The 56,417-nt window shown below is 73.7% G+C and carries 49 protein-coding genes (1 of these 49 running past the window's edge); 36 read left to right on the forward strand and 13 right to left on the reverse strand.

Annotated features, from left to right (window positions below):
- A protein-coding gene (locus tag N0B34_RS13910; protein ID WP_263732006.1) for a GH36-type glycosyl hydrolase domain-containing protein crosses the window boundary here: on the reverse strand, window positions 1-320 show its beginning. The gene continues 2,149 nt to the left of window position 1, outside the view; the window shows 320 of its 2,469 coding nt (coding positions 1-320); its start codon is at window positions 318-320; its stop codon lies beyond the left edge, outside the window.
- Between the two features lie 328 nt (window positions 321-648).
- Between N0B34_RS13910 and dcd the strand changes: the two genes are divergently transcribed.
- The 4 genes from dcd (at window position 649) to N0B34_RS13930 (ending at window position 3,491) form a co-directional block, all read left to right on the forward strand.
- On the forward strand, window positions 649-1,224 hold the full coding sequence (dcd, locus tag N0B34_RS13915; RefSeq protein ID WP_263732007.1) for a dCTP deaminase: 576 nt from the start codon (window positions 649-651) through the stop codon (window positions 1,222-1,224).
- Window positions 1,225-1,240: 16 nt separating this feature from the next.
- Complete coding sequence (locus N0B34_RS13920) at window positions 1,241-2,350, forward strand: hypothetical protein (RefSeq protein ID WP_263732008.1); 1,110 nt, start codon at window positions 1,241-1,243, stop codon at window positions 2,348-2,350.
- 72 nt (window positions 2,351-2,422) lie between these two features.
- Complete coding sequence (locus N0B34_RS13925; RefSeq protein WP_263732009.1) at window positions 2,423-2,899, forward strand: hypothetical protein; 477 nt, start codon at window positions 2,423-2,425, stop codon at window positions 2,897-2,899.
- Between the two features lie 28 nt (window positions 2,900-2,927).
- Entirely contained in the window at window positions 2,928-3,491 is a 564-nt protein-coding gene (locus N0B34_RS13930) for an NUDIX domain-containing protein (protein WP_263732010.1), read from the forward strand.
- 55 nt (window positions 3,492-3,546) lie between these two features.
- On the opposite strand, the gene N0B34_RS13935 is transcribed toward N0B34_RS13930, so the two are convergent.
- Window positions 3,547-5,439 carry an ABC transporter ATP-binding protein gene (locus tag N0B34_RS13935; protein ID WP_263732011.1) on the reverse strand — a complete coding sequence of 631 codons (1,893 nt, stop codon included), beginning with the start codon at window positions 5,437-5,439 and terminating at the stop codon, window positions 3,547-3,549.
- Window positions 5,440-5,564: 125 nt separating this feature from the next.
- Here N0B34_RS13935 and N0B34_RS13940 point away from each other — a divergent pair, with 125 nt between their 5' ends.
- From N0B34_RS13940 to N0B34_RS13950, 3 genes are all read left to right on the forward strand, one after another.
- Entirely contained in the window at window positions 5,565-6,092 is a 528-nt protein-coding gene (locus tag N0B34_RS13940; RefSeq protein WP_263732012.1) for a MarR family winged helix-turn-helix transcriptional regulator, read from the forward strand.
- A gap of 432 nt (window positions 6,093-6,524) precedes the next feature.
- A complete protein-coding gene (locus tag N0B34_RS13945) occupies window positions 6,525-7,289 on the forward strand; it encodes an alpha/beta hydrolase (protein WP_263732013.1) in 765 nt (254 codons plus the stop codon).
- Window positions 7,290-7,508: 219 nt separating this feature from the next.
- Window positions 7,509-9,125 carry an HNH endonuclease signature motif containing protein gene (locus tag N0B34_RS13950; protein ID WP_263732014.1) on the forward strand — a complete coding sequence of 539 codons (1,617 nt, stop codon included), beginning with the start codon at window positions 7,509-7,511 and terminating at the stop codon, window positions 9,123-9,125.
- Between the two features lie 56 nt (window positions 9,126-9,181).
- On the opposite strand, the gene N0B34_RS13955 is transcribed toward N0B34_RS13950, so the two are convergent.
- Window positions 9,182-9,922 carry a TetR/AcrR family transcriptional regulator gene (locus N0B34_RS13955; RefSeq protein WP_263732015.1) on the reverse strand — a complete coding sequence of 247 codons (741 nt, stop codon included), beginning with the start codon at window positions 9,920-9,922 and terminating at the stop codon, window positions 9,182-9,184.
- A gap of 102 nt (window positions 9,923-10,024) precedes the next feature.
- On the opposite strand from N0B34_RS13955, the gene N0B34_RS13960 reads away from it, so the two are divergent.
- On the forward strand, window positions 10,025-10,747 hold the full coding sequence (locus tag N0B34_RS13960) for a DUF4386 domain-containing protein (RefSeq protein ID WP_263732016.1): 723 nt from the start codon (window positions 10,025-10,027) through the stop codon (window positions 10,745-10,747).
- Between the two features lie 116 nt (window positions 10,748-10,863).
- On the opposite strand, the gene N0B34_RS13965 is transcribed toward N0B34_RS13960, so the two are convergent.
- Window positions 10,864-13,239: a (Fe-S)-binding protein gene (locus tag N0B34_RS13965; protein WP_263732017.1), complete on the reverse strand. Its 2,376-nt coding sequence runs from the start codon at window positions 13,237-13,239 to the stop codon at window positions 10,864-10,866.
- A 283-nt stretch (window positions 13,240-13,522) separates the two neighbouring features.
- Between N0B34_RS13965 and N0B34_RS13970 the strand changes: the two genes are divergently transcribed.
- The 6 genes from N0B34_RS13970 to mnhG are packed head-to-tail and all read left to right on the forward strand — an operon-like array spanning window position 13,523 to window position 20,191.
- Complete coding sequence (locus N0B34_RS13970; protein ID WP_263732018.1) at window positions 13,523-16,651, forward strand: Na+/H+ antiporter subunit A; 3,129 nt, start codon at window positions 13,523-13,525, stop codon at window positions 16,649-16,651.
- Window positions 16,648-17,199, forward strand: coding sequence for a Na(+)/H(+) antiporter subunit C (locus tag N0B34_RS13975; RefSeq protein WP_263732019.1), 552 nt, complete (start codon window positions 16,648-16,650; stop codon window positions 17,197-17,199). Before N0B34_RS13970 ends, N0B34_RS13975 begins: the two co-directional genes overlap by 4 nt.
- Window positions 17,196-18,749, forward strand: coding sequence for a Na+/H+ antiporter subunit D (locus N0B34_RS13980; RefSeq protein ID WP_263732020.1), 1,554 nt, complete (start codon window positions 17,196-17,198; stop codon window positions 18,747-18,749). Before N0B34_RS13975 ends, N0B34_RS13980 begins: the two co-directional genes overlap by 4 nt.
- Entirely contained in the window at window positions 18,746-19,273 is a 528-nt protein-coding gene (locus N0B34_RS13985) for a Na+/H+ antiporter subunit E (RefSeq protein ID WP_263732021.1), read from the forward strand. Before N0B34_RS13980 ends, N0B34_RS13985 begins: the two co-directional genes overlap by 4 nt.
- 46 nt (window positions 19,274-19,319) lie before the next feature.
- On the forward strand, window positions 19,320-19,790 hold the full coding sequence (locus tag N0B34_RS13990) for a monovalent cation/H+ antiporter complex subunit F (protein ID WP_263732022.1): 471 nt from the start codon (window positions 19,320-19,322) through the stop codon (window positions 19,788-19,790).
- The gene (mnhG, locus tag N0B34_RS13995; RefSeq protein ID WP_263732023.1) at window positions 19,787-20,191 is read left to right on the forward strand and encodes a monovalent cation/H(+) antiporter subunit G; all 405 of its coding nucleotides are present in this window, start codon (window positions 19,787-19,789) and stop codon (window positions 20,189-20,191) included. Before N0B34_RS13990 ends, mnhG begins: the two co-directional genes overlap by 4 nt.
- A 1-nt stretch (window position 20,192) precedes the next feature.
- On the opposite strand, the gene N0B34_RS14000 is transcribed toward mnhG, so the two are convergent.
- Window positions 20,193-20,480 (reverse strand): DUF4235 domain-containing protein, encoded by a 288-nt coding sequence (locus N0B34_RS14000; RefSeq protein ID WP_263732024.1) that lies wholly within the window; start codon window positions 20,478-20,480, stop codon window positions 20,193-20,195.
- Window positions 20,481-20,651: 171 nt separating this feature from the next.
- Here N0B34_RS14000 and N0B34_RS14005 point away from each other — a divergent pair, with 171 nt between their 5' ends.
- Window positions 20,652-21,557 carry a hypothetical protein gene (locus N0B34_RS14005; protein WP_263732025.1) on the forward strand — a complete coding sequence of 302 codons (906 nt, stop codon included), beginning with the start codon at window positions 20,652-20,654 and terminating at the stop codon, window positions 21,555-21,557.
- A gap of 57 nt (window positions 21,558-21,614) precedes the next feature.
- Here N0B34_RS14005 and N0B34_RS14010 read toward each other — a convergent pair whose 3' ends face one another.
- Window positions 21,615-22,739, reverse strand: a complete 1,125-nt coding sequence (locus N0B34_RS14010) for a GNAT family N-acetyltransferase (RefSeq protein ID WP_263732026.1) — start codon at window positions 22,737-22,739, stop codon at window positions 21,615-21,617.
- 113 nt (window positions 22,740-22,852) lie between these two features.
- Between N0B34_RS14010 and N0B34_RS14015 the strand changes: the two genes are divergently transcribed.
- The 3 genes from N0B34_RS14015 (at window position 22,853) to N0B34_RS14025 (ending at window position 32,319) form a co-directional block, all read left to right on the forward strand.
- Entirely contained in the window at window positions 22,853-24,163 is a 1,311-nt protein-coding gene (locus N0B34_RS14015; RefSeq protein ID WP_263732027.1) for an Nramp family divalent metal transporter, read from the forward strand.
- A gap of 273 nt (window positions 24,164-24,436) precedes the next feature.
- Entirely contained in the window at window positions 24,437-29,470 is a 5,034-nt protein-coding gene (locus N0B34_RS14020; RefSeq protein ID WP_263732028.1) for a 2-oxoacid:acceptor oxidoreductase family protein, read from the forward strand.
- Window positions 29,467-32,319, forward strand: coding sequence for a sulfide/dihydroorotate dehydrogenase-like FAD/NAD-binding protein (locus N0B34_RS14025; RefSeq protein ID WP_263732029.1), 2,853 nt, complete (start codon window positions 29,467-29,469; stop codon window positions 32,317-32,319). Before N0B34_RS14020 ends, N0B34_RS14025 begins: the two co-directional genes overlap by 4 nt.
- 230 nt (window positions 32,320-32,549) lie before the next feature.
- On the opposite strand, the gene N0B34_RS14030 is transcribed toward N0B34_RS14025, so the two are convergent.
- Window positions 32,550-33,086: a hypothetical protein gene (locus N0B34_RS14030; protein WP_263732030.1), complete on the reverse strand. Its 537-nt coding sequence runs from the start codon at window positions 33,084-33,086 to the stop codon at window positions 32,550-32,552.
- 599 nt (window positions 33,087-33,685) lie between these two features.
- Here N0B34_RS14030 and N0B34_RS14035 point away from each other — a divergent pair.
- Window positions 33,686-34,321, forward strand: a complete 636-nt coding sequence (locus N0B34_RS14035; protein ID WP_263732031.1) for a hypothetical protein — start codon at window positions 33,686-33,688, stop codon at window positions 34,319-34,321.
- An 82-nt stretch (window positions 34,322-34,403) separates the two neighbouring features.
- Here the strand turns inward: N0B34_RS14035 and N0B34_RS14040 are convergent, their stop codons facing one another.
- Window positions 34,404-34,784, reverse strand: a complete 381-nt coding sequence (locus N0B34_RS14040) for a NifB/NifX family molybdenum-iron cluster-binding protein (RefSeq protein ID WP_263732032.1) — start codon at window positions 34,782-34,784, stop codon at window positions 34,404-34,406.
- Window positions 34,785-34,861: 77 nt separating this feature from the next.
- On the opposite strand from N0B34_RS14040, the gene N0B34_RS14045 reads away from it, so the two are divergent.
- Complete coding sequence (locus N0B34_RS14045) at window positions 34,862-35,344, forward strand: NUDIX domain-containing protein (protein ID WP_263732033.1); 483 nt, start codon at window positions 34,862-34,864, stop codon at window positions 35,342-35,344.
- 4 nt (window positions 35,345-35,348) lie between these two features.
- Here N0B34_RS14045 and N0B34_RS14050 read toward each other — a convergent pair whose 3' ends face one another.
- Window positions 35,349-35,702 carry a DUF6191 domain-containing protein gene (locus tag N0B34_RS14050; RefSeq protein WP_263732034.1) on the reverse strand — a complete coding sequence of 118 codons (354 nt, stop codon included), beginning with the start codon at window positions 35,700-35,702 and terminating at the stop codon, window positions 35,349-35,351.
- Between the two features lie 93 nt (window positions 35,703-35,795).
- On the opposite strand from N0B34_RS14050, the gene N0B34_RS14055 reads away from it, so the two are divergent.
- Window positions 35,796-36,968, forward strand: a complete 1,173-nt coding sequence (locus tag N0B34_RS14055) for a hypothetical protein (protein ID WP_263732035.1) — start codon at window positions 35,796-35,798, stop codon at window positions 36,966-36,968.
- A 40-nt stretch (window positions 36,969-37,008) separates the two neighbouring features.
- Here N0B34_RS14055 and N0B34_RS14060 read toward each other — a convergent pair whose 3' ends face one another.
- Entirely contained in the window at window positions 37,009-38,250 is a 1,242-nt protein-coding gene (locus tag N0B34_RS14060; protein WP_263732036.1) for an MFS transporter, read from the reverse strand.
- 68 nt (window positions 38,251-38,318) lie between these two features.
- Here N0B34_RS14060 and N0B34_RS14065 point away from each other — a divergent pair, with 68 nt between their 5' ends.
- Window positions 38,319-38,969, forward strand: a complete 651-nt coding sequence (locus N0B34_RS14065) for a TetR/AcrR family transcriptional regulator (protein WP_263732037.1) — start codon at window positions 38,319-38,321, stop codon at window positions 38,967-38,969.
- Between the two features lie 86 nt (window positions 38,970-39,055).
- Complete coding sequence (locus N0B34_RS18065; RefSeq protein WP_318529993.1) at window positions 39,056-39,568, forward strand: helix-turn-helix transcriptional regulator; 513 nt, start codon at window positions 39,056-39,058, stop codon at window positions 39,566-39,568.
- 71 nt (window positions 39,569-39,639) lie between these two features.
- Here N0B34_RS18065 and N0B34_RS14075 read toward each other — a convergent pair whose 3' ends face one another.
- Both N0B34_RS14075 and N0B34_RS14080 read right to left on the reverse strand, forming a co-directional pair.
- Entirely contained in the window at window positions 39,640-40,245 is a 606-nt protein-coding gene (locus tag N0B34_RS14075; protein ID WP_263732038.1) for a ClpP family protease, read from the reverse strand.
- Window positions 40,242-40,856, reverse strand: a complete 615-nt coding sequence (locus N0B34_RS14080) for a ClpP family protease (RefSeq protein ID WP_263732039.1) — start codon at window positions 40,854-40,856, stop codon at window positions 40,242-40,244. Before N0B34_RS14080 ends, N0B34_RS14075 begins: the two co-directional genes overlap by 4 nt.
- 154 nt (window positions 40,857-41,010) lie before the next feature.
- Between N0B34_RS14080 and N0B34_RS14085 the strand changes: the two genes are divergently transcribed.
- The 11 genes from N0B34_RS14085 (at window position 41,011) to N0B34_RS14135 (ending at window position 52,086) form a co-directional block, all read left to right on the forward strand.
- Window positions 41,011-41,976, forward strand: coding sequence for an LLM class flavin-dependent oxidoreductase (locus tag N0B34_RS14085; RefSeq protein WP_263732040.1), 966 nt, complete (start codon window positions 41,011-41,013; stop codon window positions 41,974-41,976).
- A 50-nt stretch (window positions 41,977-42,026) separates the two neighbouring features.
- The gene (locus tag N0B34_RS14090; RefSeq protein ID WP_263732041.1) at window positions 42,027-44,504 is read left to right on the forward strand and encodes a lysylphosphatidylglycerol synthase transmembrane domain-containing protein; all 2,478 of its coding nucleotides are present in this window, start codon (window positions 42,027-42,029) and stop codon (window positions 44,502-44,504) included.
- 31 nt (window positions 44,505-44,535) lie between these two features.
- A complete protein-coding gene (locus tag N0B34_RS14095) occupies window positions 44,536-45,171 on the forward strand; it encodes an HAD-IA family hydrolase (RefSeq protein ID WP_263732043.1) in 636 nt (211 codons plus the stop codon).
- Window positions 45,172-45,174: 3 nt separating this feature from the next.
- Complete coding sequence (locus N0B34_RS14100) at window positions 45,175-45,486, forward strand: hypothetical protein (RefSeq protein WP_263732044.1); 312 nt, start codon at window positions 45,175-45,177, stop codon at window positions 45,484-45,486.
- A gap of 59 nt (window positions 45,487-45,545) precedes the next feature.
- Window positions 45,546-46,046 (forward strand): AAA family ATPase, encoded by a 501-nt coding sequence (locus N0B34_RS14105; protein WP_263732045.1) that lies wholly within the window; start codon window positions 45,546-45,548, stop codon window positions 46,044-46,046.
- An 88-nt stretch (window positions 46,047-46,134) separates the two neighbouring features.
- Complete coding sequence (locus N0B34_RS14110; RefSeq protein WP_263732046.1) at window positions 46,135-46,791, forward strand: MBL fold metallo-hydrolase; 657 nt, start codon at window positions 46,135-46,137, stop codon at window positions 46,789-46,791.
- A 40-nt stretch (window positions 46,792-46,831) separates the two neighbouring features.
- Window positions 46,832-47,851 (forward strand): zinc-dependent alcohol dehydrogenase family protein, encoded by a 1,020-nt coding sequence (locus tag N0B34_RS14115; RefSeq protein ID WP_263732047.1) that lies wholly within the window; start codon window positions 46,832-46,834, stop codon window positions 47,849-47,851.
- Between the two features lie 186 nt (window positions 47,852-48,037).
- The gene (gene dnaK, locus N0B34_RS14120; protein WP_263732048.1) at window positions 48,038-49,909 is read left to right on the forward strand and encodes a molecular chaperone DnaK; all 1,872 of its coding nucleotides are present in this window, start codon (window positions 48,038-48,040) and stop codon (window positions 49,907-49,909) included.
- Entirely contained in the window at window positions 49,909-50,583 is a 675-nt protein-coding gene (locus tag N0B34_RS14125) for a nucleotide exchange factor GrpE (RefSeq protein WP_263732049.1), read from the forward strand. The genes dnaK and N0B34_RS14125 overlap by 1 nt, the downstream gene beginning before the upstream one ends.
- A gap of 58 nt (window positions 50,584-50,641) precedes the next feature.
- Window positions 50,642-51,625 (forward strand): DnaJ C-terminal domain-containing protein, encoded by a 984-nt coding sequence (locus tag N0B34_RS14130; RefSeq protein WP_263732050.1) that lies wholly within the window; start codon window positions 50,642-50,644, stop codon window positions 51,623-51,625.
- Between the two features lie 29 nt (window positions 51,626-51,654).
- A complete protein-coding gene (locus tag N0B34_RS14135; protein ID WP_263732051.1) occupies window positions 51,655-52,086 on the forward strand; it encodes a heat shock protein transcriptional repressor HspR in 432 nt (143 codons plus the stop codon).
- A 39-nt stretch (window positions 52,087-52,125) separates the two neighbouring features.
- Here the strand turns inward: N0B34_RS14135 and N0B34_RS14140 are convergent, their stop codons facing one another.
- On the reverse strand, window positions 52,126-52,725 hold the full coding sequence (locus N0B34_RS14140; protein WP_263732052.1) for a TetR/AcrR family transcriptional regulator: 600 nt from the start codon (window positions 52,723-52,725) through the stop codon (window positions 52,126-52,128).
- 68 nt (window positions 52,726-52,793) lie between these two features.
- On the opposite strand from N0B34_RS14140, the gene N0B34_RS14145 reads away from it, so the two are divergent.
- Both N0B34_RS14145 and N0B34_RS14150 read left to right on the forward strand, forming a co-directional pair.
- Entirely contained in the window at window positions 52,794-54,272 is a 1,479-nt protein-coding gene (locus N0B34_RS14145) for an MDR family MFS transporter (protein WP_263732053.1), read from the forward strand.
- Between the two features lie 119 nt (window positions 54,273-54,391).
- Entirely contained in the window at window positions 54,392-56,278 is a 1,887-nt protein-coding gene (locus N0B34_RS14150; protein ID WP_263732054.1) for an AAA family ATPase, read from the forward strand.
- Window positions 56,279-56,417 lie beyond the last annotated feature (139 nt).

The raw sequence follows: 56,417 nt of genomic DNA on the forward strand, positions 1-56,417 counted from the left end.
GTGATGCGGGTGTAGCCGAGTCCGTGCCGCGTCTCGAAGTGGTCGAGCTCGGCCTTGACCGGCATCCACGACGGCGTCCACACGTCGCCGCCGTCGTTGACGTACAGGTACCGGCCCCCGGCGTCGGCCGGGACGTTGTTGTAGCGATACCGGGTGAGGCGGCGCATCTTGGCGTCCCGGTAGAAGGAGTAGCCGCCGGCCTGGTGCGAGATCAGCGAGAAGAAGCGCTCCGAGCCGAGGTAGTTGATCCACGGGTACGGCGTGCGCGGGGTGGTGATGACGTACTCGCGTGCGTCGTCGTCGAAGTGGCCGTAGCGCATGCCGGTGCCTCTCGTGGTGCCGGCGCGTGCGCCGCGGGTCCGCTGCTGTGCGGTCGCCGCGGCCGCCTGGAGCCGGGGAACGTGGTCGCAAGTGTGGGCTGAGTGCGTGCGAGAGCGCTCCCACGCCCTCGCGGCAGACGATAGTGCCTCCGGTGCCGGGGTGGCGAACCCCCTGGCGGGGCGCCCACACGGTGCCGAGCCGGGCACCTCCGGGCGAGCCGGGTACCTCCATGTGCCCAGCTCGCGTCGATGTGCCCCACTCGTCGCGCGACCGCCGGTGTCCGGAAGGCTCAGGAGCCGCCGGGGTCCGACGACTACCGTGTCCTGCGTGCTGCTCTCCGACCGTGACATCCGGACCGAGCTCGCCTCCGGCCGCGTGGTGCTCGACCCGTTCGACCCTGCGATGGTGCAGCCGTCGAGCGTGGACGTGCGGCTCGACAAGTGGTTCCGGCTGTTCGACAACCACAAGTACGCGGTGATCGACCCTGCCGAGGAGCAGCCGGAGCTGACGCGGCTGGTCGAGGTGGCGGCGGGCGAGCCCTTCGTGCTGCACCCCGGCGAGTTCGTGCTCGGCTCCACGTTCGAGCAGGTCAGCCTGCCCGACGACGTGGCGGCACGGCTCGAGGGCAAGTCGTCGCTGGGCCGGCTCGGGCTGCTGACGCACTCCACCGCCGGGTTCGTCGACCCCGGGTTCAGCGGTCACGTCACCCTCGAGCTGTCCAACGTGGCGACGCTGCCGATCAAGCTGTGGCCCGGCATGAAGGTGGGCCAGCTGTGCTTCTTCCGGCTGTCCTCCGCGGCGGAGCGTCCGTACGGCTCGACGGCGGCCGGCTCCCGCTACCAGGGTCAGCGCGGGCCGACGGCCTCGCGGTCGTGGCTGAACTTCCACCGCACGCCGGTGTGACGGAGCGGGTGACCGCATGAGCGACGAGCAGCTGCCCCCGCTCGACACGCAGGACCCGCAGGTGCGAGCCCGCCACCTGCTCGCGCTGCCGGCCGGGGTGGGCACCGACGAGGTCGAGGTGCTGGCCCAGAGCCGGTTCACCGCAGCCCGTTGGGAGGAGCCGACCGACACCGGCGCCGTCCGGACCGGGCTGCGACCCGCCGTCACCGCCGCGTTCGGCATCCGGGCCGTGCCCGCCGGCGCCCATCCGGCCCACGCCCTCCGGCTGGGCCGCATGTCCCGGCTGGTCGGCCCGTACTCGGTCACCCCCGAGGACGCGATGGCGCTCCGGCTGCCCGCCACCACCCGCACGGTATGGGCGCTCGACTGCCCGGCCGAGCGCGGTGAGCCGCCGTGGCCCGGTGGCGACCGCGACGGTCTGAAGCGGGCGTTCCCCAAGGGTGTGCCGGTACGGGACGAGGAGCGGGCGCTCGTCTGGCTGGTCGCCACCGCCCGGCGGCTGCAGGGCGCGGTGCGGATCGCCGACTCCGGCGTGGTGCTGACACCGGACGTCGACCAGGCGATCGACCTGACCGTGCTGACCGACCGCTGGCTCGAGCCGGACGAGGCGGTGGCGGTGGTGCGCCGGGTGCTGCCGCGTGCCCACCGGTCGGGTGAAGGGGTGCATCAGCCCTGGTCGGGGCCGCCGCACCCGGACGACGCGGCGGTGCGCGCGGCGCTGGGGCCGTTCGGCGTGCAGGACGCCGCCGAGCGTGCGCGGCTGTCCGCAGAGGCGGACGCGTACGACCAGTGGATGATGGCGCACCCCCCGGCTGCCGAGGCGTTCGGCGTCGAGGCGGACCTCGGCGTGGACGGCATCCTGGTGGTCGAGGTCAGCGAGCGGCAGGAGGTGCCGCCGCTGCTGCGCGGCCTGCCGTGGGCGGCCAACGGCGTGGTGGCCTACCGCGTGCACTGGGAACCGGCGGACGTCACCGAGCTCGAGGCCGAGCGGCCGTCGCTGGAGCACCGGGTCGCCCGGGGGCGGACGTCGCCCCGCATCCAGGCGATCGCCAAGGCGCTGCACGAGGCGGTGGGCGGCGAGGTGGCCGACGAGGCCGACTTCCTGGTGGACCCCGCCGACCTCTGAGGGTGCGCGCGCGACGGCCGATCGGGTCGCGAGGGGATGCCAGGCGAGGCGGCAGCGACTAGACACGGGGGCATGGGAACCCTGGTGAGGTCGACGGTGCTGGGTCTGGCGGTCGGGGGGAGGACCTCGACGGCGTTCGCGGTGCCGGTGATGGTGGGCACGCGCGGCCGGACCGGGCTGGGGCCCGCGCTGCTGCGGCTGCTCGCCCGGGCGGCGGTGGTCGGTGAGCTGGTGGGGGACAAGCTGCCCAGCACGCCGTCCCGCACGGACGAACCCGTGCTGTACGGCCGCACGGCGGCCGGGGCGCTCGGTGCGCTCGCGCTGTCGGTGCTGGAGCGTCGCCGGGTCGGCTCGCACCTCGTGGCGCTGGTCGCCGGGGGTGCGGGGGCGTTCGTCGGGTCGATCGCCGGGCGGGAGTGGCGGCGGTGGGCCGACGAGGAGGGCCCCGAGGGGCTGCACCCGGACTGGAAGGCCGCCGTGATGGAGGACACGCTGGTCCTGGTCAGTGCGGCATGCCTGGTCGGCACGTCGCGCGACCCGCGGTTCTGACGCTGCGTGTCGCGCCTAGTCTCGGCGCGTGACGACGACGGACGAGGGCTGGCGCACCACCGGATCGCGGGTGGTGTACGAGAACCGGTGGATCCGGGTGCGTGAGGACGCCGTGCAGCACCCGGACGGCAGGCCCGGCGTGTACGGCGTGGTCGAGGTGCGTCAGCCGGCGGTGTTCGTGGTGGCGGTGACCGACGACGACGAGGTGGTGCTGATCACCCAGCACCGGTACACCACCGGACCCGGTTCGGTGGAGGTGCCCGCCGGCGGCTCGGACGGGCAGGAGCCGCTGGTCGCCGCGCAGCGGGAGCTGGCGGAGGAGACCGGGCTGGCGGCGTCGCGATGGACCGCGGTGGGGGACGTCGAGTCGCTGAACGGCGTGGCCGATGCGCCCGGGCACGTGTTCGTCGCCCAGGGGCTGTCGCGGCTACCGGGCTCGGCGGCGGCGCACCAGGCCGAGGAGGGGATCAGCGCCGTGCGCCTGGTGCCCTTCGGTCAGGTGCTGGCGATGGCCGCGGCGGGGGAGATCCGCGACGGGGAGTCGCTGGCGGCGCTGGCGCTCGCGGGGATCCACCTGGGGCGGTTCCGCTGAGGCCGGGCGCCGAGCGTCGGCCCCGCGTAGGGCGTCGGGTGACGGCCGCTCGGCGTCAGGCGGCAGCCGCCGGGGCGAACTGGGTGCGGTAGAGGTCGGCGTACAGGCCGCCGGCGGCGATCAGCTCGTCATGCGTGCCGGACTGCACCACGCGCCCCTCGTCGAGCACGACGATCAGGTCGGCGGCGCGGATGGTGGACAGCCGGTGGGCGATCACCAGAGAGGTGCGCCCGACGAGCGCCGCGTCCAGCGCCGCCTGCACGGCAGCCTCCGACTCGGAGTCCAGGTGGGCGGTCGCCTCGTCGAGCACCACCACGTCGGGTGCCTTGAGCAGCAGCCGCGCGATGGCCAGCCGCTGTCGCTCGCCGCCGGACAGCCGGTAGCCGCGGTCACCGACCACCGTGTCGATGCCCTCCGGCAGGGAGTGCACCAAGTCCCACACCTGCGCCTGGCGCAGGGCGGCCTCGATGTCGTCGTCGGACGCGTCGGGCCGGACGAACCGCAGGTTGCCCGCGATCGTGTCGTGGAACAGGTGCGCCTCCTGGCTGACCACACCGACCGTCGCACGCAGGGACGCGGCGGTGACGTCCCGAAGGTCGAGGCCGGCGACGGAGACCGAACCCTCCGTCGGGTCGTACATGCGGGTGACCAGCTGGGAGATCGTCGTCTTGCCGGCGCCCGACGGGCCCACCAGCGCCACCATCGACCCCGCCGGGACCGTGAACGAGACGTCGTGCAGGGTGTCGGCCACCGGGTCGTGCCGCAGCTGGGCGACCGACTCGAGCGAGGCCAGCGACACCTCGTCGGCGGACGGGTACCGGAACCGCACGTGCTCGAGGCGGACCTCGGCGCCGCGGGCCGCGACGGCCGCCCGCAGGTCCACCGCGTCCGGCTTCTCGGCGACCGTCGGCTTCAGGTCCAGCACCTCGAGCACCCGCTCGAAGCTCACCAGGGCGGTCATCACGTCCACCTGCACGTTGGACATCGCGGTCAGCGGTCCGTACAGCCGGGTCAGGTAGGACGCGAGCGCCACCACCACGCCGACCGTCAGCTGCTGCCGCACGGCGAGCACACCGCCGTAGCCGTAGATGATCGCCACGGCCACCGACGCCACCGTGGTGAGCCCCACCCGGAACCACGTCGCGTACAGCGCCTGCCGCACCCCGATGTCCCGCACCCGACCGGCCTGTGCCGCGTACGCCGCGGACTCCCGGTCGGGATCGCCGAACACCTTGACCAGGTGCGCGCCGGCGACGTTGAACCGCTCGGTCATCGTCTGCGACGCCTCGGCGTTGAGCTCGTAGCTCTCGCGGGTGATCGCCGAGATCTTCCGGCCGAACCACCGGGCCGGGAACACGAACGCCGGCAGCAGCACCAGCGACAGCAGGGTCAGCTGCCACGACATCGACAGCATCGCGCCGAGCACGAAGGCGACCGTCAGCGCGTTGGCGACGACGTTCTGGAGCGTCGAGGTGAACGCCTGCTGGGCGCCGAGCACGTCGCCGTTGAGCCGCTGCACCAGGGCACCGGTCTTGGCGCGGGAGAAGAACGCCAGCGGCATGCGCTGCACGTGGTCGAACACCGCGGTGCGCAGGTCGAGGATCAGCCCCTCTCCGACCGTGGCGGAGAGCCAGCGCTCGGCGACGGACAGGGCGGCCGACGCGACGGCCAGCAGGGCGACGGCTGCCGCGATGCCGATCACCACGGTGGCGCGGCCCTTGGCGATGCCGTCGTCGATCAGGTGCTTGAGCAGCAGCGGGGTGGCGGCGCCGACTCCGGCGTCGATCGCCAGGAGGAGCACGAAGAGGGTCAGCCGGGCCCGGTACGGGCGGGCGAAGCTCAGGATGCGGCGCAGGGTGCCGGGGGCGAGGTGCTGCTCGGTGACGGAGCGGTCGCGGCCGAAGGTGCGCAGCATGGGGCCGCCGTGCATGGGTGACGGGGTGGACATGGGCGCCTCCGGGGTCGGACGGGTGCTGCTGCGGTCGTCGGCGGCTCGCCGTGTGTCACGGCGTCGCTCGAGAGCCGATGCTGAGGTTACCTCACAATGTGTGTGGTTCCGGTAGCCTCCTGCTCATGAGCACCGCGAACGGCCGCGACATTCCCGCGCGGGAGAGCGCCACGGGCGCACCCGGTGCCGGGGTGTCGCACCACCACGCCGGCGAGGCCCGGGCCGACGACGCCGGCGAGGTGCTCGAGCTGGTGCACGGGCTGATGCACTCCCTGCGGCGCGAGGCGGCCGACCGCAACGGACCCGTCGGCACCATGCCCGGCCAGGTTCGGCTGCTGCGGATGCTCAACCGGTGCGACCGGCCGCGGCGCCTCGGTGAGCTGGCCCAGGCGATGGACGTCGCCCCACGGTCGATGACCAGCAAGGTGGACCAGGCCGAGGCGGACGGGCTGGTGCGGCGCGTTCCGGACCCGGCCGACCGGCGTGCGACGCTCGTCGAGCTGACCGAGCAGGGTCGGCAGGTCCTCGCCGACGTGTGGGCGCAGCGGGACGTGGGGATGCGTCGCCGGCTCGAGCGACTGACGGAGGCCGAGCGTGGCGAGCTCCTCGCGCTGCTGCGCCGGGTGGCGGGGTCGGACGAGCCGTCGGCCTGACGCGGCTCGGTGGCCTGTCCCTCGGTGGCCTGTCCACAGCTGGGCCGCAGCCCGTGGCGGCGGGTCCCGGGCGGCGCCGAGACCTCACCCGTCCCGTCTGATGAGATCTGTGAGAGGATGGCGGGCAGCAGGAGCCCTCACGGGCGCCTGTCAGCATGAGACTCCGCCAGGTGGTAGCGGAGCGAGCCACGCACATGGACGTGGCCGCAGGGGACCTGCGATGCGACCCTGGGTCCACAGCCGGAGCCACTGCAGGGTTCCGACGAAAGACGAGCCCCGGTACTCGCCCCACGGCGGGACCGGGGCTTCGTGCATCTCCGGGGCCGCGTCGAGCGTCGCCTGGTGACGGCGTGGCAGGGTGGGGCGGCTGCACGCGCGGTGTCCCGGCGCGACGGCCCACGAGCCTGCCGGAACGACCAAGGAGACGCCTCGATGGCGCGGATCACCTGCAACTTCTTCTCCACGACGCTGCGGGTCAGCACGGCGATCACCGTGCTGCTCCCCGAGCCGGCGGACGGGCAGATCGGGGTGACGGGGTCGCCGTCGGAAGCAGCGCCGCCCGTGCTCTACCTGCTCCACGGCCTCTCGGACGACGAGACGATCTGGACGCGTCACACGTCCATCGAGCGGTACGTCTCGAAGCTGGGCCTGGCGGTGGTGATGCCGCGGGCCGGGCGCTCGTTCTACCAGGACGAGGCCTACGGCTCCGCGTACTGGAGCTTCCTGACGGAGGAGCTGCCGGAGATGGTCCAGCGCTTCTTCCGCGTCTCGGAGCGGCCGGAGGACACCTTCGTCGCCGGGCTGTCGATGGGCGGGTACGGGGCGTTCCGGTGGGCACTGACGCACCCTGGCCGGTTCGGTGCCGCCGCGTCGCTGTCCGGGGCTCTGGACGTGGCGCACCCCGACCAGGCGGCGCTGTGGGCGGGTGAGGTCCCCCAGGTGCTGGCCGGCGCGCCCGTCCCCGCAGAGGCCGACCTGATGGCGTTGCTCCGCGACGCCGACCGGGACGCGCTGCCGCCGCTGTACCTCGCGTGCGGCACGGAGGACTTCCTGTACCCGTCGAACCGGCGGTTCCTGGCGCTCGCCGAGGAGCTGGACGTGCCGGTGCAGACGGAGCTGCGGCCGGGGACACACGAGTGGGGGTTCTGGGACGAGTCGATCCAGCGCGTGCTGGAGTGGCTGCCGCTGCAGCGGTGACGCCGGGGCGCCGGGCGCTCCGGTGCGGTAGTTCTCGGCTCGCGCGGGTGGTGGCGCACGGCGCGCGTCCGACTGGTCCGGCGCCGTCGAGGGACCTGCGGACCGGGTCGCCCGCACCGGTCCGGCGCTCCGGAAGCCCTGTGGATCACCGCGACGGCGTGTCGGTGGCCGTCGATAGCATACGAACATGCGTTCGAAGCGGGCCGCGGCGGTGGCGGGATGACGGCGGCCGTCGTCGACCGTCCCGTGCCGGCGCGCGTCGAGGTGGGTGCGGCGTCCGACGTTCTGCGCGCCGCGCAGGTGCTCCTTGCGGCGGTCGACGCGGCGGAGTCCTGGTCCGCCGGTGAGCGCCGCACGGCGTTGGAGCGGGTGGATCGCGCGGCGGGTCTGCTGGCCGCGGCTCGGGCAGCACTGCTGGCGGCCGAGCGAGCGGCTGGGACCTGGGCGCTGCACGGCGACCGCGACCTGACGGCATGGCGGGCGCGGACCTCGCGAGCCGGGGTACGGGAGGCGGTGGGGCAGGTCCGCCAGGCCGACGCCATCACGACGATGCCTCAGGTGCGTGGCGCGCTGACCAGGGGAGCGATCACCACGACGCACGTCGACGCGATCGCCCGGTTCACCGCAACCGCTCCGCCCCGGGTCGTGGAGCACGCGCGGTCAGGTGCGGGACAAGCGGCGATCGTCGCCCTCGCCACCCGGGTGGACGGTGCGGGACTGGGCAAGGCGCTGACGCGGTGGCAGGCCGAGCTGGACCCCGCTGCCCGGCAGCGCACGCACGACGAGCAGCAGGCGGCGCGCTACCTGAACCTCTCCGAGACGCCCGGCGGAACCTATGTGAAGGGCCTGCTCGACTCCGTCGCAGGACACCGGTTGCGGCTCGCTCTCGAGGCGGTGACCCCACGTCCCGGTGTCGACGACGACCGCGCTCCGGAGCAGCGGCGCGCGGACGCCCTCGCGCAGCTGGCCGACCGTGCGCTCGACGACATCGGTGCCGCGACCGGTCCGGCCGGGCGGCCGCACGTCAGCCTGGTGCTGAGCGAGTCCACGTGGCGGGCCCTGCGCGAGCGCGGTCACGAACCGGTGGGTCAGCGCGGTACGGCCCGCGGGCGAGGTGTGGCTGACGAGGTGGGTGCGGGCGCCGGGCGAGGTGTGGCTGACGAGGTGGGTGAGGGCGCCGGACGAGGTGTGGCTCGTGGTCAAGGGGCAGCCGGTGAGTGGGGTGTCATCGGCGGCCTCGGTCCGGCTCGGGCGAGCGCGGGGAGCGCCGTGGAGACGGAGCGAGCCCTCGCCGGCGTGCCGCCGGTGTGCGACGAGGACGGGAACCCCTGGCCGGCGTCCGAGGTCGGCCGAGTGCTGTGCGACTGCCACGTCACCCGCGTCGTCGTCGACGCGGACTCGGTGCCGCTCGACCTGGGTCGTACGCAACGGCTGTTCAGCGCCCACCAGCGGAGGGCCGTCACCGTCCGGGACGGAGGGTGCGGGTGGCCTGGGTGCAGCACGCCGGCACGGTGGTGCGAGCTGCACCATCTGACGTGGTGGGACCGCGACGGTGGCCCGACGGACCTGCGGAACGCCGTGATGCTGTGCTCGTTCCATCACCACCAGGTCCACCGGCGGGATCTGACGGTCCACCGGGAGCCACCGGGGTCGCCGCCGGCTGCCGCGAGCGCTGGTGCACGGGCGGAGGGTCGGTCGGACGGAGGCGGCTCCGGACCACCGGACCAGGTGGTCGGGATGTCGTCGGCCGAGAGGCGGCAGAGTCGTTACCGGTTCACCATGCCGGACGGGCGTGACGCCGTCACGTTGCGCGTCAGCATGCCCGCGGACCCGTGACGCGGGGGCGACCCTGCGTCGCGGGACGGGCGTAGACGCGGCGCTCGAGGACCAGGTCAGCGGCCGGGGTGTCGGGGCCAGCCCTCGGCGCGGAGGCGCTCGAAGCCGTCGAGCATCAGGTCCAGGGCGAACTCGAACTCGGCCTGGTCGTCGCAGCCGCGGGCGACCACGGTGCCGTCGTCGTGCGTCGCGGTCAGCACGGTGGCGGCGATGTTGGGGAAGTGCTGCGCGAGCGCCTGCAGCATCGCCTGCTGCACCTGCGGCGAGGGGCCGTCGGCGGTGGGCCCAGCGCCGTCGGCACCGGACGTGTCCGGACCCGCGGGCTCCTCGAAGAGCTCCTGGGTGAACCCCCACATGCGGCTGCCGAGGGCGTGCATCACGTGGTGCGTCAGCTCGTCGCTGAAGCCGCCGGCGCGGAACGTCCCGATCACCGAGTCGATGTAGCCGAGGACCGCCGGGGTGCGGGAGGTGCGCGACTCGAGCACGGCGCGGCCCCAGGGGTGTCGCAGCAGCACCCGCCGTGCCGACAGGACTCGCAACCGGATCGCCGTGCGCCAGTCGACGCCTGTGGCCGGCGGGTCGATCTCGGTGACCAACAGCTCGACCATGCCGTCGAGCAGCTGGTCCTTGTTGGCGACGTGCTTGTAGAGCGCCATCGGGACGACGTCGAGCTCCTGGGCCAGCCGGCGCATGCTCAGCGCCTCGATGCCGATCCGGTCCGCGAGCGCGACGGCCGCCGTGAGCACCCGGAGGCGGTTGAGGCGCGGACGCGTGGCGGTGGCCGACGGGCGGGCCATGGGCGGCTCCGATCCTTGACAGGCGTACGCCGTACACCCTAGCGTCCGTGGCATCAGGTGTACGGCGTACACCGAAGTTGCATCCACCCGAAGGAGCCCACCTTGGACTCGACCCGACGCACGGCCTTCCTGGCCGGCGCCCTCTACCTGCTGACGTTCGTCTCGTCGATCCCGGCCGTCGGGCTGCTCGCGCCGGTCCTGCACGACCCCCGGTACGTGCTCGGTGCGGGGGCCGACGGCCGCGTCCTCACCGGCGGCCTGCTCGACCTGGTCAACGCCGCGGCGTGCATCGGCACCGCGGTGGTGCTGTTCCCCGTGGTCCGCCGTCAGCACCATCCTGCGGCGCTCGGCTTCGTCGCCGCGCGGCTCATGGAGGCAGCGATCATCGCCATCGGCGTCGTGAGCCTGTTCACCGTGGTCACGCTCCGCCGCTCGTACGCCGCCGGGCACGCGGGCGACCCGGCGACCCTGGTCGCCGTGAGCTCGGCCCTGGTGGGGGTGCGCGACTGGACCTTCCTGCTCGGGCCGAGCCTGGTCCCCGGCATCAACGCCCTCCTGCTCGGCACCCTCCTGCTGCGCTCCGGACTGGTGCCGCGCGCGATCCCGGTGCTGGGCCTGGTTGGCGCGCCGCTGCAGATCTCTGCCGTGATCGGGACGGTCCTCGGGGTGAACAGCCAGGTGTCGGTGTGGTCGGCGATCGGCGTGGCGCCGATCTTCTTCTGGGAGCTGTCGCTCGGTGTCTGGCTGGTGGCGAAGGGCTTCCGCCCGTCGCCGCTGCTCGGCGACCCGGGGCGGTCGGCGGCGGCGCTCTCGGTCGCTCCCTGACGGGCGGCGCCCCGGTCCGGACGGGGGCGAGCCGCTCCTGCCGGAGGGCGCGCCGGTCTCGCCGGGGGCGAGCCGGTCCCGACCGGTGGCGAGAGGGTCCGGGAGGGGGGCGCCGGTCAGTCGGTCGTTGCGGGACGGATGCGCTCGAGCAGCAGGACGGCGATGTCGGCCACCTCGGGGACGCCGACGGCGGCCGGGCGACCTGCGGATCCCTGGCCGTGGGCGCCGGCCGGTGCGCCCGACGGGTCGGCGGTGCCCGGGGTCGGGCGACCGCTCGACGTCGTGGACGGGGTGGACGAAGCCACCGCGGCGACCCCGTCGGACAGCATGACCGTGCAGTACGGGCACGCGGTCGCGATGGCGTCGGCGCCGGTGGCGACGGCCTCCTCCGCACGGGCGGTGCCGATGCGGGTGCCGATCGTCTCCTCCATCCACATGCGCGCGCCGCCGGCGCCGCAGCAGAACGAGGTGGACCCGGACCGCGGCATCTCGGCGAGCTCGACACCGGGGATGGCGGCGATCAGCTCGCGGGGCGGTGCGTAGACCTGGTTGTGCCGGCCGAGGAAGCACGGGTCGTGGTAGGTGATCCGCAGCGGGGCGGGGTTGGATGCAGCGGCAGGGACGGCAGCCTCGTCGTCGGCCGACCGGTCGACCGGCGTCAGCCGGCCCTCCGCCACGAGGCGGTTGAGCAGCTCGGTGTGGTGCACCACCTCGTACCGGCCACCCGCCTGCGGGTACTCGCGCGCGAGCGTGTTGAAGCAGTGGGCGCACGTCACGACGACCTTGGTGGCCTTCGCCTCGGTGAGCACCTCGACGTTCTGAGCCGCGAGGGTCTGGAACAGCAGCTCGTTGCCGGCCCGTCGTGCCGGGTCGCCGGTGCACGACTCGCCCTCGCCGAGCACCGCGAACGACACCCCGGCGGTGTGCAGCAGCTCCGCGACGGCCCTCGTCGTGCGCTTGGCCCGGTCCTCGTAGGCCCCCGCGCAGCCGACCCAGAACAGGTACTCGACGTCGGCGGCGCTCTCCACGTCCACGCCGACCACCGGCACGTCGAACGGCAGGCCCTTCGCCCAGTCCAGCCGTCCGCGCGCCGGCATGCCCCAGGGGTTGCCGCGCCGCTCCAGCTTGGTGAAGGTGCCGGTCAGCTCGGCGGGGAACGCCGACTCCATCAGCACCTGGTAGCGCCGCAGGTCGGCGATGGTGTCGACGTGCTCGATGTCCACCGGGCACTGCTGCACGCAGGCGCCGCACATGGTGCAGCTCCACAGCACGTCGGGGTCGATCACGCCGGAGCCGACCAGGTCCATGCCGAGGTGCGGATCGGTGACGGTGGGGTAGCGGCCGTCGGCCGTGCGGTGGACGGTCGGGGTGGCGTCGGCGGTGGACGCCCCCGAGACGTCGGACGAGCCCGCAGCCCGGACCGCCCTCACGTAAGGGGCTGTGGCCGCGGCCTGGTCCCGCAGCGCCAGCACCAGCAGCTTGGGGCTGAGCGGCTTTCCGGTGGCCCACGCCGGGCACTGCTCCTGGCAGCGGCCGCACTCGGTGCACGTCGCGACGTCCAGCAGGCCCTTCCACGTCAGGTCCTCGACGGCGCCGACCCCGAGCCGGGCATCGTCGGGAAGCTCCTCGATCGCGGCCAGGTCGAGGGGCGAGCCGTCGGGCGCACGCATCGGCGCCAGCGGACCGAGCGCCGGCCCACCGGACGGCCGGCGCCGCGCGTACACGTTGACCAGGGCGAGGAACCGGTGCCAGGCGACGCCCATGGTCGGCTGCACACCGACCACCACGAACCACGCCATCGAGCCGAGGATCTTCACCGTGGCGGTCAGCACCACGGCGGTCTCGAGGCTCGTCGTCCCCGCGCCCGCCCACGCGGAGCCGTACCAGGCCGTCAGCGGGAAGTGCCACGCCGTCGCGACCGGCGACCCGGTCCGCGCCGCGAGCGCGTACTCCAGCCCGCGCAGCACCAGCACCGCGGCGACCACCAGCAGCACGGTGGCCTCGACGAACACCGCCTGCGGCTGCGACGAGCCGAAGAACCGCGACGACCTCCGCTCGGCAGCGCCCTCGCCACGGTGCGGCCGGACCACCTGTCGCAGCGCGATCAGGTAGACGATCCCGACCAGCGACGCCCACGCGATGCCCTCGGTCAGCCACTCGACCGGCGGCAGGTGCCCGATGACGGGCAGGGAGTATGACGGGTCCACCACCTGCCCGTACCCGGACACCAGCGTGAGGAACAGGACGGGGAACGACACCATCACCGCCCAGTGGGCGATGCCGACCCACACCCGCCGCTGGAACCGCAGGTGCAGCACCACCTCGCGCAGCAGGGTCGCCAGGCGCGGGCCGACGGGCCCCCACCGGCCCGGCAAGGGGCGGCCGATGCGGATCGTCGCGACGATGCGCGCGACGCCCCAGGCGAAGACGGCCACGCCGACCACCGTCGCGACGAGGACCAGGACGAGGCACGTCACCTGCAGCGGCGTCACCGGCACACGGTAACCGCTCGCCTCCGGGCGGCCCGAGGCCGGTTCGCGCCCCGGGATCGCGGCGCGGGTCAGCTCCGCTCCGCGCCCCGCTCCGGGCCGGGTACGCCGCACCGATGGCATGCCCGCCACACAGCACCGCTGGCGCGCCACTCACGCCGCACCCATGGCGCGAGCAGCACACCCCCCGATGGCGCGACCGGTGGCGAGCTCGGCTCCGCGGGCCCCGACGGGCCTCCCGGTACCATTGCCGCAGCCCCCGCCCTCGACAGGACGGAGCGGACCGATGCTCTGGCTGCTGGCCACCCACCTGGCCGCAGCCCTCGTCGCGCCCGCACTGGTGGGACGGCTCGGCCGCCGGGCGTTCTGGGTGCTGGCCCTGGTCCCGGCCTCGGCGGCGGTCTGGGCGCTCAGCTGGACCGAGCGGGTGCGCGCCGGTGCGGCCCCGCACGTGACGGTCAGCTGGATCCCTGCCCTGGGGCTCGACCTCGACCTTCGGCTGGACACCCTGTCCTGGCTGATGACGCTGATCGTCGGCGGCGTCGGGGCGCTCGTGCTCGTCTACTGCCGGGCGTACTTCAAGGCCGATGCCCAGGGCCTGGGACGGTTCGCCGGGGTGTTCCTCGCGTTCGCCGGCTCGATGCTCGGCCTGGTGCTCAGCGACGACCTGCTGCTGCTGTTCGTCTTCTGGGAGCTCACCACGGTGATGAGCTACCTGCTGATCGGGCACTACGCCGAGACCCGCAAGGCGAGCCGACGGGCGGCGATGCAGGCGATCGTCGTCACCACCGCGGGCGGTCTGACGATGCTGGTGGGCCTGGTGATCCTGCAGCACGCCGCCGGCACCTCCCGGCTGAGCGAGCTGCTGGCGCACCCGCCGCACGGACCCGCGGTGACGGCCGCGGTGGTGTGCCTGCTGGCCGGCGCCGCCACCAAGTCGGCGCTGATCCCGTTCCACTTCTGGCTGCCGGCGGCGATGGCCGCCCCCACGCCGGTGAGCGCGTACCTGCACGCCGCCGCGATGGTGAAGGCCGGCGTGTACCTGGTCGCCCGGTTCGCGCCGGCCTACGCCGACCTGTCGGTGTGGCGCTGGTTCGTGCTGATCGGCGGTGGCGGGACGCTGCTGCTCGGCGGCTACCGGTCGCTGCGGCAGCACGACCTGAAGCTGGTGCTGGCGTTCGGCACGGTGAGCCAGCTGGGGCTGATCGTGCTGCTGGTGGGGCTCGGCACTCCGGCGGCGGCGCTGGCCGGGCTGGCGATGCTGGGCGCGCACGCCCTGTTCAAGGCGGCGTTGTTCCTGGTGGTGGGCACGGTGGACGCCGCGGCGGGGACGCGTGACCTGCGCCGGCTGTCCGGGGTGGGCCGCGAGCTGCCGTGGGTCGCCGCCGCCGGTGCGCTGGCCGTCGCGTCGATGATCGGGCTGCCACCGTTCGCGGGGTTCGTCGCCAAGGAGGCGGGGCTCGAGGCGGTCGCGGGGCTCGGCGGCGCCACCGGTGCGGTGGTCCTGGCGGTGGTGGCCGTCGGGTCGGTGCTGACGGTGGCGTACGGGCTGCGGCTGTGGTGGGGCGCGTTCGCGACGAAGCGGGCCGTGCTGTCCGCCTCGGCGGTCGAGCACGCCGACGGCACCGCGACGACGACCCCGATCAGCGCCGCCGCGGCCGACGGCGCACCGCTCGCGGCGCCTGCCGCCGTGCGGCCGTCGTCACCGGTGCTCGTCGTCCCCGCGCTGGTGCTGGCCGCACTCGGCCTGGTGGTCGCGCTGGTGCCGGGCTACGGCGAGGGCCTGCTGCGCCCTTACGCCGACGCGTTCACCGGCCACGCAGCGCCGGGCGCCGCCGCGTCCGGTGCCCACACCGGTCACCTGACCCTCTGGGCCGGCCTCACGCCGACGCTCGTCGTCACCCTCGCCGTGCTGCTGGCCGGCGCCCTCGCCTTCCGCGCCCGCGACGGCGTGGAGCGCGCCCAGGGCATGCTGCGCCTGCCACCGCGGGTCGACGCCGACCACCTGTACCGCCGGTCCATGCGCCGGCTGGACGACGTGGCCGCCGACGTGACGGCGTTCACCCAGCGCGGTTCGCTGCCGGTGTACCTGGGCCTGATCCTCGGCGTCTTCGTGATCGGCGTCGGCACCGCCCTGCTGACCGGCACCCGCCTGCCGACCCGCGTGGTGCCGTACCAGGCGCTGACCGAGGTGGCGTTCGCCGGAGTCAGCGTCGTGGCGGCGGTGCTGGCGGCCCGGGCCCGGCGCCGGCTGAAGGCGGTGATCCTCACCGGCATCGGCGGGTACGCGGTGGCAGGGCTGTTCCTGCTGCAGGGTGCACCGGACCTGGCGCTGACGCAGGTGCTGGTGGAGACCGTGACGCTGGTGGTGTTCGTGCTGGTGCTGCGGCGGCTGCCGCCGTACTTCTCCGACCGGCCACTGGCCGCCTCCCGCTGGCTGCGGCTGGGGATCGGGGTGGCCGTCGGGCTGGTGGTGGCCGGCATCGGGCTGATCGCGCCGGGCGCGCGGGTGCACCTGCCGGTGTCGGCGGCGTACGCGCAGGAGGCGTACGCGTTCGGCGGCGGCAAGAACGTGGTCAACGTGACCCTGGTCGACATCCGCGCATGGGACACCATGGGCGAGATCTCGGTGCTGCTGGTCGCGGCGACCGGCGTCGCCTCGCTCGTCTTCGTCTCCCGGCGCACCGGGCGCATCTTCCGCGCGCACGACGCGCCGGCCGACCGTGCCGTGTGGGGCGGCGCCGCCCATCCCCGGGCGGTCGAGGTGCGCGGCGGCGAGGGGGACCCGACCCGCGGTCCCGTGCCGGGGCCGACGACGAGGCCGGGACCGTCCGCGCCCGGCTCCGGCCGTGCCCGCGAGTGGCTGCGCGCCGGCCGCACGCTGGCCCCGGTGCGCCGGTCGGTGATCTTCGAGGTGGTCGTCCGGCTGCTGTTCCACACCATGGTCATGTACTCGCTGTTCCTGCTGTTCAGCGGGCACAACAACCCCGGTGGCGGGTTCGCGGCGGGGCTGGTCACCGGGATCGCGCTGATCGTGCGTTACCTGGCCGGCGGCCGGTACGAGCTGGGGGAGGCCGCGCCGGTGCAGCCCGGGGTGCTGCTGGGCACCGGCCTGTTCCTCGCCACCGGCGTGGCGGTGGCGCCGCTGCTGCTGGGCGGGTCGGTGCTCGAGTCGGCGATCGTGGACCTGCACCTGCCGCTGGTCGGGGACGTGCACCTGGTGACCAGCCTCGGGTTCGACGTCGGCGTGTACCTGGTGGTGGTGGGGCTGGTGCTGGACGTGCTGCGCAGCCTCGGTGCCGAGCTGGACCGGCGGGCCGAGTTCGGCGAGGACGACGTCGAGGAGTCGGTGCCGGACCTGCGGCGCACGCCGCACCCCGGGCTGGTCGGGTTCCACGAGGGGGCGTCGCGATGATCGACATGACGCCCGACCTGACGCTCGTCCTCACCGCCGCCGTGCTGGTCACCGTGGGCGTGTACCTGCTGCTGGAGCGGAGCCTCTCGCGCGTGGTGGTGGGGATCATCCTGATCGGCAACGGGCTGAACGTGCTGATCCTGGTGGCGGGCGGCTCTGCCGGGCGGCCACCCATCTTGGGCGGGCAGCCCGGTGCCCGCAGCGACCCGCTGCCGCAGGCGATGGTGCTCACCGCGATCGTCATCACCTTGGGGCTCACCGCGTTCCTGCTGGCCATGGCCTACCGCTCCTGGCAGCTGAACCGGCACGACGAGGTCCAGGACGACGTCGAGGACCGCCGCATCGCCCGGCTCGCCGCGCGCGACCGGCTGGCGGTGGCCGACCTGGACGCCGACGACACGTCGACCCTCGAGCAGGAGGCGGCGGAGGCGCGCGACGAGACGGACCGCGCGGTGGCGCTGGTCCTCGCCGAGCCGACGGCCGGCGACGACGGGCCCGCCGCAGCCGACGCACCCCCTCCCGCCGATCGGCCGGAGGACCGCCCATGAACGACTGGTCCTGGCTGGTCCCGCTGCCCGTCGTCCTCCCGCTGTCCGGCGCCGGACTGACGCTCGCGCTCTACCGCCGACCGCGGATCCAGCGGATCGTCTCGGTGACGGTGCTGGTCGCCGTCCTCGTGGCTGCCGCGACCCTCGCCGTGCTGGCCGACCGCCGCCCGCTGGTGGCCGAGATGGGCGGCTGGGCGACGCCGGTCGGCATCAGCCTGGTGGCCGACCGCCTGTCGACCCTGATGCTCACGGTCTCGGCCGTCGTGGTGCTGTGCGTGCTCGTCTACTCGCTCGCGCAGGACCAGGGTGCCGGCGAGGAGTCCGCACCGACGTCCATCTACCACCCCACCTACCTGGTGCTGGTGGCAGGCGTGGCCAACGCCTTCCTGTCCGGTGACCTGTTCAACGTGTACGTGGGGTTCGAGATCCTGCTCGCGGCGTCCTACGTGCTGCTGACCCTCGGCGGCAGCCGGGAGCGGCTGCGCGCGGGCAGCATCTACGTGGTCGTCGCCATCGTCAGCTCGTTCCTGTTCCTCGCCGCGATCGCCGCCGTGTACGCCGCCACCGGCACCCTCAACCTGGCGCAGCTGGCCCAGCGGCTGCCGCAGATCGACCCCGGCGTGCGGCTGACGCTGCAGGTGATGCTGCTGGTCGCGTTCGCCATCAAGGCGGCCGTCTTCCCGCTCTCGGCGTGGCTGCCGGACTCGTACCCCACCGCCCCGGCCCCGGTCACCGCCGTGTTCGCCGGCCTGCTGACCAAGGTCGGCATCTACGCGCTGATCCGCACCCAGTCGCTGCTGTTCCCCGGCGGGGCGGTGGACACGGTGCTGATGTGGGCGGCGCTGGCGACGATGCTGATCGGCATCCTCGGCGCCGTCGCGCAGGACGACATCAAGCGTCTGCTGTCGTTCACGCTGGTCAGCCACATCGGGTTCATGGTGTTCGGCATCGCCCTGTCCACGCGTGCCGGCTGGACGGCCGCCATCTACTACGTGGTGCACCACATCACCGTGCAGACCGCGTTGTTCCTGGTCACCGGGCTGATGGAGCGGTACGGCGGCACCCTGTCGCTGTCCCGCCTCGGCGGCCTGGCCCGGCTCTCGCCGGTGGTGGCGGTGCTGTTCTTCGTCCCCGCGATGAACCTCGCCGGCATCCCCCCGATGTCGGGGTTCCTGGGCAAGCTCGGGCTGCTGCAGGCCGGTGTCGCGATCGGCACGCCGCTCGCCTGGACGCTGGTGGTCGGCAGCGTGGTGACGTCGCTGCTCACCCTGTACGCCCTGGTCAAGGCGTGGAACAAGGCCTTCTGGCAGACGCCGCCCGAGCCGCTGCCGGCCGGTCACGTGCCGTCGGGCATGATCGGCGCCACCGGCGCGCTGGTCACCGCGAGCCTGGCGCTGACCGTGTTCGCCGGGCCGCTGTACGCCTACACCGGCCGTGCCGCGCAGGCGCTGGCCGACCGGACGCCCTACATCCAGGCGGTCCTGCCCGACGGCGACCGCGGCGCCGGCCGCTCGGCCCGGCTCGCCTCCTCGCCGGGGGGTGCCGGATGAGGCGGCGCACGCAGTGGCTGGGGATCGTGTGGCTCGCCGCCGTGTGGGTGCTGCTGTGGGGGGACCTGACGTGGGGCAACGTGCTGGCGGGCCTGCTGCTGGGCGCCGTGGTGACGTGGGGCCTGCGGATGGTGCCGGTGGACTTCCACGGGCGGGTGCACCCGTGGCGGGTGCTGGTGCTGCTGGTCCGCTTCGCCGCCGACGTGGTACGCGCCTCGATCGAGGTCGCGACCATCGCGCTGACGCCGGGTTACACGCCGCGCGGGGCGGTGATCGGCGTGCAGCTGCGCAGCCACTCGGACCTCTACCTGACGCTGACCGCCGAGCTGGTGTCGCTGGTGCCCGGTTCGCTGGTGGTCGAGGCGCACCGGCTCACCGGGGTGCTGTACCTGCACGTGCTCGACCTCGACCGGTCCGGCGGCGTCGAGGCGGTGCGGGCCGACGTGCTCGCGCAGGAGGAGCGGCTGCTGCGCGCCCTCGCGTCGCCGCAGGAGCAGGCCGCGGCGGGGATGGTGCCGGCATGAGCGGGACGACGGGACGGGCGGCCCCGCGGCGACGGACGGTGCCGGCATGAGCGCCGTGCTGGGCGTCGCCGTGGCGGTCGCGGCGGTGCTGATCCTGATCGGCGCCGTGCTGGCGATCGTCCGCGCCGAGCGCGGGCCGTCGATGCTCGACCGGACGATCGCCCTGGACATCGTGGTGACGTGCCTGGTCGCCGCCGTGGCGCTGTACGCCTCGCTCGAGCGGCGGGCCGACGTGGTGCCGATCCTCGTGGTGCTCTCGCTGGTCGGTTTCATCGGGTCGGTGACCATCGCGCGGTTCGCGGCCGTCGAGCCGGAGGACGCCGGGCGGGTGCGCACCCGCGAGGAGGTCGCGGCGGAGGACGAGGCCCGGCTGCGGGCCGAGCTGGCGGAGGCGGCCGCGCGGGACGTGCCGGACGCGACCGAGGACGACGAGCTGGTGGGCGATCCGGCGGCGCGCGAGGACGAGCCCGCGGGCGACCCGGCCACGCCCGGGTCCGACGACGGAGGTGCCCGATGACCGCCGCCTGGTCCACCGTCGCCGACGTCGCGTCGATCGTGCTCATGCTCGGCGGGGCGTTCCTCTGCTTCGCCGCCGGCGTCGGGGTGCTGCGCTTCCGCGACCTGCTGGCGCGCATGCACGCCGCCACCAAGCCGCAGGTGCTGGGCCTGGTGCTGGTGCTGGCCGGGCTGGCGCTGCGGCTGCGCAGCGGTGGCGCGGTGTGGGCGCTGGTGCTCGTGGTGGTGTTCCAGCTGCTCACCGCGCCGGTCGCGGCGCACCTCGTCGGACGTGCGGGCTACCGCACGGGCAAGGTGAGCCCGGGCGTGCTGGCGGTCGACGAGCTCACGGCCGAGCTGGACCGGCGGCACGGGGTGCCCGCCGACGACGAGGACGGCGGCCCCGAGGCCGACATCGGCTGAGCTACGCCGGCAGCTCGGGCCGCTTGCTGTTGACCTTCGCCGTCAGCCGAGCGGTGCCCCGGCTGGCCAGCGCCCGCGCCAGCGCCACGACGGCCCCGGTGATCGCCGCGGCGAGCAGCACCTCGCGCAGGCTGATGTCGTCGTCCTGGGACTCGGGCGCCGGCGGCTCGTGCCCGGCCGCGGCCACCCACGCGCGGTCCAGCAGCTTCTGCGCCACCCACGCGGCGCCGACCGCCACGCCGGCGCCTACCAGCTTGGCCAGCATCGACTGGGACTGCTTCTCGGGCATGCGGGCCTCCGGTCTGCGGCGGGACGACGAGAACCGACGCTAGCGTCGTCGTCGTCGCCCCGCTGGCCGCGCTGCGGCGACTCACCCGACGCGCGGTCGTCCCAGGGCTGCGCCGGCCGCCCCCGAGGGTTACGGTCGAAGGCATCCACTCGATGGATGAGGTGACCGGCGATGACGCGTGAACCCCCGCTCGAGCATCGGCTCGACCGCCGTCCGGAGCCCCACGGTGACCAGCTGACCAGCGTCGGCCACCACCGCTCCGACCACTCGACGAGCCCGCGGGCCGAGCACCCCGTGGACCATCGTGCCGAGCCGCACCACACCCCGGCCGTGCTGCACCGCGAGGTGGTGTCGGTCGACGTGCCGCTGCCGGCGGACGTCGTCTGGGAGCACGTCCGCAAGCCCGAGCTGATCCACCGCTGGTACGGCTGGGACCGGGACGACCTGGCGGACGACATCGAGCGGATCTTCGTGGAGCACGCCGAGGTGGAGCACGACCACGTCCCCGGCACGTCCATCCGGCGGCTGCGCTGGCACCACCACGAGGACCTCGAGCTGCGCTGCCGGGACGACAACCCCGGTCACACGCTCGTGATCGTGCACCGGGCCGCACGTGACCTGTCCGTCTCGTTCGACGGCGTCCGGGACGTGGTCGACGAGAACTGGATCAGCTCCGTGCACCAGCTGCACTTCGCGCTGACCGTGCACCGCGGGGAGGACCGCCGCACGTTCGCGGTGCACGGCCTGGACGCCGGCCCGCACCAGAACCCGTTGATGTACCGGGCGGGGCTGCACGGCGCGCGCGGCGTGCCGATCGGCGGTCACGTCGAGGCCACCCGGCCCGACGGCACCAAGGTGGGCGGCACGGTGGTGTACCGGACCGACCTGCAGTTCGGTGTGTGGCTGCACGGGATCGCCGAGTCGCTGCTGGTGATCCAGGAGGTGCCGGTGGCCAGCCACCCGCCGCACGGCGCCGTCAACGCGATCCTCAACACGTACGGCCTGTCCGACGAGCTGCGCGCCGAGGCGCAGCGCCGCTGGGCCGGCTGGTGGGACGGCCACCGGCACCACGCCTGACGGAGCCCCGCCCGACGGACCCGGGCCCGACGGCCGCAGCGGCCGCCGCAGTAGGTGCTAAAGCGGCCGCTGCCAGGTGCCGTTGACGCCTGCCGGCCGGAACCCGAGAGCGACGTTGATCGCCAGCATCCAGCGGTTCTCCTGCGCGTTCCACGTGCCGACCCGCCGGACCGCCGGCCGCTGCCGCGTCAGCGCCGCCAGGTTGGCCGTCTTCACCAGCATCCCGAGCCGGTGGCCGCGGTGCGCCGCCACCACCAGGGTGTCTCCCTGGTGCACGTACTCGTCGGTGTGCGACGGCATCCAGAAGTTGGTGAACGCCGCCAACCGTCCCGTCGGCACGTGCTCCGCCGCCGTCACCAGCAGCTCGTAGCCCGCGTCGTGCAGCATCCGCTCCTGCGCCCGGACCCGCTCGCCGTCCCACACCTCCGGCCGCCAGTCGACCTCGCCGAGCGGAGCGTCCGTGCTCATCTGCGCCAGCAGGCCGGCGTACTCCTCCAGCCACTGCTCCGGGACGTCGGTTCCCCAGGTGTGCAGGCGGTAGTCGGCACCGGCCGCCGCGGCGGCCTCGTCGGCGTGCCGGCGCAGCAGCGCGGCGTCGACGGGCAGGTCGAGCTGCGAGCGCCGGTCCACCTGCGCGAGGGTCCACCCGGTGCGCTGCAGCCAGCCGACGGCGGGGTTGTCGAGGCACACCCGGCCGGCGCCGGTCGGCGACTCGATCGCACGGGGTCCGGCGGGCGGCTCGACGCGGTCGGAGGTGTGGGTCATCAGCAGCGTCCGGCCCTCGGCGCGGGCCACGGCGGCGGCGGCGTCGAGGAGCGCGGTGCCGATGCCCCGGCGTCGGTGCTCCGGCAGCACGTTGACCAGGACGAACGCGCTGTGGTGGTTGTCCCGCACGGGCAGGCCGACGGTGGCCTCGCCGATGACCGACGCGGCAGGGCCGCCGCGGCCCCCGTCGCCGGCGTCGTCGGGCACCGCGACCAGCCGCACCGTCCGCTCGGCGTCCACGTCCCGCAGCTCGGCCAGCTCGGCCCGCGGCGAGTCGGCGAGGTCGGCGCTGCCCCACACGTCGACGGTGCCGGCGGTGCGGACCCGGTTGGCGCCGAGCAGCAGCCAGGCGTCCGGGGCCTCGAGCGTCGTGGGCACCGGCACCTCGCGCACGGTCCACGTGGTGGTGGTCGTCATGTACCCAGGGTCGATGCCCGGCCCCGGTCCGGTCGAGGGAATTGAGGCGGCCTCGGGGCCATGATCCGGCGCGTCCTACACTGCTTTTCGGACATCCGAACTTTCGGAGGGACATGAGCGCGGACCCGGCCGTCGGACTCGGCACCGACGCGCCTGCGCCTGAGGCGGCCTCCGCCGTACCGTCGCCGGCCCGCCCATCGCCGCGTCGCCGCCCGATCCGCGCCCGCGGCGGCCTGCTGCACCTGCTCGGTCCTGCGTTCGTCGCCTCGATCGCCTACGTCGACCCGGGCAACGTCGCCGCCAACCTCACCGCCGGCTCCCGCTACGGCTACCTGCTGCTGTGGGTGCTGGTCGCGGCGGACGTGATCGCGGTGCTGGTGCAGTACCAGTCGGCCCGGCTGGGCCTGGTCACCGGCCGGTCGCTGCCGGAGGTGCTCGGCGACCGGATGCCGCGCGGCGGTCGCCTCGCGTTCTGGGTGCAAGCCGAGGTGGTCGCGGGCGCCACCGACCTGGCCGAGGTGGTCGGTGGCGCGCTCGCGCTGCAGCTCCTGTTCGGCCTGCCGCTGGCGCTCGGCGGCCTGATCGTCGGCGTCGTGTCCCTGGTGCTGCTCGCCACCCAGGACCGGTACGGCCAGCGCCGGTTCGAGCTGGTGGTGGCGAGCCTGCTCGCGGTGATCGGGCTGGGGTTCCTCGCCGGTCTGGCGGTGCGTCCACCGGACGCCGCCGGCGTGCTGCACGGCCTGGTGCCGCACTTCGCGGGCACCGACTCGGTGCTGCTGGCGGCCAGCATGCTCGGCGCCACCGTGATGCCGCACGCGATCTACGCCCACTCGGCGCTGGCGCGGGACCGGCACGGGCACCTCGGCACCGGCGCCGCCCGGACCCGGCTGCTGCGCGCCACCCGGTGGGACGTCGGCGGCGCGCTCGCGGCCGCCGGCGTGGTGAACATCGGCCTGCTGCTGCTCGCCGCCACCGGTCTGCGCCACGTCCCGGGCACCGACTCGATCCCCGGTGCGCACGCCGCGATCGTCGCCTCCCTCGGCACCGCGGTCGGCCTGGCGTTCGCCGTCGGCCTGCTGGCCAGCGGCCTGGCGTCGACGTCCGTCGGTGCCTACGCCGGGTCGGTGGTGATGGACGGGCTGCTGCACCGCCGGGTCCCGCCGCTGGTCCGCCGCACGGTCACGCTGGTGCCGGCCGTGGTGCTGCTGGCCCTCGGCGCCGACCCGACGTGGACGCTGGTGGTCAGCCAGGTGGTGCTCAGCTTCGGCATCCCGTTCGCCCTGGTGCCGCTGGTCCGGCTCACCCGCGACCCGCGGCTGATGGGTGCGGAACGCACCGGACCGTGGCCGAACGCGGTGCTCGTGGGGGTCGTCGCCCTCGTCGTCGCCCTCAACGTCGCCCTGCTGGTGCTCCTCCTGCGGTAGCCCGAGCGGTAGCCCGAGGGGGTCGTCGGCGGCCCGTCGGACGGGCCCGGCGGCGGAGGTCCGGGGTAGGGCCCTCGGTCCCAGGGGCCCGGAAATCGCCGTGCCTACCCTGACGGTGTCCATCTCTGGACCCGTGAGGAATGCAATGTCGCACCTCCAGACCCGGCCCCGTGCCGGCACCGACGCCGCCGCCGACGGCGCGCACCGCAGCGCGCCCGCACCTCGGCCGGTCTTAGTCGGACTTCCATCCCTGCGCGTGTTCGGACGGGCATCGTGACCACTTCGCACCCATTCCCTGGCATCCCCGACGTCATCAACGGCAACGGCGCCGTCGCCCACGTGATGAAGCACGTGTGCGGCGGGGTGATCGGCTACCCGATCACGCCGTCCACCGAGATCTCCGAGACCTTCGAGGCGGCCCGCGCCGAGGGCCAGCTCAACGTCTGGGGCAAGCACCCGTTCTTCGTCGAGACGGAGGGTGAGCACTCCGCCCAGTCCGGCGCGCTCGGTGCGGCGCTGACCGGCGGCAGCTACGTGTCCAACGCCTCGTCCAGCCAGGGCATCCTCTACGCGCTCGAGTCGCACTACGTGACGGTCGGCAAGAAGATCGGCGGCTTCGTGCTGCAGGTCGCCGCGCGCGTGGTGTCCAAGCACTCGCTCAACGTGATGGCGGGTCACGACGACGTGTACGCCCTGCTCCCGGCGGGCTACACCATCCTGTTCGGCGCCAACCCGCAGGAGGCGGCCGACCTCGCGGCGATCTCGTACCGCGCCTCGGCGCTGTCGCTGATCCCCGTCGCCAACGTGATGGACGGCTTCGCCACCAGCCACGTGATGAGCGAGGTGCTGCTGCCCGAGCCGGACCTGCTGCGCACGTACCTCGGCGACCCCGCCGGTCGCATCCCGTGCCCGACGGTGGCGCAGGAGATGCTGTTCGGCGCCAAGGGCCGGGTGTTCGCGCTGAACCAGTACCTCGACCGGCACGTCGAGGACCTGGCGCCGGAGGACCTGGCGGCCGTGCGGGCCCACCTCGCGGCGATCGCCGAGAAGGTCGAGGCGGACGACGCCGGTGACCTGGTGGCGGAGACGGCGGCGTGGCTGCCGGCCGACCTGCAGGGCCAGTGGCGGCGCGCCTGGGTGAACGCCTGGCCGCGCGGCACGCGGCAGCGGGTCCCTGCCCTGGTGGACGTGCACAACCCCGGGCTGACCGGACCGGTGCAGAACCAGCCGGACTTCCAGGCCGGTGCCGTCGACCACCGCACGCACTTCGTCTCGGCGGTCCCCGCGCTGGTGCGCCAGGCCATGGCCGAGTACACCGAGCTGACCGGCCGCGAGTACGCGCCGGTGCGGGCCTACGACTGCGAGGACGCGGACTACATCGTCGTCGGCCTCGGCTCCATCACCGACGACGCCCGTGCGGTGATCCCGTACCTGCGCTCGCGCGGCCTGAAGGTCGGCGTCCTCAACATCACGCTGCTGCAGCCGTTCCCCGAGGCCGAGGTGGTCGAGGCGCTGCGCAACGCGCAGGCGGTCACCGTGCTGGAGCGGTCCGACGACACCGCGCTGACGCGCATGGTGACGCAGGCGCTGTTCCGGGCGCGGGCCAACGGCGAGGGCGGCGTGGCCCACCCCGGCATCCCGGCGATCACGCACAGCCCGCGGCTGACCACGGCGATCTTCGGCCTCGGCGGGCACGACGTGCAGCCGCGGCACCTGGTGGCCGCGTTCCGCAACATGGCCGACGGCGGCAGCGCGCCGCTGGTGTACCTCGGCTCGCAGTTCTTCTCGTCCGACGCCCCGCCGGCCGCCGCCGCGCTCCAGGACCGGCTGCGTGCCGCGTACCCCGAGACGGTGGCGATGGCCCTGACCACCGAGCCCAACCCGGCGCTGCTGCCGCCCGAGGCGCTGCGCATCCGGTTCCACTCGGTGGGCGGGTACGGCACGGTCGCCAGCGGCAAGCTGCTCACCGACGTGCTGGCCGGCGTGCTGGACATGCACAGCAAGTCGGCGCCGAAGTACGGCTCGGAGAAGAGCGGTGCGGCGACCAACTTCTACATCACGCTGAGCCCCGAGCCGGTGCTGCTGACCAACGCCGAGCTCGAGGACGTCGAGGTGGTCGTCTCCCCGGACCACCAGGCGTTCGTGCACACCAACCCCCTCAAGGGGCTGGTCGAGGGCGGCACGTTCATCATGCAGTCCGACCTGGCGCCGCTGGACCTGTGGCGGTCGCTGCCCGCGCACGCCCGCCGCACCATCCGCGAGCGGCACATCCGGTTCCTGGTGGTCGACGCGTTCGCCGTCGCCCGCAAGCACGCCCCGACCCCCGAGCTCGAGACCCGCATGATGGGCATCGCCTTCATCGGCGCCGTCGCCGGTCACGTCGACCGGGTGTCCCACGGCGCCACGGCGGAGGCGATCGAGGCCAAGATCCGCGCGCAGATCTCCAAGAAGTTCGGCCGCAAGGGCGACGCCGTCGTCGAGGCCAACATGGCGGTGATCCGCGACGGCGTGGCCGCGACGCACCTGGTGGCGTACGACGAGCCGGAGTTCCTCGCCGCCGAGCAGCAGCCGGCCGTCCGCAGCAACCGGACGCTGGCCCTGTCCGCGTCGATGTGCCCCACGGCCACCGGCGCCCGCGCCACGGCGCTGTTCGACCCGGCGTACTACGAGGACCTGATCGCCCGTCCGTTCCGTGAGGGCACCATCGGCGAGGCGCCCGTGCTGCCCGGCACCGGCCTGTTCATGCCGGTCGGCACCGGTGCGGCCAAGGACAAGGGCATCTTCCGGCGCACCGTGCCGGCGTTCGACCCCACCGCGTGCACCGGTTGTCTCGAGTGCTCGCTCGTCTGCCCCGACGCTGCGATCCCCACGCAGGTGCACGAGATCCACGACCTGCTGACCACGGCGATCGGCCAGATCGACGCACCCGAACCGCAGCGGGAGGCGCTGCGCGCCCAGGTGTACCCGTGGGCCGAGGCGATCCGGCGCAGCTACCGCGACGACTCTTCCGACCGGTCGTTCGCCGACGTGGCGGCCGCCGCGGCGAGCACGCTCGACCCGAACCAGCGCGCCGTGATCCGCAACCTCGACGCGGTGGTCGCGCAGCTGGCCACCTTCCCGGTGGCCCGGACGCGGCCGTTCTTCGACGCGATGGAGAAGGAGCAGCCGGGCACCGGCGGCCTGTTCTCCGCCGTCGTCGACCCGTGGAAGTGCACGGGCTGCCTGCAGTGCGTCGACGTGTGCGGACCGGGCGCGCTGACGTCCGTGGACCAGGACGCCGACGTGCTCGACACGCTCCAGCAGCGGTTCGAGACGATGACGCGGCTGCCGAACACGCCGTCGCGGTTCACCGCCGGGGCCACGTCACCGGACGGCGACACCAAGCGGCTGATGCTCGACCACACCGCGTACTACTCGACCACCGGCGGTCACGGCGCGTGCCGCGGCTGCGGCGAGGTGACCGCGATCCGCCTGGTCACGGCCCTGAGCCACGCGGTGGGCGAGGACAAGCGGCGCTCGCACCTGCGCGAGCTGGACGAGGTGCTCGACGGCCTGCACTCGACGCTGGAGGCGCTGGACGCCGGCGCGGACGAAGGGGCCGGCGATCCCGCCACGCGTGCGCGGATCGGCCGCATCACCGGCGCGATCGAGCAGCTGGAGCACCGCCAGTACCTCTACGAGGGCGGCCCCACCGGCAACGGCCCGGCTCCGGTGGTCATCGCCAACTCCACCGGCTGCTCCAGCGTGTACGCGTCGACCATGCCGTTCACGCCGTACCTCGACCCGTGGGTCAACAGCCTGTTCCAGGACGCCCAGCCGCTGGCCGTCGGCCTGTTCGAGGGCATCGTCGCGCAGGTGATCCCGCAGGTGCGGGCGCTGCGCGTCGCCAAGCTCGAGCTGGCCGGCGAGTACGACCCGGCGGTGCACGACGCGGCGCTGCGGACGTTCGGCTGGCGGGACTTCACCGACGAGGAGCTCGCGCTGCTGCCGACCTTCCTCACCATCGGCGGTGACGGCGCGAGCTACGACATCGGGTTCGGTGCGATGTCCCGCGTGCTGGCCGGCGGCACGCCGATCAAGGCCCTGGTGCTGGACACCGGCGCGTACTCCAATACCGGCGGGCAGGCGTCCACCGCCAGCTTCACCGGTCAGGACTCCGACCTCGCCCGGTACGGCAAGGCCCACCGCGGCAAGCGGGAGCACCGCAAGGAGCTGGGGCTGCTGGCGTCGTTCCACCCGAATGTCTTCGCCTGCACCACGTCGTCCGCGCTGCACGGGCACTTCCTGTCCACCGCGGCCGAGATGCTCGCCTACAGCGACGGCGCCGCCGTCATGGAGGTGTACGCCCCCTGCGGCACCGAGAACGGCATCGCGGAGAACCTCTCCAACGCCCGTTCACGGCTCGCGGTGGAGTCCCGGATGAGCCCGCTGTTCGTGCACGACCCGCGGCGCGGCGACACCCTGCCGGAGCGGTTCAGCCTGGACGGCAACCCCGACGTCGACGCGCTGTGGAGCAGCTCCACGGTGGAGTACCTCGACGAGTCCGGCGCGCTGCAGCTGCTGAGCACGCCGCTGACGCCCGCCGAGTTCGCCCTCGGCGAGGTGCGGTTCTCCAAGCAGTTCCACCGGCTGCGTCCCGACGAGGAGGCGGGTGCGACGCCGATCGCCGAGTACGTCGAGCTGGCGCCGGAGGCCCGTGCGGGTCGCGTGCCGTTCGTGCAGGCGACCGACGAGGACCGGCACCTGATCAAGGTGGCCTGCTCCGCGGCGATCGTCGACCTGGTCGAGGACCGCAAGCACTACTGGCAGACGCTGCAGTTCCTGTCCGGACGCACCGACGCGACGCTGTCGGCGGCGCACCGGGCCGAGATCGCCGAGCTGACCGCGCAGTACGAGCAGGCGGTGACGGCCCGGGAGTCGACGCTGGACGAGATCGCGGCGGCGATGGCCGAGCTGGCGGCGTCCAGCGCGGCACCGGCCGGCATGGGTCAGACGATCCAGCTGCGGCCCACCGGGTTCGCCGGTGCTGCTCCAGCGGCGGCTGCGGCCGGCGCGGGGACGGCGACGGCGGTCGCCGACCGGCCCATCTGGCTGGACCCGGCGGACGAGCACCTGTGCAACGACTGCGGCACCTGCTACCAGGAGCTCCCGCAGATCTTCGAGAAGGCGACGATCGTGGTCGACGGCGCCGCCCAGACGGTCGGTCGCATGAAGGCCGGTGCGCTGGACGGTCTGGAGATCACGCCGGAGCTGGCCAAGCGCATCGCCCGGGTCAAGGCCACCTGCGACGCGGAGATCATCCGATGAGCACGCAGACGCCTCCGCGCCCCGGCGAGGTGGCCGGGTCACCCGACGGCCGCCAGGACGTGCTGCGCTGGGCAGGCGCCCGCACGGCGCTCGAGCAGACGCAGGACGAGGTGGTCGCGCTCGGCGCCAGCCCCGCGGTCTCCTCGTTCCGCAACCAGCTCAGCCTGCTGGAGAAGCGCCTGGTGGCCGACCCGCGCTCGTTCCGCGACATGTTCGTCGCGGACGGCATGGCGGCCGTCGCCTGGGAGTTCCAGCAGCCGGAGCTGTCCGCCGGCTTCATCAACCGCCTCTGGGACATGCTGCTGCGCGGCGACGAGGTCAGCACCGTGCTGATGCGGTTCCTGTGGGACCTGCCGGTCGGCAAGAAGCGGGCGTTCATCCGCGGCATCGACAAGCACCTGTCCGACCGCTACCCGATGTTCGACGGCCTCTCGGTGGACTGGCCGGCGGGCAACACCATCCCGCCGTACGTCCGCTCGGCGGAGGACCGGGCGGTCGACTTCGGCCTGGTGAACAAGGGGTACCTCGGCTACATGGACCTGGGCTACACCGCCCGGGACGTCGACCTGTTCGTCTGGCTGGAGGCGCTGCGGGACAAGCAGTGCGCCGAGTCGCCGTGCGAGCTGGGCGTGCTGGTGGAGGGCCACAAGGAGCCGCAGGGCGGCTGCCCGGTGAAGATCCACATCCCGCGGATGATGGAGCTGATCGGCACCGGCCGGTTCCGCGAGGCGCTCGAGATGCTCGAGTCCTGCAACCCGCTGCCGGACGTCACCGGCCGGGTATGCCCGCAGGAGCTGCAGTGCCAGGGCGTCTGCCTGCACAAGACGGCCATGTCGATCGGCCAGCTCGAGTGGTTCCTGCCCGAGCGGGAGAAGCTGGTGGACCCGGACGCCGCCGTCCGGCGGTTCGCCGGTGTGCGGGACCCGTGGGTGGCGCAGGCCAAGCCGCCGGTCGCCATCGTCGGCTCGGGCCCGTCCGGCCTGATCAACGCCTACCTGCTGGCCGCCGAGGGCTTTCCGGTGACGGTGTTCGAGGCGTTCCACCAGCTCGGTGGCGTGCTGCGGTACGGCATCCCGGAGTTCCGGCTGCCCAACGAGCTGATCGACGACGTGGTCGCCAAGATCAAGCTGCTCGGCGGACGGTTCGTCACCAACTTCGTCGTCGGCAAGACGGCCACCCTGCAGGACCTGCGCGACGCGGGCTTCTGGAAGGTGTTCGTCGGCACCGGCGCCGGCCTGCCGCGGTTCATGAACGTGCCCGGCGAGCACCTGCTCGACGTGATGAGCGCCAACGAGTTCCTCACCCGCGTCAACCTGATGCAGGCCCTGCGGGAGGACTACGAGACGCCCCTGCCGGCCACCGCCGGCAAGCAGGTGCTGGTGGTCGGCGGCGGCAACACCGCGATGGACGCGGCGCGCACCGCCCGCCGGCTCGGCGGCAACGTGACGATCGTCTACCGCCGCACGCAGGCGGAGATGCCGGCCCGCGTCGAGGAGCTGGAGCACGCGCTCGAGGAGGGCATCGGCCTGTCGGTGCTCGTCTCGCCGACCGAGTTCCTGGGCGACCCGCAGACGGGGTTCGTCAAGGCCGCCGTGCTGGAGGAGATGGAGCTCGGCGAGCCGGACGCCTCCGGACGTCGTCGGCCCGTGGCCACCGGCCGCACCCGCACCGTGCCGGCCGACCTGGTGATCATGGCGCTCGGCAACGCCGCGAACCCCCTGATCAAGGACTCGGAGCCGCGCCTGCAGGTGTCCAAGTGGGGCACCATCGACCTCGGCCACGAGGGCTCGCAGGAGACGACGCTCGCCGGCATCTACACCGGCGGCGACGCGGCCCGCGGCGGGTCGACGGCCATCCGGGCCGCCGGTGACGGCCAGGCGGCCGCGCGGGAGATCCTGGGCTCGATCGACGTGCCGGACGAGCAGGTGGCCGCGATGGTCGCCACCGCCCGCCGGTACACCGAGGAGGCCGCGTCCCGTCCGGTGATCCTGGCCAAGCGCACGCTCAGCCCGGGCATCGAGGAGCTGACCGTGCACGCCCCGGTGATCGCCCGTGCGGCGCAGGCCGGCCAGTTCGTCCGCGTGCTGCCCACGTCGGACGGCGAGCTGGTGCCGCTGACGCTGGCCGACTGGGACGCCACCGCCGGGACCGTGTGCCTGGTGGTGCAGCAGGTGGGCGTCAGCAGCGCCCTGCTGAACGCGATGGCCCCGGGCGACGCGCTCGCGGGCATCGCCGGCCCGCTGGGGCGGCCCAGCGAGCTGCACCGGTACGACGAGGGCTCGACGGTCGTCTTCACCGCCGGAGGCCTCGGCCTGCCGCCGGTGTACCCGATCGCGCGCGAGCACCTGCGGCTCGGCAACCACGTCACGCTGATCGCCGGGTTCCGCACCAAGGACCTGATGTTCTGGACGGCCGAGGACGAGCGCGTCGGCCGGCTGCAGGCCGAGTTCGGCGAGCTGCTCGACGTGGTGTACGCGACCAACGACGGCTCCTACGGCGTGCACGGGTTCGTCACCACGCCGCTCGAGGAGATGCTGAAGGTCGGCCGGCCGATCGCCGAGGTGGTCACCATCGGCCCGCCGCCGATGATGCGCGCGGTGTCCGACCTGACGGCCCCGTACGGCGTCCCGTGCGTGGCCAGCCTGAACTCGATCATGGTCGACGCGACGGGCATGTGCGGCGCCTGCATGGTGCCGGTCACGCTCGACGGGAAGCTGGTGCGCAAGCACGCGTGCATCGACGGGCCGGAGATCGACGCCCACACCATCGACTGGGACAAGTTCCTGCCGAGGTTCGGGCTGTTCAAGGCCCAGGAGCAGGCCAGCCGGGTGCGGCACGGGATGGGCTGACCCCGGGTGGGGCGGGTCGACGTGACCCGCTCGAAGGACTGAAGGACCGACGGCGCCCCTGCGAACACCAGCGGGGGCGCCGTCCCACGTCCCTGGTCACGTCTCCGTGCCGCCCGCGCCACCGCGAGATGAGCACTTTGCATCCAGATGAGCACTTCGCACTGCTCACCTGGATGCAAAGTGCTCATCTCGGCTCGGCAGCTGGGGCGAGGACGCGGCCATCTGTGAGGTCAGCCGGTACGCAGGTACGGGCGGCGGGTCAGCTGGATGTCGGCAGGCAGCAGGCGGCTCACCCGCGTGAGGAGTGCGCTCGGCGCGCGCAGGTCCTCCTTGGTGACGCGGAGGATGCGCCAGCCCGCCTCGACGATGGCGTCGTGCCGCCGCTTCTCCTCGATGAGCGCCTCCCTTCCGGTGTACTTGGACCGGCCGTCGTACTCGAGCAGCGTCCGCCACCGCTCCCAGCCCAGGTCACCCCAGAACGTGCCGAGACGGCTGTCCACCCGGACCTGGGTGTCCGGCTGGGGCAGGCCAGCGCGCAGCAGCACGAATCGCAACGCCGACTCCTGCGGCGACTCGGCGCCGCCGTCGGCGAGGGTCGCGAGCTCGAGTGCACGGCGCATCCCGCGCCCCGTCGGGTCGAGGTGGATCAGCGCCAGCAGGTCCTCGCGACGGGCGCCGGCACGCAAGGCGGCGTCCATCACGACGAGGCCCGGCAGCCGGCGCATGTCTCGCGCGCAGTCGACGGCGGTCCGGGGCAGCGTGGTCACCGGTAGGCCGGCCAGCGTCGTGACGGCTGCGGCGTCGATCGGCCCGAGGTGTCGTCGGACGTCTCCGGCCTGCCCCGTGCCGGGACGGCACGACTGGTACACGTGCACCTGCGTCGGAACCGACCAGAGCGGCAGCCCCCACAGCATCGCCGCCGAGGCGTGGCTGAAGGCGTGCTGACCCCGGAGTCGGTGGTGAACCCCCACAATCCGTGCCAGGGCTGCATCGCGGACGTCCGTCGCGACGGTCGTCGAGACGTAGGCGCCTCGACCGACCCGGTGCCACTCGCGGGTGCGGAGGCGGGCGGCGACGTCCTGCCGGAGGTGATCATGAGCCAGGTGCACGGTCGGCAGTGACGGTGGTGTCGGCGTGGGTGCTCCGGGGCGTGGCGGCATGCGCGACGGTCCCGCAGCGGCTCGAGCCCTCGGTCGCGCAGTGCCGTGCGGTGAGCGGGTCGGGCAGCGGAGCTGGCCTGTGGATGGCCCACGCTCAGCGAGGTGAGCAGTCTGCACCGAGGTGAGCAGTCTGAAGTGCTCATCTGCGTGCGTTGTGCTCGTCTCGCGCGGGCCCGCTCGGTGGGCGGGGCCGATAGCGTGCGCGCATGGTGCTGTGGCAGGTGATCGGGTGGGTCGGGTCCGGGCTGGTCGTCCTGTCGTTGATGCAGGCGCGGGTGCTGCGGTTCCGGTGGATGAACCTGGCCGGTGCCGTGGTGGCGACCGTGTACAACGCCGTGTTCGCCATCTGGCCGTTCGCCGCGATGAACGGCGCGATCGCCGTGATCGACGTGTACTGGCTGTGGCGGTTGCTGCGCGAGCGGCACGACTCGGCGGTGTACGAGGTGGTGGAGGTGGCGCCGGACGACGCCTACCTGCAGCACGTGCTCGGCGTGCACGCCGCCGACATCGCGCAGTTCCGAGCGCCGGCGCCTGCCTCCGTGCCCGCGTCGGCCGAGCCCACGGACGGGCGCGTCGCGTTCCTCGTCGTGCGCGGTGACGAGACGGTGGGCGTGGTGCTGGTGCGGCGTCTCGACGAGGGCGTCGGGTACGTGGAGCTCGACTGGGTGACGCCGCGGTTCCGCGACTTCACGCCAGGGGAGTTCGTGTACCGACGCAGCGGCGTGTTCGCCGAGCACGGGTTCCGCCGGCTCGTGGCACCGGCCGGTGAGTCGGACTACCTGACCCGCGTCGGCTTCCGCCGCGAGGCGGACGGTTGGGTGCGCGAGGTGGCGGCCGCCTGACGCGTGCGCGGCTGCCCTGTGGGTGAGCCGCCGGCATCAGGGGCGCACCGGGCGTGCAGCCGCTGTCAGGGGCGGGTCGGCCTCAGGGGTTGGCCGCGTCGATCGCCGCGAGACGCGGGTCGCCGATCACGCCCATCACCACCCGGATTCCGAGCTTGCCGAGCGTGTTCTGCATCGGCGGCCCCATGTGGCCGGTCACCACCACCTGCACGCCGTTGTCCCGCAGGAACCGCACCACACGGGCGTGGTGCGCACCCTCGCCGCCCTCGTCGTGCGCGACGTCCCACCGCACGTCGTGGACCTCCCAGCTGCGGATCGTCGCACCGTCGATGGTCGCCACCGCGACCTGCGGGGCGCGGCCCCAGCCGCCACCCACCTGGTCGCCGTGCAGCGCGACGGCGACGACGACGGGTCCGCCGAACGTGGTGGTGGTCTCCTGCTCGATGTTGGGCGTCTCGCTCATGGCGACATCCTGCCGCGGGCCCTCCCGCCCCGCCGCTCACCCGCCGTCCTGTCGGTGCCGCGTCGTACGGTCGAGGCGTGCCACAGCTCAGCGCGGGACTGCTGCTCTACCGTCGCGCCGGCCCCGACGCCGCCCCGGAGGTGTTCGCCGGGCACATGGGCGGCCCGTTCTGGGCCCGCAAGCCGACGCACTCGTGGTCCATCCCCAAGGGGCTGGTCGAACCCGGCGAGGAGCCGCTGGACACCGCCCGCCGCGAGTTCGCCGAGGAGGTCGGCGTGCCGGCGCCGGAGGTCGGGTACGCGGAGCTGGGGGAGTACCGGTACTCGTCAGGCAAGCGGCTGCTGGTGTTCACGGCCGAGGCGGACGCGCCGACGGGTCAGGTCGGGGCGGCCACCGTGGAGCTCGAGTGGCCGCCCCGGTCGGGACGGATCCAGTCGTTCCCGGAGATCGACCGGCTGGCGTGGATGCCGGTGGACCAGGCGCGGGAGCTGCTGGTGGCGGCTCAGGGACCGATGCTGGACGACCTGCTGGCGCTCGTGGGAGCGGCCCCCGAGGCCTGAGGGGCTACGCGTCGCGGTCGGCTCGGCTATCGCCGCCCGGCTGGCGGTCGCGGTCCCGCTCGGCCAGGGCCGGCGGCAGCACCACCACGCCGGAGTCGAGGTCCGGGGGGCCCTCCACCGGCGCCTGCCTGATGTCGAGCGCGTGCCGGTCCTGCTCGTCTGTGACGTGGTGGCGGGACGGCTGGAACACCTCGACCAGGTCGCCGAGCAGGCCGCTGGCCACGCCCGACCCTTCGCGGGTGGCCGGTCGCGGGCGGGGACGACGACGGTCGAACCACCCGGCCGCGACGGCGCGGTCGACCGCGATCAGCAGCACGACGAGGGCCACGGCGACGGCGATCCAGGCCCCGGTGCTCATGCCTCCAGGCTCGCACGGCAACGTCCGTCGACGACGCCCTCATCCGGACCCCACCGGCTGCCGATGTCCACCGGGGGCGGCAGAGGGGGAGACGTGGCCGACATCGGGAGCGGTCGGCACACGCGCGACCCTGCCGTGCCACCGCCGGTGGACGCCGAGCTCACCCGGCTGTCGCTGCGATGGACGTTCAGGGCGCTGACCGTCGTCGTCGCCGTCTGGTTCCTGGCTGGTGCCGTGGGTGCCTGGTGCGACCTCTGGGGGCGGTACGGCGAGCTCGACTGGGTGGTCCTCCTCGCCGGGCGCGGCTCGGGTGGGGTCTGGCACCTGACCGTGTCCCGCGGCCACTTCGCGGCTTTCGCGCTGGGCGCGACCGGCGTCGCGTTGGTCGCCTCGGCCGTGGGTACCTGGCAGCTGGTGACGGCTGCGCAGAGTGGTTCGCCGCATCGTGGCCCGTCGCGGTGGTCCATCGCAGGTGTCGTCATCGCGGTGGGCGTTGGTGTCGGCATCGCCGGCTGCTTCGTCGTCGCGGAGCTCTGGTCGCCGTCCTCGGACGCCGTGCTGGTGCCCGCCACCGCGCCTGAGCTGCTCGGCGTCTTCGCGGGGTCCCTGTTCGCCTCTGGTGTCCGCCGCCGCTTCGATCCGTGGCGATGGCAGGAGCGGACCTCGTCCTCGGTGCGCCCGCGTGCCGAGGGTGCACCGCACCCGTCGACGGTGCGGCCGGCACCCGGGCGGCCGGGGGCCGGTGGGTGGCCAGCCGCGTTGGCTCGGGAGGTCCGCAACGCCGCGGTCGGGGTCACTCCTGCCATCGGCACCGCCCATCCGCCGGCGCCGCGTGCCGCGCGCGTCAGCGTGGGCCGGGTGCAGGTCACGCCGGCGGGTGTCTCGTGGTCCAAGCGCCGAGGTGGCGGCTTCATCCCGGCGGGGCAGGTGGCCGCAGTCCTCCTGGCCGACATGGCGTCGGCCGGTTCCGTCGTGGTGTACGGCTTGGTGCTCGATGCCGGTGGGGCGGCGCTCCTGCGGGTGTCGGCAGGCGGGGGTGGGCCGGCCGGCACGCAGAACAGACGTCGGCTCACCCAGCTCTGGCAGCCGCTCGACGTTCCGGTGAGCCGCTACTACGGGCCGGCGAGCCGCGCGAAGGACCTCAGACGGCGGTGGCCGGAGGCCTTCTCCTGGCTGCAGGCGTACCCGGGCACGGCGATGCTGGTGGTGGTGCTGGTCTGGATCACCGTCGTCGTCCCGCTCGGCTCCTTCCTCGGGAGTCGCTGATCAGCCACTGCACCGGCTGACCGGCGGGTGGCACCGCAGGCTAGACATCGGCGAGCTGAGGCTGCACTCCTCTCGACGGGCTGGCGACGCGGGCCCGGGCGAGCACCAGCGCCGCGGCGGCCATCATCACCAAGCCGACGGCGTAGGGCGCGGTGTGGCTGATCGACGCGTACAACGCACCGGCCAGCAGGGGTGCGACCACGCCGATGCCGGCGGTGACCGACTGGATCGCCCCTGCGAGCCACCCCTGCTCGTCGCCGTCGACGGCGTTCGACGCGACCCCGTCCATGGTGGCCTGCGCCGCGCCCTGGCCCGCGGCGAGCACCAGCGTGCCGACGACGAACAGCCACGGCTGCGCCAGCACCGAGGCGACGACCGCCAGGCACAGCATCCCGGCGGCCTGCGTGACGATCCCGCCGAGCAGCACGCCACGCTCGCCGTGCCGGCGCAGCAGCAGCCCCAGCAGCCCGCCCTGGATCACGATGTCCACGACTCCCACCACGGCGGTGAGCAGGCCGATCCGGGTCGGCGTCCAGGTGAGGGAGTCGAGCGCCAGCACGCTGAAGTTGTTGACGAAGAAGCTGAACGGGACCGTCACCAGCACGATGCCGACCAGCAGGCCGCGCAGCTCGGGCCGGGTGAACGCGCCCGTCAGCACCCGGAACGGATGCAGGTCCCCCAGCCGGAGCGTGCGGGTGCGGCGCTCGGCGGGCAGGCTCTCCGGCAGCAGGACCAGGCTGATCACGCCGATCACGGCGGCGGTCCCGGCGGTGACGAACACGGGGAAGTCCACGTTCACCGCGGCCAGCAGCCCGCCGAGCGCGGGACCCACCATGGTGCCGATCCCGGACAGCGCACCGAGCAGGCCGAACCGGCGGGCCCGCTGCTCGGGCGGCGTGATGTCCGCGAGGTAGGCGAACAACGCGGGTAGGTCCCCGGCGGTCGCGCCCTGCACGATGCGACCGAGCACCAGCACCCACAGCGCGCCGCCGATTCCGAAGAGCAGGTAGCCCACCGCGGCGCCGAAGGCCGCCACGACGATGATCGGCCGGCGTCCGACACGGTCGGAGAGGGCACCGAGCAGCGGGGCGACGAGGAACGTGCACAGCCCGTTGACCGCCTCGAGGACGCCGACCCACAGCGCCAGATGGGCGTGCGAGACGTAGCGGAGGACGACGAACGGCAGCACCGGCAGCACGACGGTCATCCCGGCGGTGGTCAGCATCGTCAGGACGACGAGCATCGCCCAGGCGCGGCGACCCTGAGAGGTCGATGGTGTCATGCCGAAACTGTAGCGATACCAGTTACGGTGTCAAACCAAGTATGGCACCGTAGCGATAAGGTGCTGCGGTGACGGAGACGACGACCGGGCAGGCGACGACCGGGCAGACGAGCACCCCCGGGCGGCGCGAGCGCAAGAAGGCCGCGACGCGCAAGGCGATCTCGGACGCGGCCACCGAGCTGTTCCTCGAGCACGGCTTCGACGCCGTCACCATCCGGGAGATCGCCGAGAAGGCCGACGTGTCGCCCACCACCGTCCTTGCGCACTTCCCGCAGAAGGAGGCGCTCGTCTTCGACGAGGACGAGGAGCAGCGCGCGCAGCTGGTCGCCGTGGTGACCGACCGGCCGGCCGGCGTCTCGCTGGCGCGGGCCTTCCACGACCACCTCCGGGACGACCTGATCGCGAACCTGGTCGGCCACGCGGAGTTCGACCGTCGGGTGCGCCAGTTCTGGGAGCTCATCCAGTCGACCCCCACGCTGGCGGAGTACGGGCAGCGGCTGTGGCTGCGGCACGAGGACGCCGTCGCCGCCGCCATCGCGCAGCAGCTCGGCCAGGAGGAGCCTGAGGACCAGGTGCGGGTGTTCGCGCGGTTCGTGCTGCAGCTCGCGACGCTCGCCGGCACCAGCAGCGACCGGCTGCGGATGCTCGACGCCGGGTTCGAGCTGCTCGAGCACGGGTGGTCGGGCTACGAGGCGGAGCACCCGCGCGCCGACCGCTGAGCGGCCGGTCCGGCGTGCCGCCGAGGCGCGATCTGCTGTCGGCGGAACGAGGGGACGCGCGGCACCGCCGCGGTTAGCGTCGCGACATGGCGACGAGGTCCGGCGGTGCGGAGCAGTGGTACGGGACCGATGGCGGCGGTGCGCCGGCAACGGGCGCCTCGAACGACGGTCGGGACGCTGCCGCTCACACCGCAACCGCCGACCTGGTGCGGATCGGCGCCCGACGGCCGCCGTGGCGGCTCGCCGTCGGCAGCGTGCTGCGGGACTGGCGGACCGACCAGGGGCTGCGGCTGTCCGACGTGGCCAAGCGGGCTCGCGTGTCCGTCCAGTACCTGTCCGAGGTGGAGCGGGGTCGCAAGGAGCCGTCGTCGGAGGTGCTCGGCGCCGTGACGCAGGCTCTGGGCGGCTCGTTGACCGACCTCGCGCTGGGGGTGGCTCGTCACCTCGCCGCCGCCGACGGCCGCCGCCGGACGGTCGCCTCCGGCCCGGCCCGGATCGCCCAGGTCCGCGAGCTCCGGGCCGTCACCACGTCGACGACGGTGTCCCGCGTCGACGCACGGGACACCGTCGAACGAGACGTCCTGCTCCTCGCGGCCTGACGGGTCGCCCGGTCGGCCGGGCGACGCGGTCCGGCCGGGGTGTCCGTCGTCGTCCGTCGTCGTCCGTCGTCCTACCCCGCTCGCCGCAGCGCACCCTCCCGGCCGACGATCACCCGGTCGGCCAACCCGTACGCCACCGCCTGCTCGGCGGTGAGCACCAGCTCCCGGTCGGTGTCGCGGCGCAGGGTCGCGACGTCCTTCCCCGTGTGGGTCGACAGCACCTCCTCCAGCTCGGCACGCACGCGCACGATCTCGTCGGCCGCCAGGATCAGGTCCGGCACGTCGCCGCGGGCCTGCGTGCCCGGCTGGTGCAGCACCATCCGTGCGTGCCGCAGGATCGCCCGGCTGCCGGCCGCACCCCCCGCGACCAGGACCGCCGCATCGGCCGACGCCTGGCCGACGCACGTGGTGAACACGGGCGAGCGGACGTACTGCATGGCGTCGTAGATGGCGAGCATCGCCGACGGGGAGCCGCCGGGGGAGTTCACGTAGAGGTCGATCGGCATGTCCGGCTGGGCCGACTCCAGGTGCAGCAGCTGGGCGACGACCACGTTGGCCACGTCGTCGTCGATCGCCGACCCGAGGTAGACGATGCGGTCGGCGAGCAGCCGGCTGTACACGTCCAGGGCGCGCTCGCCGCCGCCGGCCAGGCGCTCCACCACGTAGGGGACGATCATCGCCGCACCCCGAATCCCACCGGCCCGGTCACGCCGGGGAGCAGCTGGTCCAGGCGCTCCACCACGCCGTCGACGAACCCGTACTCCCGGGCCTCCTCGGCGGTGAACCACCGGTCGCGCCGGGAGTCCTCCCGGATCCGCTCCAGGGGCTGGCCGGTGTCGGCCGCGACCAGGCCCAGCACGGTGTCGCGCATGTGCCGCAGGTCGTCGGCCTGCACCTCGATGTCCACCGCCGTGCCGCCGATGCCGGCCGAGCCCTGGTGCAGCAGGATCCGGCTGTGCCGCAGGGCGGACCGCTTGCCCTTGGTGCCCGACGACAGCAGGAACTGCCCGGCGCTGGCCGCCCAGCCGACCGCCACGGTCGCCACGTCGTTGGGGATCAGGTCCATCACGTCGCGGATCGCCAGCATCGCCGGCACCGAGCCGCCGGGGGAGCTGATCAGCAGGGTGATGTCCTTCTCGGGGTCGTCGGCTGCCAGGAGCAGCAGCGACGAGCACAGTCGGTTGCCCAGGGTCTCGTCGAGCGCCGAGCCGAGCAGCAGGATCCGCCGGTGCAGCAGGCGGGTGGTCAGCTCGTCGTCGACGCCCGGTCGGTAGGTCGTCTCGTCCATGACCCCACCGTCCGCCTGGTCGGGTGCCGGAGGGCGCTGGTGCTGCCGGGGGCAGATCTGCCCTCGGCAGACCGAACCCGCCACGCCCGTCGGACGCCGTCCGTAGGCTCGACGCACCGGTCTGCCGCGCACGACGCTCGAGGAGGAGCCCACGATGACCCGCCCCCTGCCCACCGGCGTCATGCTGCGCCGCGACCTGCCTGCCGCGGACGTCATCCCGTTCGCGCGCCGCGCGGACGAGCTCGGGTTCGACGAGCTGTGGGTGGTGGAGGACCTCGGGTTCCGCGGCGGCGTGGCTCAGGCCGGCGCGGTGCTGGCGGCCACCGAGCGCATCCACGTCGGCATCGGCATCCTCCCGGCAGGTGCGCGCAACGCCGCCTTCGCCGCGATGGAGGCGGCGACGCTCGCGCAGCTGTTCCCGGGCCGGGTGACCATCGGCATCGGCCACGGCATGGCGGCGTGGATGCGGGCGGTCGGCGCCTGGCCTTCCTCCCCGCTGACGCTGCTCGCCGAGCACGTCGGCGCGGTGCGGGCGCTGCTGCGTGGCGAGCAGGTGACCTCGGCGGCCGACGCGCGGTCGGTGCACCTGACCGACATCGCGCTGGAACCGGTCGCCGTCCCCGCCGTCGTCCCGGACGTGCTGCTCGGCGTGCGCGGCCCACGCTCGCTGGCGGTGTCGGGCCGGGTGGCGGACGGCACGATCCTGGCCGAGCCGTCCACGCCCGAGTACGTCCGCACGGCTCTGGCGCAGATCGCCGCCCCCGGCCGGCACCGGCTGGTCACGTACAACGTCGCGGCGGTGGACGACGACGCGGCCGCCGCGCTGGCCGCCGTCCGGCCCTCGCTGCAGTGGGTCGGCGAGCCGGAGGCCGCCCCGCACGTCGCGCCGCTGCCGTTCGCCGAAGAGCTCGCCGCGCTGCGGGCCGCTAGTGCGGACGCGGCCGAGTTCGTCGAGCGGCTCCTCGCCGAGTGGGTGCGACAGCTGGCCCTCGCGGGCACCCCCGACGAGGTGCGGGCACGGCTCACGGCGCTCGCGGAGGCCGGCGCGACCAGTGCCGTGCTGGTCCCGGTCGGCGACGACCCGCTGCAGGTCCTGACCTCACTGGCTCGCGTGCTGTGATGATGCGGGGGCCGTCGGCAGGCGGCGGGGGGACGACGCCAGGAGGGTGAGTGAGCGGCCGCGCGCAGCCGGAGCGTGAGTACCGCGACGTCACCGTCCGGGCGGCTCCGACCGACGTCCGGATGACCCTCAGCTTCGCGCTGGTGGTCGTCGGGGCCGTCGTGGGTGCGCGGTTCGCCGACCGCACCGCCACGGCGGCGGCGACCGACCTGCGCGATGCGCTGGCCGGTGTGCCGTCGTCCCTGGTCACGGTGCTGCAGACCCTCGCGCTCGGCGCCTACGGCGTGCTCGCGCTGGCCGGGCCGGTGTGGGCCCTGGTCAGCAGGCGGTTCGGGCTGCTGCTGCGCGTGCTGGTCGGCGGTGGGCTCGGGGTGGTGGCGTTCGCCGCCCTGGGACGCGTGCCCGTGGTGGTCTCGTGGACCCAGCACCTGACCGCCGGCGTGGGCGGTGGGGTGCGGTCGTGGGACATCGTCGTGCTCGCCGCGGTGGTAACCGTGGTGCAGTCCGCGGTGGCGCCGCGGTGGGTGCGCGTGCTCCGCGTGCTGCTGGTGCTGCTGGCCCTGCTGCGGGCCGTCGGCACCGTCGACGTGGTCGACGTGCTGCTGGCGATCGGCGCGGGCGGCGGCATGGGCGCCCTGGTGCTGGTGGGGCTCGGGCGCTCGGCGCACCGGCTGACCGGCGAGGGGGTGCGGCTGGCGCTCGGGTCCGCGGGCCTGGCGGTGCGGGACGTCCGGTCGGTCGCGGCAGCGGCGGGGCGGTACGCCGCCACGGCCGCGGCACCGGTCACGGTGCGGCGCCGGCTGCGCAGCGATGCGGACACCGGACCCGTCCCGGTGGTGGTCGCGGGACGGCCGGACGACGTCGTGGTCGTCGACGGTGGCGCCACCGCCGTCGGCGTGCCCGTGGACGTGCGGGTGGTGGACGAGCAGCTGTGGCGGCTGGACGCCGTGCGCCGGGGCCTGCGCCGGTTGCGGCTGCGGGGCGTCGGCGACGACTCGCCGTTCGGCTCACCGGTGCGCGTGGTGGCCAACGAGGCGACGTCGGCGCTGGTCGCCGGCGGGCGTGGGGTGCGCGTGCCGGCGGTGCTGGCGCTCGCGGTGGGCCGCGAGGGCGAGGGGCTGCTCGCGACGGAGCACCTGGTGGGCACCCGGTTCGACGAGCTGCCGGCCGACCAGCTGACCGACGGCCTGCTCGACGCCGCGTGGCGGCAGCTCGCCGCCCTGCAGGACTGCGCCGTCGCCGTCCGGGAGCTGACGCTCGACCACTTCCTGGTGACGGAGGACGGCGACGTGGCCGTCGTCGACCTCGGGCCCTCCGAGGCTGCGGCCGCGCCCGGTGTGCTGGCGGGTGACGTCGCCGAGCTGCTGCTGACCACGTCGATGGTGGTGGGCGCCGAGCGGGCGGTCGCCGCGGCGCACCGGGTGCTCGGCGCCGAGCGTCTGGTGCCGGCGCTCGGCCGGATGGTGCCCGACGCCTGGTCGGCACCGGCCCGAGCGGCGCTCAAGGGGCACCCCGACGCGCGGTCGTCTCTGGTCAGCGCCCTGAGCGACGACCTGGGCGTGGAGCGGCCGGCGTTCGAGAACGTGCAGCGGTTCCGGCCCCGGACGCTGCTGCTGGGCGCGACCCTGGCCGTGGCGGTGTACGCGTTGGCGCCGCAGCTGGCGGACCTGCCCCAGCTGGTGGACACCGTGCGCGCGGCCGACTGGCGCTGGCTGCCGGCGGTGCTCGCTGCGTCGGCGCTCACGTACCTCGGTGCCGCCCTCGGCCTCGCGGGAGGCACCCCCGGCCGGGTGCCGCTCGGCGAGTCCGTCGGCGTCGCGCTGTCAGCGTCGTTCGTCGCGACGTTCGCCCCGCCCGGTATCGGCCAGGTGGGCCTCAACATCCGCTACCTGCAGAAGCGCGGTTTCCCGACGCCGGTCGCCGCCTCCGCCAGCGCCGCCAAGGAGGCCGCGGTGCTGGTCGCGCACCTGCTGCTGCTGGTGACCGCGGCGGTGTGGGCCGGATCGGCGCGCGCTCTGACCGGCGAGCTGTCCCGGCTGCCGTCCCCGCTGGTGATCGCCGCGGCCGTCGGCGGCACGCTCGCCGTGCTCGGCATCGCGGCCGCCGTGCCCAACGTCCGTCGGCTGCTGCGCGAGCGGGTGGCGCCGGCCGTCCGCGCGTCCGCCGACGCGATGCGGCCCCTGCTGACCGACCCCGGGAAGCTCGCCGCCCTGGTGGCCGGTGTCGCGCTGCTGCCCGCCGGCTTCGCGGTCTGCCTGTACCTGTCGGTGCGGGCGTTCGGCGTGCACACGCCGTTCGTCGCGGTGGCGCTGGTGTCGCTGACCGCCGGCGCGGTGGCGACGGCGGCGCCGACACCCGGTGGCGTGGGCGCTGTCGAGGCGGTGCTGCTCGCGGCGCTGACCGGGATCGGTGTGCCGTCCGGATCGGCCCTGGCCGCCGTGGTGCTCTACCGGGTCGCCACCTTCTGGCTGCCGATCCTGCCGGGCTTCGCGGCGTTCCGGATCTTCACCGCCCGCGGCGTCCTGTGATCCCCGGCGCACCCCGAAGGAGCTCGCCCCCATGACCACCGTCCTGCCCTGCACGGCCGTGCTGTTCGACTGCGACGGGGTGCTGGTCGACTCGGACCCGGTGGTCGTCCGCTCGTGGACCCGCTGGGCGCAGCGGTTGGGCCTGGACCCCGACGTGGTCCTCGCCACGGTGCACGGTCGCCGGGCGGCCGACACGGTGGCCGAGTTCGTCGAGCCGGAGGGGCGGGAGGCCGCGCTGGCCCTGATCGATGCCCTCGAGCTGGAGGACGCGGACGACGTCACGGTGATCCCCGGTGCCGCGGCGCTGCTGGCGTCGATCCCGGCCGACCGGTGGGCGACCGTGACCTCCGGCTCGCCCGTGCTGGCCCGCGCCCGCCTGGTCGCCGCGGGGCTGCCCGTCCCGGAGGTGCTGGTGACCAGCGCCGACGTCACCCACGGGAAGCCCCATCCCGAGGGCTACCTCGCGGCGGCGGCCCACCTCGGCGTGCCGGCCGAGCGGTGCGTGGTGCTGGAGGACTCGTCGGCGGGCATCCGCGCCGCCCGGGCGGCCCAGGTGCGGCACGTGGTGCGCGTCGGCGACCGGGAGCTCGGTGACCTGCGGGCCGACGCCGAGGTTGCCGACCTGCGAGGCATCCGGTGGACGGGCGTGGGCCTCGAGGTGCTCTGACCGATGTCGACGGCACCCCGGACGACGGCCGGACGATGGACCCTCACGATCGCCCTGACGGTGATGGCGCTGTTCGTCGCCGCCACTTTCGGGTTCGTCGCGACCATCGCCGGGAGCCACTTCATGGCCGCCAACACCGCGAGGCCTGGCCTGTCACTGAGGCTGTGGACCGTTGCGGGCGCCGCCCTGGCAACGCCTGTCGCCGCGCTGCCGACGCTCGGCTTCGCGGTTCGGCGCCGGACCGCCTGGCTGGTCGCGGGCGTCCTCGCGATCGCGGTCGTGCTGGTCGGGTTCTTCGGCCTGAACCAGCCGTAGCGGGCCGCGGAGCCGAAGATGGCCGACGACAGGATGGGGCCGCGACGTCAGGGGCTGACATGACACCCTCCGTAGCGCCGCCGCAGGGCGGACGTGCGCGCGTGGTGCTGACCTGCGGCCCGGCCGGTTCCGGCAAGACGACGCACGCGCGCAGCCTCGAGACGGCGGGCTACGTGCGGCTCTCGTTCGACGACGAGGCCTGGCGGCTGGGCCACCGGCAGCACCCGTTGCCGGCGGCGGCAGCCGCCCGCGTCCACGCGGTGATCCAGGACCGGTTGGTCCGCCTGGTCGGGGACGGCCGGGACGTCGTCGTCGACACATCGTTCTGGTCGAGGGCGTCCCGCGACGCCTACCGCCAGCTGCTCGCGCCGCTCGGCGTCGTCCCGGTGACCCACTACCTCGCCACGGATGAGGCGCAGATCCTGGCCCGGCTCGCAGGTCGCGAAGGCGCCGGTCCGCATGACGTCGCGGTGCCGCCGGACCTGGCCCGCGCCTACCTCGACGGCTTCGAGCTTCCGACTGCGGAGGAGGGGCCGCTCGTCGTGATCCGGCCCGACTGAGGGACTCGCACCGCCCGCTGCGGCTCCGTCCCGGACGGCAGACAATGGCCGGCGGCGCTCACCTCCGGGCGCCACGAAGGGGAGAACGATGTCCACCACCATCAGCAAGCACGGCCACGCCTGCATCCGCCTGGAGAAGGACGGGCAGGTGCTGGTCCTCGACCCGGGCGCGTTCAGCGACCCGGCGGCGCTCGACGGGGCCGGCGCGGTGCTGATCACCCACGAGCACGTCGACCACGTGGTGCCGGACAAGCTGGCGGCGGCGCTCGCAGCCGCCAGCGAGGTGCAGGTGTGGGCCCCCGGCGTGGTGGTGGACCAGCTGGTCGCCGCCGGCGCCCCCGCCAACCGCCTGCACGCCGTCACCGAGGGCGACACGTTCACCGCGGCGGGCTTCGAGGTGCAGGCCGTCGGCAACCGGCACGCAGTGATCCACCCGTCGATCCCGGTGGTCGCCAACGCGGCCTACCTCGTCGACGGCGTCGTGCTGCACCCGGGCGACTCGTTCACCCCGCCGCCCGCCGGCGTGCACGTCGAGGTGCTGCTGCTGCCGGTGAGCGCGCCGTGGATGAAGCTCAGCGAGGCCGCCGACTACCTGCAGGCCGTCGCGCCGCGCATCGCGGTGCCGATCCACGACGCGATCCTCAGCGACGCCGGCCTGGGGCTCGTCGACCGCGTGATCCCCCAGGTCACCGCGGGGATCACGGAGTACCGGCGCCTCCGTGCCGGCGACACGCTCGCGGTCTGACGCCACCCCGAAGAGCATCCGAGAGAGAGGCTTCACCAGCATGCGTGCTGTCGTCATGTACGCCCCCGGCGACGTCCGGGTCGACGAGACGGAGCGGCCGACGATCGTCGAGCCGACCGACGCGGTCATCAAGCTCGCCGCCACCTGCATCTGCGGGTCGGACCTGTGGCCGTACCGCGGCATCGACAAGGTCGACCACCAGGCGATGGGCCACGAGTACGTCGGCACGGTCGAGGAGGTCGGGTCGGCCGTCCACAACGTGAAGGTCGGGGACTTCGTCGTCGGCTCGTTCTTCTCCTCGGACAACACGTGCGAGATCTGCCGGTCCGGCTACCAGACGTACTGCGTGCACCGGGGCCCCGGTGCCGTGCCGGGCGCGCAGGCCGACTTCGCGCGGATCCCGAACGCGGACGGCACCCTCGTCGCCACCCCGGGCCAGCCGACGCCCGACCTGATCCCGTCGCTGCTCGCCGCCTCGGACGTGCTCGGCACCGGCTGGTTCGCGGCCGTGGCGGCCGAGGTCGGCCCGGGCAAGACCGTGGCCGTGGTCGGCGACGGTGCGGTGGGCCTGCTCGGGGTGCTGGCCGCCAAGCAGCTGGGCGCCGAGCGGATCATCGCGATGTCCCGGCACGCGGACCGGCAGGCGCTGGCCCGGAAGTTCGGCGCCACCGACATCGTCGAGGAGCGGGGCGACGCGGGGGTGGCGCGCATCAAGGAGCTGACGGGCGGCCTGGGTGCGCACTCCACGATCGAGGCGGTCGGCACGCAGGAGTCGATGATGCAGGCGATCCGGTCCACCCGGGCCGGTGGGCACGTCGGCTACGTCGGCGTCTCGCACGATGTCTCGCTGCCGGGCCAGGAGCTGTTCAGGTCCGGCGTGCACCTGCACGGCGGCCCGGCGCCGGTGCGCCGCTTCCTCCCCGAGCTCATCCAGCTGATCTGGGACCGCACCATCGACCCCGGTGCGGTGTTCGACCTGACCCTGCCGATCGACCAGGCCGCCGAGGGCTACCGCGCGATGGACGAGCGGCGCGCCACCAAGGTGCTGCTGACCGTCTGACGACCCGCCACGCCGCGGCGGGAACACAGCGGGCTCGCCGAGAGTTGAGCCCATCAGACTCAAGTTGACCCGGTCGGGCTTGCACGACGAGAGCGGCCGCCGCAGACTTGAGCCGGTTCGACTCAAGACTTCGGCTCCATCACGGCATCCCGGCAGCATCCGGCAAGGCAAGGAAGGCACACAGACATGGCACGAGCAGTCGGCATCGACCTCGGCACCACCAACTCGGTGGTCGCGACGCTGGAAGGCGGCGAGCCCACGGTCATCGCCAACGCGGAGGGGTCGCGCACGACGCCGTCCGTCGTGGCGTTCTCCAAGACCGGTGAGGTGCTGGTGGGCGAGATCGCCAAGCGCCAGGCCGTCACCAACGTCGACCGCACCATCACCTCCGTCAAGCGCCACATGGGCACCGACTGGAGCGTGTCGATCGACGACAAGAAGTACACGCCGCAGGAGATCAGCGCCCGCGTGCTCGGCAAGCTGAAGCGCGACGCCGAGGCGTACCTGGGCGAGCCGGTGACCGACGCGGTGATCACCGTCCCGGCGTACTTCAACGACGCCCAGCGCCAGGCCACCAAGGACGCCGGCACCATCGCCGGCCTCAACGTGCTGCGCATCATCAACGAGCCCACCGCGGCCGCCCTGGCCTACGGCCTCGAGCGCGGCAAGGAGGACGAGCTGATCCTCGTCTTCGACCTGGGCGGTGGCACGTTCGACGTGTCCCTGCTGGAGGTCGGCAAGGACGACGACGGCTTCTCCACCATCGAGGTGCGCGCCACCTCCGGTGACAACCACCTCGGCGGCGACGACTGGGACAACCGGATCGTGCAGCACCTGGTCACCGAGGTGAAGAACACCACCGGCGTCGACCTGTCCAAGGACAAGATCGCGCTGCAGCGCCTCCGCGAGGCCTCCGAGCAGGCCAAGAAGGAGCTGTCGTCCGCGACCAGCACCAACATCTCGCTGCAGTACCTGTCCATGAGCGAGAACGGCCCGGTGCACCTGGACACCAAGCTGACCCGCGCGCAGTTCCAGCAGATGACGCAGGACCTGCTGGACCGCACCCGCAAGCCGTTCAACGACGTCATCCGCGACGCCGGCATCAAGGTGGGCGACATCGACCACGTGGTGCTGGTCGGCGGGTCCACCCGCATGCCCGCGGTGACCGAGGTGGTCACCGAGCTCACCGGCGGCAAGGAGCCCAACAAGGGCGTCAACCCGGACGAGGTCGTGGCCGTCGGCGCCGCGCTGCAGGCCGGTGTCATCAAGGGCGACCGCAAGGACGTCCTGCTGATCGACGTCACGCCGCTGTCCCTCGGCATCGAGACCAAGGGCGGGGTGATGACCAAGCTGATCGAGCGCAACACGGCCATCCCCACCAAGCGGTCCGAGATCTTCTCCACGGCGGAGGACAACCAGCCGTCGGTGCTGATCCAGGTGTTCCAGGGCGAGCGCGAGTTCGCCCGGGACAACAAGCCGCTGGGCACCTTCGAGCTGACCGGCATCGCGCCGGCCCCGCGCGGCATCCCGCAGATCGAGGTGACCTTCGACATCGACGCGAACGGCATCGTGCACGTGTCCGCCAAGGACCGCGGCACGGGCAAGGAGCAGTCGATGACGATCACCGGCGGCTCCGCCCTCCCCAAGGAGGACATCGACCGCATGGTCAAGGACGCCGAGGCGCACGCCGCCGAGGACAAGAAGCGCCGCGAGGAGGCCGAGACCCGCAACTCCGCCGAGCAGCTGGCCTACTCCACGGAGAAGCTGCTCAAGGACAACGCGGACAAGCTGTCCGACGACGTGAAGTCCGAGGTGGAGAAGGCGGTGGCCGACGTCCGCACCGCTCTCGAGGGCTCCGACCTCGACGCCGTGAAGACGGCCCACTCCGCGCTGCTGGCCGCCGGCCAGAAGATCGGCGAGGCGGTCTACGCCAACCAGGGCGCGGCCGAGTCCGCCGCTCCGGGCGCCGGCGCGGGCACCGGTTCCTCCGGTTCCGCGGCGTCCGACGAGGACGTGGTCGACGCCGAGATCGTGGACGACGAGGACACCACCAAGTGATGGCTCCCCACGACGGGACCGGCGCTTCGTCGGGGTCGGGCACGCCCGGCCCCGACGAGGGCGCCCCCCGGTTCACCGACAAGCGCCGGATCGACCCGGAGACGTTCGAGGTGCGCCAGCCCGGCGCGTCCGCGGCCGACGCCGGCAAGACGCCCGACGAGGCCGTGCTCGACGCCGCCGCCCAGGCGGTCGCCGACGCCGACCACCAGCTCGCCGCGGAGACGCTCGAGGAGGCCGAGCGGCTGGCCGCCGAGCGGCTCGACGAGCTGCAGCGCACCCAGGCCGACTACTACAACCTCGACCAGCGGTACTCCGCCTACGTCAAGCGGTCCAGGGCCGAGGTGCTGGCCGCCCACGGGCAGGGCGTCGCGGCGCTCGCCGAGGCGCTGATCCCCGTGCTGGACGACGTCGAGCTGGCCCGCCAGCACGGTGACCTCACCGGCCCGTTCGCCTCGATCGCCGAGAAGCTCGAGTCGACCCTGCAGAGGTTCGGCATCGAGCGGTACGGCGAGGCCGGCGAGACGTTCGACCCGAACGTCCACGAGGCGCTGATGCACGCGCACTCGGACGAGGTGTCCGCGCCGACCGTGCAGATGGTGCTCCAGCCGGGGTACCGCACGGCCGATCGGGTGCTGCGCGCGGCGCGCGTGGCCGTGGTGGAGCCGGAGGCCTGACAATCCTGCTGCGCACCACGATGCACGCAGGCGCGACGACGACGAGGAGGGAGGCACCGTGACCGGCCAGGACTGGCTCGAGAAGGACTTCTACGCCGTGCTCGGTGTCCCCAAGGACGCCGACGCCGCGACCATCAAGAAGGCCTTCCGCAAGCTCGCGCGGCAGCTGCACCCGGACCACAACCCGGGGGACGCCACCGCCGAGGCCAAGTTCAAGGACATCGGCGAGGCGTACGCCGTCCTCTCGGACACCGAGCAGCGTCAGCAGTACGACCAGCTGCGCGCGATGGCCGGCGGTGCCCGGTTCACCGCGCCCGGCGGGGGCCGGGGCGGGGCCGCCGGGTTCGAGGACCTGTTCGGCGGCATGTTCGGTGCCGGCGGCCAGGGCGGCACCCGGGTCCGGTACTCCACCGGCGGCGGTGGCGGGTTCGAGGACATCCTCGGCGGGCTCTTCGGCGGCGGTGGTGGCGGGTTCACGCAGCAGCGCGGTCCGCAGCCCGGCATCGACCTGACGGCCACCACCACGCTGCCGTTCCGCACGGCGGCCGAGGGGTCGACCGTGTCTCTGTCCGTCGAGGGGCGCACCGTCACGGCGCGCATCCCGGCCGGGGTTCGTGACGGTCAGAAGATCCGGCTGCGCGGCAAGGGCCGGCCAGGGGAGCGCGGCGCCGAGCCGGGCGACCTGGTCATCACCGTCTCCGTCACGCCGCACCCGGTGTTCTCCGCGGAGGGCGACAACCTGCGTGTCACGGTCCCGGTCACCTTCGACGAGGCCGCGCTGGGCGCGACCGTCGACGTGCCGACGCTGGACGGCTCCACCGTGCGGGTCAAGGTCCCCGCCGGCACGCCGTCGGGCCGCACCCTGCGCGTCAAGGGCAAGGGCATCCACACCGCCAAGGCGACCGGCGACCTGCTGGTGACCGTGCAGGTGGCGGTGCCGCAGCGGCTGTCCGGTGCCGCGAAGGAGGCCGTCGAGGCCTTCGCCAAGGCGACCGCGGACCAGGACGTGCGGGCCGACCTGATGGCCCAGGCGCGTACGTGACCAGGTAGGACGTAGGGGAGGTGAGGGGTGTGGACGACGACGCCAAGGTGTTCGTCATCTCCGTCGCGGCGCGGCTGGCCGGCATGCACCCCCAGACCCTGCGCCAGTACGACCGCCTAGGCCTGGTCCAGCCTGGCCGCACCACGGGCCGCGGCCGGCGCTACTCCCGCCGTGACATCACGATGCTCCGCGAGGTGCAACGGCTCTCGCACGACGAGGGCGTCAACCTGGCCGGCATCAAGCGCATCCTCGAGCTCGAGGAGGAGCTGGAGGCCGCGCGGCGGCAGGTCGAGTTCCTCCGCACCCTGCTGAACCCGGGCCGCCGCATCTTCACCGCCGACCCCACCGGCAACGTCGTCGCCGACCGCCGCCCGCCGTTCACGGGCGAGGCCGAGCAGCGCCGCACCCCCCGCTGGGTCCCGCGCCAGCTCCTCGCCGGCCCGAGCGCCCGCCGCAGCTAGGGCACGTCGGCGCGCCGCAGCCGGGTCGGCGCCATGGCCTCAGCGCGCGACGACGAGGGGGAGCACCACCTCGTCCACGATGGAGACGATGACGTCGTCGGGGACCGCCCGGTGCGTGAGCAGCAGCTCGTGGCGCATCAGGTCGAAGGCGAGCGACCGCACCCGGGGCGTGAGCCGGGCCGGGTCGGCCTCGCCGCGTTCCACGGCGCGGTCGAGGATGCTGTCGACGAGGCTGACCCGGCCCGCGAGGAACTCCCCGCGCAGGTCCGCCAACGTGGTCCCGGTGTCCTCGTAGAAGCCCGCGATGCGGGCGCTGAGGAACAGCGCCAGCATCGGGGCCCGCCGCCGGGACGCGCTCCGCAGCGCCTCGATGAGGTCGCCCCGCAGGCTGCCGGTGTCCGGCACCGGCACGGTCTCGTTGAGCCCGGCGTGGGCGATGGCGGCGCGCACCAGCTCCGGCTTGCCCGGCCAGCGGCGGTAGATCACCGCGCGGGCGGTCTGGGCGCGCTCGGCGACCGACTCGATCGTCAGGCCGTCGTACCCCTTCTCGACCAGCTCCTCCCAGGTCGCGTCGAGAAGCGCCTTCTCGAGCGTGGCGCCACGCCGGCGCCGCCCGGGTCCGTCTGCTGTAAGAGACATTGCGTTTCCTAATTGAGAGTCCTACGCTGCACGAGTCGTAAGATACAGAACGTCTCTCAGGAGTCCCGATGACCTCGACCGGTGACGTCGTCGCAGCACCCGTGCCGCTCGTGGACGAGGGGCCGGACCCGCAGGTCTGGCGCATCGTCTGGGCGGTGCTGGTGGGCGGGATGGCCGTGCTGTTCGACACCACGATCGTCGCCGTCGCGCTGCACACCCTGGCTACCGACCTGCACACCTCGGTGGCGACCATCCAGTGGGTCAGCACCGGCTACCTGCTCGCCATGGCGATGACCATCCCGATCGCGGGCTGGGCGCAGCGCAGCCTCGGCAGCAAGCGGCTGTGGATGGCGGCGCTCGCCCTGTTCCTCGTGGGCTCCGTGCTGGCCAGCCTCGCCTGGAGCGCGGCCAGCCTCATCGCGTTCCGCGTGGTGCAGGGCGTGGCTGGCGGGTTCCTCATGCCCCTGATGTCGACGCTGGTGATCCAGGCGTCCGGTGGCCGGGCCCTTGGGCGCGTGATGTCCGTCGTCAGCCTGCCGGCCGTGCTCGGCCCGATCCTCGGACCGGTGGTCGGCGGCCTGATCCTGCAGCACCTGCACTGGTCGTGGATGTTCTGGGTCAACGTCCCCTTCTGCGTCGCCGGGCTGGTCCTGGCGTCGGCCGCCCTTCCGGCAGACGGCCCGGCACGGCGGGCGCCGCTGGACGTCGTCGGGCTCGCCCTGATGGCCCCCGGGCTCGTGGCCGTGCTGTGGGGGCTGTCGAACGCCGGCAAGGCAGATGGCTTCGCACGCGAGGACGCCCTCACCCCGCTGGTCACGGGGATCGTGCTGCTCGGCTGTTTCGTCGCCTGGGCGCTGCGCCGGCCCGGGCGCGCGCTGGTCGACGTGATGCTGCTGCGGCACTGGCCGCTCGCGTCGTCGTCCCTGCTGCTGTTCCTGTCCGGCGTCACCCTGTACGGCGCGATGCTCCTGCTGCCTTTGTACTTCCAGCAGGAGCGCGGCACCACGGCCCTCCAGGCCGGGCTCCTGCTGATCCCGCAGGGCCTCGGTACCTTCGTCAGCCGGTCGCAGGCCGGACGCCTCTCGGACACCGTCGGCGCCCGCTGGCTGGTCGCCACCGGGTTCGCCGTGGTCGCGGTCGGCACGGCTCCGTTCGCGTTCGCTGACCGGCACACCAGCGACGCGCTGATCGTGGTGGCGCTCCTGGTGCGCGGGGTCGGGCTCGGCATCGTCACCATGCCGCTGATGGCCCTGGGATACCGGGGGCTGCAGCGGTCGCAGGTGCCGGACGCCAGCATCATCACGCGCATCGCCCAGCAGGTGGGCAGCTCGTTCGGCACCGCTCTGCTCGCCCTGGTGCTGACGTCGACGATCGCGGTGGCCGGCTCTGCCACCCAGCTGGCGGGCGCGTTCCAGGACGCCTTCCGCTGGACGCTCGTGTTCACCGCCGCCGGCGTCCTGCTGGCGCTGGCCCTCCCCGGGTCGGTACCCGATGCGGCCACCCAGGCGAGCCCGACCGGGAGTGCCGCGAGGACCCCGGTGCGCTAGCGCCCCGAGCCGATCATGTGTCCGAGTTGTCGGATTCCTGGACCCGTTCGACGATGGTGGTTCGCCACCCCGTCGTCGTCGCACGCCCATCGAGGTGCGGCTCGAGGAAAGGGCCCACCGTGACCGACATCGCGCCCGAGACCGTGCCCGAGACCGCCTCAGAGGCCGAGCCCGCGCCGGTGCCCCGTCGGCCCGCGCTGCACGACGTCGCGCTGGACCGGGAGCGCATGCGACGCCGGCGGCTGCTGAGGCTGACCGTCGCGCTGGCCGCCGTGGAGCTCTGGGTGGTGCTCCGGTCGCTGGCCGGCGCCCCCGTGCTGCCGCTGCCGCACCTCGACCCGCTGGTGATGGTGCCCGTCCTCTTCTTCGTGGCGCTGATCCTCATGCTGGTCGGCACGCAGGTGGGCGCCAGCCGGTCGCCGCACGTCGTCTACCGGCCGGAGCAGGTGGACGTGACGCTGGACGACGTGATCGGCATCGACCCGATCATCGAGGACGTGCGCCGGTCCATCGACCTGTTCTGGACGCACCGCCGGTTCGCCGACCAGATGGGTGGCACGCCGCGGCGCGGGCTGCTGTTCGAAGGGCCGCCCGGCACCGGCAAGACCATGACGGCCAAGGCGATGGCCGCCGAGGCGGGCGTGCCGTTCCTGTTCGTGTCCGCGACCAGCTTCCAGTCGATGTACTACGGGGCGACGGCGCGCAAGATCCGCTCGTACTTCCGGGCGCTGCGCAAGGCGGCCCGCACCGAGGGCGGTGCGATCGGGTTCATCGAGGAGATCGACGCGATCGCGATGCGCCGCGGCGGCCTGTTCGGCTCGGTGGCGACGGAGCAGTCGGGCACGCTGCCCGGAGCAGGCGGCACCGTCCGCCACGCGATCATCAGCGAGGGCACCGGCGGCGTGGTCAACGAGCTGCTGGTGCAGATGCAGTCGTTCGACGAGCCGGTGGGCGGCGAGCGCCTGATGGGTCGGCTGCTCGACGCGGTCAACCTGCTGCTGCCGTCGGACCGGCGGCTGCGTCGTCGTCGGCCTCGTCGAGCGCCCGTGCTGCTGATCGCCGCGACCAACCGCGCCGACTCCCTCGACCCGGCCCTGCTGCGCCCCGGTCGCTTCGACCGCCGGCTGACCTTCCCGACGCCGGACGCGCACGGTCGCCGCGCCCTCGTCGACCACTTCCTCGCCCGCCGGGCGCACGAGCCCGAGCTGGACGACGCGACGCTGCGCGACCGCGTCGCGGCGGCCACCAACGGCTGGACCCCGGTGATGGTGGAGCACCTTCTGGACGAGGCCCTGGTCAACGCCCTGCGCCGCGGCGCCGAGGCGATGAGCTTCGCCGACGTCGAGCACGCCCGGATCACCGAGCTGGTCGGCATCGGCCACCCGGTGACCTACACACCGGCCGAGCAGCAGCTGATCGCCACCCACGAGGCGGGGCACGCCGTCACCGCCTGGCTGGTGGCGCCCCGCCGCAACCTCGAGGTGCTGACCATCGTCAAGCGCGGCGCCGCGCTCGGCATGCTGGCGCACGACGACTGCGAGGAGGTGTACACGCAGTCGCACGACGACCTGTCCGCCCTGGTGCAGATCGCGATGGGCGGCTGGGTGGCCGAGGAGCTGTTCTTCGGCGGCACCACCACCGGGCCGGCCTCCGACCTGGCGGCCGCGACGCGCACCGCCGCGCAGATGGTCGGCGCGGCGGGCATGACGGGGTCGCTCGTGTCGCTGGCCGCCACCGGCAAGGACGTGGTCGAGGCGGTGCTGGCCGACGCCCGCGCCCGCGACCGGCTCGAGGAGGTGCTCGACGAGGCCCGCAGCGCGGTCCGCCGCCTGCTGGCCGGCAACCGCGACCTGGTCGAGGCGCTGCGCGACGCGCTTCTGGAGCGGCACGAGCTGATCGGCGACCAGATCACGGACGTGCTCGAGGCGGCCCGGGCCGCACGCGAGGGTGAGTCGCCGGCCCAGCACGCCCAGCCGGCCGCCGCGGGGCACCTGCGCATCGCCTGACCCGCGGGCCAACGGGTGAATCCGGCACCGTCGCGTGGGTTGCCCGGGATGGTGCCCGCCGGTCTCGGTGTCGAGCCCTGTGGACGGCGTGTGGGCGGCTGCGCGGCCCTACGGGGGCGGCTGTGGACGGCGTGTGGAC

The sequence above is a fragment of the Cellulomonas sp. SG140 genome, assembly GCF_025770785.1.
In the GTDB taxonomy this organism is placed as follows: Bacteria; Actinomycetota; Actinomycetes; order Actinomycetales; family Cellulomonadaceae; genus Cellulomonas.

What these genes read in the sequence shown, in the direction of transcription:
- N0B34_RS14080 (WP_263732039.1), bottom strand. Translation starts at nt 40,856, where the DNA reads ATGGACGAGACGACCTACCGACCGGGCGTCGACGACGAGCTGACCACC.
- N0B34_RS13985 (WP_263732021.1), top strand. Translation starts at nt 18,746, where the DNA reads ATGAGGCGGCGCACGCAGTGGCTGGGGATCGTGTGGCTCGCCGCCGTG.
- N0B34_RS14105 (WP_263732045.1), top strand. Translation starts at nt 45,546, where the DNA reads ATGACACCCTCCGTAGCGCCGCCGCAGGGCGGACGTGCGCGCGTGGTG.
- N0B34_RS14110 (WP_263732046.1), top strand. Translation starts at nt 46,135, where the DNA reads ATGTCCACCACCATCAGCAAGCACGGCCACGCCTGCATCCGCCTGGAG.
- N0B34_RS13990 (WP_263732022.1), top strand. Translation starts at nt 19,320, where the DNA reads ATGAGCGCCGTGCTGGGCGTCGCCGTGGCGGTCGCGGCGGTGCTGATC.
- N0B34_RS14035 (WP_263732031.1), top strand. Translation starts at nt 33,686, where the DNA reads ATGGTGCTGTGGCAGGTGATCGGGTGGGTCGGGTCCGGGCTGGTCGTC.
- N0B34_RS14025 (WP_263732029.1), top strand. Translation starts at nt 29,467, where the DNA reads ATGAGCACGCAGACGCCTCCGCGCCCCGGCGAGGTGGCCGGGTCACCC.
- N0B34_RS13935 (WP_263732011.1), bottom strand. Translation starts at nt 5,439, where the DNA reads ATGTCCACCCCGTCACCCATGCACGGCGGCCCCATGCTGCGCACCTTC.
- N0B34_RS14015 (WP_263732027.1), top strand. Translation starts at nt 22,853, where the DNA reads ATGAGCGCGGACCCGGCCGTCGGACTCGGCACCGACGCGCCTGCGCCT.
- N0B34_RS14050 (WP_263732034.1), bottom strand. Translation starts at nt 35,702, where the DNA reads ATGAGCACCGGGGCCTGGATCGCCGTCGCCGTGGCCCTCGTCGTGCTG.
- N0B34_RS14010 (WP_263732026.1), bottom strand. Translation starts at nt 22,739, where the DNA reads ATGACGACCACCACCACGTGGACCGTGCGCGAGGTGCCGGTGCCCACG.
- N0B34_RS13970 (WP_263732018.1), top strand. Translation starts at nt 13,523, where the DNA reads ATGCTCTGGCTGCTGGCCACCCACCTGGCCGCAGCCCTCGTCGCGCCC.
- N0B34_RS14075 (WP_263732038.1), bottom strand. Translation starts at nt 40,245, where the DNA reads ATGATCGTCCCCTACGTGGTGGAGCGCCTGGCCGGCGGCGGCGAGCGC.
- N0B34_RS14125 (WP_263732049.1), top strand. Translation starts at nt 49,909, where the DNA reads ATGGCTCCCCACGACGGGACCGGCGCTTCGTCGGGGTCGGGCACGCCC.
- N0B34_RS14040 (WP_263732032.1), bottom strand. Translation starts at nt 34,784, where the DNA reads ATGAGCGAGACGCCCAACATCGAGCAGGAGACCACCACCACGTTCGGC.
- N0B34_RS13920 (WP_263732008.1), top strand. Translation starts at nt 1,241, where the DNA reads ATGAGCGACGAGCAGCTGCCCCCGCTCGACACGCAGGACCCGCAGGTG.
- N0B34_RS14145 (WP_263732053.1), top strand. Translation starts at nt 52,794, where the DNA reads ATGACCTCGACCGGTGACGTCGTCGCAGCACCCGTGCCGCTCGTGGAC.
- N0B34_RS13975 (WP_263732019.1), top strand. Translation starts at nt 16,648, where the DNA reads ATGATCGACATGACGCCCGACCTGACGCTCGTCCTCACCGCCGCCGTG.
- N0B34_RS18065 (WP_318529993.1), top strand. Translation starts at nt 39,056, where the DNA reads ATGGCGACGAGGTCCGGCGGTGCGGAGCAGTGGTACGGGACCGATGGC.
- N0B34_RS13980 (WP_263732020.1), top strand. Translation starts at nt 17,196, where the DNA reads ATGAACGACTGGTCCTGGCTGGTCCCGCTGCCCGTCGTCCTCCCGCTG.
- N0B34_RS14100 (WP_263732044.1), top strand. Translation starts at nt 45,175, where the DNA reads ATGTCGACGGCACCCCGGACGACGGCCGGACGATGGACCCTCACGATC.
- N0B34_RS14000 (WP_263732024.1), bottom strand. Translation starts at nt 20,480, where the DNA reads ATGCCCGAGAAGCAGTCCCAGTCGATGCTGGCCAAGCTGGTAGGCGCC.
- mnhG (WP_263732023.1), top strand. Translation starts at nt 19,787, where the DNA reads ATGACCGCCGCCTGGTCCACCGTCGCCGACGTCGCGTCGATCGTGCTC.
- N0B34_RS14085 (WP_263732040.1), top strand. Translation starts at nt 41,011, where the DNA reads ATGACCCGCCCCCTGCCCACCGGCGTCATGCTGCGCCGCGACCTGCCT.
- N0B34_RS13925 (WP_263732009.1), top strand. Translation starts at nt 2,423, where the DNA reads ATGGGAACCCTGGTGAGGTCGACGGTGCTGGGTCTGGCGGTCGGGGGG.
- N0B34_RS14140 (WP_263732052.1), bottom strand. Translation starts at nt 52,725, where the DNA reads ATGTCTCTTACAGCAGACGGACCCGGGCGGCGCCGGCGTGGCGCCACG.
- N0B34_RS14115 (WP_263732047.1), top strand. Translation starts at nt 46,832, where the DNA reads ATGCGTGCTGTCGTCATGTACGCCCCCGGCGACGTCCGGGTCGACGAG.
- N0B34_RS13940 (WP_263732012.1), top strand. Translation starts at nt 5,565, where the DNA reads ATGAGCACCGCGAACGGCCGCGACATTCCCGCGCGGGAGAGCGCCACG.
- N0B34_RS13945 (WP_263732013.1), top strand. Translation starts at nt 6,525, where the DNA reads ATGGCGCGGATCACCTGCAACTTCTTCTCCACGACGCTGCGGGTCAGC.
- dnaK (WP_263732048.1), top strand. Translation starts at nt 48,038, where the DNA reads ATGGCACGAGCAGTCGGCATCGACCTCGGCACCACCAACTCGGTGGTC.
- N0B34_RS14095 (WP_263732043.1), top strand. Translation starts at nt 44,536, where the DNA reads ATGACCACCGTCCTGCCCTGCACGGCCGTGCTGTTCGACTGCGACGGG.
- N0B34_RS13950 (WP_263732014.1), top strand. Translation starts at nt 7,509, where the DNA reads ATGACGGCGGCCGTCGTCGACCGTCCCGTGCCGGCGCGCGTCGAGGTG.
- N0B34_RS14005 (WP_263732025.1), top strand. Translation starts at nt 20,652, where the DNA reads ATGACGCGTGAACCCCCGCTCGAGCATCGGCTCGACCGCCGTCCGGAG.
- N0B34_RS14060 (WP_263732036.1), bottom strand. Translation starts at nt 38,250, where the DNA reads ATGACACCATCGACCTCTCAGGGTCGCCGCGCCTGGGCGATGCTCGTC.
- N0B34_RS13955 (WP_263732015.1), bottom strand. Translation starts at nt 9,922, where the DNA reads ATGGCCCGCCCGTCGGCCACCGCCACGCGTCCGCGCCTCAACCGCCTC.